52 protein-coding genes (2 of these 52 only partly in view) are annotated in these 56,603 nt (G+C 74.0%); 34 read left to right on the top strand and 18 right to left on the bottom strand.

Annotated features, from left to right (window positions below):
• Together HNR21_RS33945 and HNR21_RS33940 are read left to right on the top strand one after the other, a co-directional pair.
• Positions 1 to 498 carry the final stretch of a bifunctional FO biosynthesis protein CofGH gene (locus tag HNR21_RS33945; RefSeq protein ID WP_182708326.1) on the top strand. The gene continues 2,088 nt to the left of window position 1, outside the view, so only the last 498 of its 2,586 coding nucleotides appear in the window; its start codon lies off the left edge, out of view; the stop codon is at positions 496 to 498.
• A 38-nt stretch (positions 499 to 536) separates the two neighbouring features.
• The gene (locus HNR21_RS33940; protein ID WP_182708325.1) at positions 537 to 1,547 is read left to right on the top strand and encodes a substrate-binding domain-containing protein; all 1,011 of its coding nucleotides are present in this window, start codon (positions 537 to 539) and stop codon (positions 1,545 to 1,547) included.
• Here HNR21_RS33940 and HNR21_RS33935 read toward each other — a convergent pair.
• Both HNR21_RS33935 and cofD read right to left on the bottom strand, forming a co-directional pair.
• Complete coding sequence (locus HNR21_RS33935; RefSeq protein ID WP_119728680.1) at positions 1,544 to 2,833, bottom strand: coenzyme F420-0:L-glutamate ligase; 1,290 nt, start codon at positions 2,831 to 2,833, stop codon at positions 1,544 to 1,546. The two genes, HNR21_RS33940 and HNR21_RS33935, sit on opposite strands and share 4 nt — an antisense overlap.
• On the bottom strand, positions 2,830 to 3,774 hold the full coding sequence (cofD, locus tag HNR21_RS33930; RefSeq protein WP_182708324.1) for a 2-phospho-L-lactate transferase: 945 nt from the start codon (positions 3,772 to 3,774) through the stop codon (positions 2,830 to 2,832). The genes HNR21_RS33935 and cofD overlap by 4 nt, the downstream gene beginning before the upstream one ends.
• Before the next feature lie 166 nt (positions 3,775 to 3,940).
• On the opposite strand from cofD, the gene HNR21_RS33925 reads away from it, so the two are divergent.
• From HNR21_RS33925 to HNR21_RS33910, 4 genes are all read left to right on the top strand, one after another.
• The gene (locus HNR21_RS33925; protein WP_182708323.1) at positions 3,941 to 4,828 is read left to right on the top strand and encodes a hypothetical protein; all 888 of its coding nucleotides are present in this window, start codon (positions 3,941 to 3,943) and stop codon (positions 4,826 to 4,828) included.
• A gap of 194 nt (positions 4,829 to 5,022) precedes the next feature.
• A complete protein-coding gene (locus tag HNR21_RS33920) occupies positions 5,023 to 5,286 on the top strand; it encodes a WhiB family transcriptional regulator (protein ID WP_103936885.1) in 264 nt (87 codons plus the stop codon).
• A gap of 236 nt (positions 5,287 to 5,522) precedes the next feature.
• Positions 5,523 to 8,741 (top strand): glycosyltransferase family 2 protein, encoded by a 3,219-nt coding sequence (locus HNR21_RS33915; RefSeq protein ID WP_182708322.1) that lies wholly within the window; start codon positions 5,523 to 5,525, stop codon positions 8,739 to 8,741.
• On the top strand, positions 8,738 to 10,348 hold the full coding sequence (locus HNR21_RS33910; RefSeq protein ID WP_182708321.1) for a DUF5719 family protein: 1,611 nt from the start codon (positions 8,738 to 8,740) through the stop codon (positions 10,346 to 10,348). The genes HNR21_RS33915 and HNR21_RS33910 overlap by 4 nt, the downstream gene beginning before the upstream one ends.
• A gap of 78 nt (positions 10,349 to 10,426) precedes the next feature.
• On the opposite strand, the gene HNR21_RS33905 is transcribed toward HNR21_RS33910, so the two are convergent.
• A complete protein-coding gene (locus HNR21_RS33905) occupies positions 10,427 to 10,861 on the bottom strand; it encodes a metallopeptidase family protein (RefSeq protein WP_376766635.1) in 435 nt (144 codons plus the stop codon).
• 235 nt (positions 10,862 to 11,096) lie between these two features.
• On the opposite strand from HNR21_RS33905, the gene HNR21_RS33900 reads away from it, so the two are divergent.
• From HNR21_RS33900 to HNR21_RS33870, 7 genes are all read left to right on the top strand, one after another.
• Positions 11,097 to 11,489: a DUF3499 domain-containing protein gene (locus tag HNR21_RS33900; protein ID WP_119728685.1), complete on the top strand. Its 393-nt coding sequence runs from the start codon at positions 11,097 to 11,099 to the stop codon at positions 11,487 to 11,489.
• A 123-nt stretch (positions 11,490 to 11,612) separates the two neighbouring features.
• On the top strand, positions 11,613 to 12,962 hold the full coding sequence (locus HNR21_RS33895) for a phosphomannomutase/phosphoglucomutase (RefSeq protein WP_119728686.1): 1,350 nt from the start codon (positions 11,613 to 11,615) through the stop codon (positions 12,960 to 12,962).
• Positions 12,963 to 13,139: a Trm112 family protein gene (locus HNR21_RS33890; protein WP_119728687.1), complete on the top strand. Its 177-nt coding sequence runs from the start codon at positions 12,963 to 12,965 to the stop codon at positions 13,137 to 13,139. It begins immediately after the preceding gene.
• Positions 13,136 to 14,278, top strand: a complete 1,143-nt coding sequence (locus tag HNR21_RS33885) for a bifunctional phosphoglucose/phosphomannose isomerase (RefSeq protein WP_182708320.1) — start codon at positions 13,136 to 13,138, stop codon at positions 14,276 to 14,278. The genes HNR21_RS33890 and HNR21_RS33885 overlap by 4 nt, the downstream gene beginning before the upstream one ends.
• Entirely contained in the window at positions 14,279 to 15,232 is a 954-nt protein-coding gene (locus HNR21_RS33880) for a cation diffusion facilitator family transporter (RefSeq protein WP_182708319.1), read from the top strand.
• Positions 15,233 to 15,920: 688 nt separating this feature from the next.
• The gene (locus HNR21_RS36520; RefSeq protein WP_182708318.1) at positions 15,921 to 17,420 is read left to right on the top strand and encodes a sensor histidine kinase; all 1,500 of its coding nucleotides are present in this window, start codon (positions 15,921 to 15,923) and stop codon (positions 17,418 to 17,420) included.
• Positions 17,389 to 18,102 (top strand): response regulator transcription factor, encoded by a 714-nt coding sequence (locus HNR21_RS33870; protein ID WP_312881516.1) that lies wholly within the window; start codon positions 17,389 to 17,391, stop codon positions 18,100 to 18,102. Before HNR21_RS36520 ends, HNR21_RS33870 begins: the two co-directional genes overlap by 32 nt.
• 6 nt (positions 18,103 to 18,108) lie before the next feature.
• On the opposite strand, the gene HNR21_RS33865 is transcribed toward HNR21_RS33870, so the two are convergent.
• The gene (locus HNR21_RS33865; RefSeq protein WP_119728691.1) at positions 18,109 to 18,444 is read right to left on the bottom strand and encodes a MerR family DNA-binding transcriptional regulator; all 336 of its coding nucleotides are present in this window, start codon (positions 18,442 to 18,444) and stop codon (positions 18,109 to 18,111) included.
• Positions 18,445 to 18,541: 97 nt separating this feature from the next.
• On the opposite strand from HNR21_RS33865, the gene ahcY (HNR21_RS33860) reads away from it, so the two are divergent.
• The 3 genes from ahcY (HNR21_RS33860) (at position 18,542) to HNR21_RS33850 (ending at position 22,041) form a co-directional block, all read left to right on the top strand.
• Positions 18,542 to 19,972 (top strand): adenosylhomocysteinase, encoded by a 1,431-nt coding sequence (gene ahcY / locus HNR21_RS33860; protein WP_119728692.1) that lies wholly within the window; start codon positions 18,542 to 18,544, stop codon positions 19,970 to 19,972.
• Between the two features lie 217 nt (positions 19,973 to 20,189).
• Complete coding sequence (ahcY, locus tag HNR21_RS33855; protein ID WP_182708317.1) at positions 20,190 to 21,443, top strand: adenosylhomocysteinase; 1,254 nt, start codon at positions 20,190 to 20,192, stop codon at positions 21,441 to 21,443.
• A gap of 4 nt (positions 21,444 to 21,447) precedes the next feature.
• Positions 21,448 to 22,041 (top strand): hypothetical protein, encoded by a 594-nt coding sequence (locus tag HNR21_RS33850; RefSeq protein ID WP_182708316.1) that lies wholly within the window; start codon positions 21,448 to 21,450, stop codon positions 22,039 to 22,041.
• Here HNR21_RS33850 and HNR21_RS33845 read toward each other — a convergent pair.
• Positions 22,034 to 22,639 (bottom strand): TetR/AcrR family transcriptional regulator, encoded by a 606-nt coding sequence (locus HNR21_RS33845; RefSeq protein ID WP_182708315.1) that lies wholly within the window; start codon positions 22,637 to 22,639, stop codon positions 22,034 to 22,036. The genes HNR21_RS33850 and HNR21_RS33845 overlap by 8 nt on opposite strands.
• A gap of 91 nt (positions 22,640 to 22,730) precedes the next feature.
• Between HNR21_RS33845 and HNR21_RS33840 the strand changes: the two genes are divergently transcribed.
• Complete coding sequence (locus HNR21_RS33840) at positions 22,731 to 23,774, top strand: aldo/keto reductase (protein WP_182708314.1); 1,044 nt, start codon at positions 22,731 to 22,733, stop codon at positions 23,772 to 23,774.
• A 16-nt stretch (positions 23,775 to 23,790) separates the two neighbouring features.
• Here the strand turns inward: HNR21_RS33840 and HNR21_RS33835 are convergent, their stop codons facing one another.
• Both HNR21_RS33835 and HNR21_RS33830 read right to left on the bottom strand, forming a co-directional pair.
• Positions 23,791 to 24,009, bottom strand: coding sequence for a hypothetical protein (locus HNR21_RS33835; RefSeq protein ID WP_182708313.1), 219 nt, complete (start codon positions 24,007 to 24,009; stop codon positions 23,791 to 23,793).
• Between the two features lie 19 nt (positions 24,010 to 24,028).
• Positions 24,029 to 24,493: an Lrp/AsnC family transcriptional regulator gene (locus tag HNR21_RS33830; RefSeq protein WP_182708312.1), complete on the bottom strand. Its 465-nt coding sequence runs from the start codon at positions 24,491 to 24,493 to the stop codon at positions 24,029 to 24,031.
• An 80-nt stretch (positions 24,494 to 24,573) separates the two neighbouring features.
• On the opposite strand from HNR21_RS33830, the gene HNR21_RS33825 reads away from it, so the two are divergent.
• On the top strand, positions 24,574 to 25,827 hold the full coding sequence (locus HNR21_RS33825) for an APC family permease (RefSeq protein WP_182708311.1): 1,254 nt from the start codon (positions 24,574 to 24,576) through the stop codon (positions 25,825 to 25,827).
• Here the strand turns inward: HNR21_RS33825 and HNR21_RS33820 are convergent.
• Positions 25,805 to 26,770, bottom strand: a complete 966-nt coding sequence (locus tag HNR21_RS33820) for an RDD family protein (protein WP_182708310.1) — start codon at positions 26,768 to 26,770, stop codon at positions 25,805 to 25,807. The genes HNR21_RS33825 and HNR21_RS33820 overlap by 23 nt on opposite strands.
• Positions 26,771 to 26,842: 72 nt before the next feature.
• Between HNR21_RS33820 and HNR21_RS33815 the strand changes: the two genes are divergently transcribed.
• Complete coding sequence (locus HNR21_RS33815) at positions 26,843 to 27,838, top strand: stage II sporulation protein M (RefSeq protein WP_182708309.1); 996 nt, start codon at positions 26,843 to 26,845, stop codon at positions 27,836 to 27,838.
• Here HNR21_RS33815 and HNR21_RS33810 read toward each other — a convergent pair whose 3' ends face one another.
• The 6 genes from HNR21_RS33810 to HNR21_RS33785 all read right to left on the bottom strand — a co-directional run bounded on the left by HNR21_RS33810 (position 27,839) and on the right by HNR21_RS33785 (position 33,868).
• The gene (locus tag HNR21_RS33810; RefSeq protein WP_182708308.1) at positions 27,839 to 28,405 is read right to left on the bottom strand and encodes a Uma2 family endonuclease; all 567 of its coding nucleotides are present in this window, start codon (positions 28,403 to 28,405) and stop codon (positions 27,839 to 27,841) included.
• A 68-nt stretch (positions 28,406 to 28,473) separates the two neighbouring features.
• Positions 28,474 to 29,766: a DUF58 domain-containing protein gene (locus HNR21_RS33805; RefSeq protein ID WP_182708307.1), complete on the bottom strand. Its 1,293-nt coding sequence runs from the start codon at positions 29,764 to 29,766 to the stop codon at positions 28,474 to 28,476.
• A gap of 13 nt (positions 29,767 to 29,779) precedes the next feature.
• The gene (locus HNR21_RS33800; RefSeq protein WP_119731836.1) at positions 29,780 to 30,703 is read right to left on the bottom strand and encodes an AAA family ATPase; all 924 of its coding nucleotides are present in this window, start codon (positions 30,701 to 30,703) and stop codon (positions 29,780 to 29,782) included.
• Positions 30,704 to 30,807: 104 nt separating this feature from the next.
• The gene (locus HNR21_RS33795; RefSeq protein ID WP_182708306.1) at positions 30,808 to 31,995 is read right to left on the bottom strand and encodes a DUF4350 domain-containing protein; all 1,188 of its coding nucleotides are present in this window, start codon (positions 31,993 to 31,995) and stop codon (positions 30,808 to 30,810) included.
• Positions 31,992 to 32,654 carry a DUF4129 domain-containing protein gene (locus HNR21_RS33790; RefSeq protein ID WP_119728704.1) on the bottom strand — a complete coding sequence of 221 codons (663 nt, stop codon included), beginning with the start codon at positions 32,652 to 32,654 and terminating at the stop codon, positions 31,992 to 31,994. Before HNR21_RS33790 ends, HNR21_RS33795 begins: the two co-directional genes overlap by 4 nt.
• Complete coding sequence (locus HNR21_RS33785) at positions 32,651 to 33,868, bottom strand: glycerophosphoryl diester phosphodiesterase membrane domain-containing protein (RefSeq protein ID WP_157995912.1); 1,218 nt, start codon at positions 33,866 to 33,868, stop codon at positions 32,651 to 32,653. The genes HNR21_RS33790 and HNR21_RS33785 overlap by 4 nt, the downstream gene beginning before the upstream one ends.
• Before the next feature lie 603 nt (positions 33,869 to 34,471).
• On the opposite strand from HNR21_RS33785, the gene mtrA reads away from it, so the two are divergent.
• From mtrA to HNR21_RS33750, 7 genes are all read left to right on the top strand, one after another.
• Positions 34,472 to 35,149, top strand: a complete 678-nt coding sequence (mtrA, locus tag HNR21_RS33780) for an MtrAB system response regulator MtrA (RefSeq protein ID WP_119728707.1) — start codon at positions 34,472 to 34,474, stop codon at positions 35,147 to 35,149.
• Positions 35,150 to 35,328: 179 nt separating this feature from the next.
• Positions 35,329 to 37,374, top strand: a complete 2,046-nt coding sequence (mtrB, locus tag HNR21_RS33775) for an MtrAB system histidine kinase MtrB (protein ID WP_312881513.1) — start codon at positions 35,329 to 35,331, stop codon at positions 37,372 to 37,374.
• On the top strand, positions 37,371 to 39,266 hold the full coding sequence (locus HNR21_RS33770; protein ID WP_182708304.1) for an LpqB family beta-propeller domain-containing protein: 1,896 nt from the start codon (positions 37,371 to 37,373) through the stop codon (positions 39,264 to 39,266). The genes mtrB and HNR21_RS33770 overlap by 4 nt, the downstream gene beginning before the upstream one ends.
• Before the next feature lie 768 nt (positions 39,267 to 40,034).
• Complete coding sequence (locus HNR21_RS35760) at positions 40,035 to 40,319, top strand: phosphoribosyltransferase family protein (protein ID WP_233359090.1); 285 nt, start codon at positions 40,035 to 40,037, stop codon at positions 40,317 to 40,319.
• A gap of 845 nt (positions 40,320 to 41,164) precedes the next feature.
• The gene (gene hpf / locus HNR21_RS33760) at positions 41,165 to 41,869 is read left to right on the top strand and encodes a ribosome hibernation-promoting factor, HPF/YfiA family (RefSeq protein WP_119728710.1); all 705 of its coding nucleotides are present in this window, start codon (positions 41,165 to 41,167) and stop codon (positions 41,867 to 41,869) included.
• Positions 41,870 to 42,091: 222 nt separating this feature from the next.
• Entirely contained in the window at positions 42,092 to 42,832 is a 741-nt protein-coding gene (locus HNR21_RS33755) for a response regulator (protein ID WP_198679497.1), read from the top strand.
• A 40-nt stretch (positions 42,833 to 42,872) separates the two neighbouring features.
• Positions 42,873 to 44,069, top strand: a complete 1,197-nt coding sequence (locus HNR21_RS33750) for a winged helix-turn-helix domain-containing protein (protein ID WP_182708303.1) — start codon at positions 42,873 to 42,875, stop codon at positions 44,067 to 44,069.
• A gap of 308 nt (positions 44,070 to 44,377) precedes the next feature.
• Here HNR21_RS33750 and HNR21_RS33745 read toward each other — a convergent pair whose 3' ends face one another.
• Positions 44,378 to 44,704, bottom strand: coding sequence for an HGxxPAAW family protein (locus tag HNR21_RS33745; protein WP_182708302.1), 327 nt, complete (start codon positions 44,702 to 44,704; stop codon positions 44,378 to 44,380).
• A 292-nt stretch (positions 44,705 to 44,996) separates the two neighbouring features.
• On the opposite strand from HNR21_RS33745, the gene secA reads away from it, so the two are divergent.
• Positions 44,997 to 47,843: a preprotein translocase subunit SecA gene (gene secA / locus HNR21_RS33740; protein WP_182708301.1), complete on the top strand. Its 2,847-nt coding sequence runs from the start codon at positions 44,997 to 44,999 to the stop codon at positions 47,841 to 47,843.
• A 67-nt stretch (positions 47,844 to 47,910) separates the two neighbouring features.
• Here secA and HNR21_RS36715 read toward each other — a convergent pair whose 3' ends face one another.
• The 3 genes from HNR21_RS36715 to HNR21_RS33725 form a co-directional block, all read right to left on the bottom strand.
• Positions 47,911 to 48,258, bottom strand: a complete 348-nt coding sequence (locus tag HNR21_RS36715; protein ID WP_182708300.1) for an Rv3235 family protein — start codon at positions 48,256 to 48,258, stop codon at positions 47,911 to 47,913.
• Between the two features lie 1,098 nt (positions 48,259 to 49,356).
• The gene (locus HNR21_RS33730) at positions 49,357 to 50,757 is read right to left on the bottom strand and encodes a PTS transporter subunit EIIC (protein WP_182708299.1); all 1,401 of its coding nucleotides are present in this window, start codon (positions 50,755 to 50,757) and stop codon (positions 49,357 to 49,359) included.
• A gap of 30 nt (positions 50,758 to 50,787) precedes the next feature.
• On the bottom strand, positions 50,788 to 51,531 hold the full coding sequence (locus tag HNR21_RS33725) for a GntR family transcriptional regulator (protein ID WP_182708298.1): 744 nt from the start codon (positions 51,529 to 51,531) through the stop codon (positions 50,788 to 50,790).
• Between the two features lie 295 nt (positions 51,532 to 51,826).
• Here HNR21_RS33725 and nagA point away from each other — a divergent pair, with 295 nt between their 5' ends.
• The 7 genes in view from nagA to ptsP are tightly spaced (at most 43 nt apart) and all read left to right on the top strand, a layout consistent with a single transcriptional unit that may run on beyond the window.
• Positions 51,827 to 53,002, top strand: coding sequence for an N-acetylglucosamine-6-phosphate deacetylase (gene nagA, locus HNR21_RS33720; protein WP_182708297.1), 1,176 nt, complete (start codon positions 51,827 to 51,829; stop codon positions 53,000 to 53,002).
• Between the two features lie 11 nt (positions 53,003 to 53,013).
• Positions 53,014 to 54,042: an SIS domain-containing protein gene (locus tag HNR21_RS33715; protein ID WP_182708982.1), complete on the top strand. Its 1,029-nt coding sequence runs from the start codon at positions 53,014 to 53,016 to the stop codon at positions 54,040 to 54,042.
• Between the two features lie 14 nt (positions 54,043 to 54,056).
• Positions 54,057 to 54,287 (top strand): PTS sugar transporter subunit IIB, encoded by a 231-nt coding sequence (locus HNR21_RS33710; protein ID WP_198679498.1) that lies wholly within the window; start codon positions 54,057 to 54,059, stop codon positions 54,285 to 54,287.
• Positions 54,288 to 54,298: 11 nt separating this feature from the next.
• Complete coding sequence (locus tag HNR21_RS33705) at positions 54,299 to 54,748, top strand: PTS sugar transporter subunit IIA (RefSeq protein ID WP_119728718.1); 450 nt, start codon at positions 54,299 to 54,301, stop codon at positions 54,746 to 54,748.
• On the top strand, positions 54,748 to 55,395 hold the full coding sequence (locus HNR21_RS33700) for an HAD family hydrolase (protein ID WP_182708296.1): 648 nt from the start codon (positions 54,748 to 54,750) through the stop codon (positions 55,393 to 55,395). Before HNR21_RS33705 ends, HNR21_RS33700 begins: the two co-directional genes overlap by 1 nt.
• Before the next feature lie 43 nt (positions 55,396 to 55,438).
• Positions 55,439 to 55,708, top strand: a complete 270-nt coding sequence (locus HNR21_RS33695) for an HPr family phosphocarrier protein (RefSeq protein WP_119728720.1) — start codon at positions 55,439 to 55,441, stop codon at positions 55,706 to 55,708.
• Positions 55,701 to 56,603, top strand: the 5' portion of a protein-coding gene (ptsP, locus tag HNR21_RS33690; RefSeq protein ID WP_312881509.1) for a phosphoenolpyruvate--protein phosphotransferase. It continues 810 nt past the right edge of the window; only the first 903 of its 1,713 coding nucleotides appear in the window; its start codon is at positions 55,701 to 55,703; the stop codon falls past the right edge of the window. Before HNR21_RS33695 ends, ptsP begins: the two co-directional genes overlap by 8 nt.

The following is a 56,603-nucleotide window of genomic DNA, read 5'->3' as shown; positions in this document are numbered from 1 at the left end:
ATCAGGCTGCTGCGGAGCATCCAGGAGCGCACCGGCGGGTTCACCGAGTTCGTGCTGCTGCCGTTCGTGCACCACAACTCGCCGATCTACCTGGCCGGGCTGGCCCGCCCCGGGCCCACCGCCCGGGAGAACCGCGCCGTCCACGCCCTCGCCCGGATCCTGCTGCACGGCGCGATCGACAACATCCAGTGCTCGTGGGTCAAGCTCGGCGACGACCTGTGCGCGCAGGTCCTCCAGGGCGGGGTGAACGACCTCGGCGGGACGCTGATGGAGGAGACCATCAGCCGGATGGCCGGGTCCGACAACGGGTCGTTCAAGACCATCACCTCGCTGGAGGAGATCGCCGCCCGCGCCGGACGCCGCGCCCGCCAGCGCACCACCACCTACGGAACGCCCTCGCCGGAGCGTCAGGAGGCCGCCCGCCGCACCGACGGAGTGGGGCACTTCGCCCAGGCCGCCCGCAACCGTGGCAGACTCGACCTCCCGCTGGTGACCTGAGAGAGGAGAGGGCCTTGGCCGCACCACCGTCCCCCCGGGTGGCAGCGTGGCGGAGGCCCCGTCTCCTCCTGGCCGTCGCCGCCGTGCTGGCCGTGGCCGTCGGCGGCGGCGCCTGGGGGTTCCAGGCGTTGACCGAGCCGTGCCCGGGCGCGCCGCTGCCGGTGACGGTGGTCGCGCAGCCGGAGATCGTCCCGGCGCTGCGCGACATCGGCGACCGGTTCGGCACCCAGCGCCACCGCGTGCAGGACCGCTGCGTCGAGGTCCGCGTCGTCGCCGAGGAGTCCGCCGCGACCGCCGCCGCCCTGGCCGGGCGCCGGGTCCGGGCCGACGCGTGGGTGCCGTCGTCGTCGGTCTGGTTCACCGTCGCCCTCGACGCGGGCGCCGACCCCGGCGTGGTGCCCGAGCAGGCCGGGCCGCTGGCCGGCTCCGCCGTCGTGCTGGCCACCACCCGGGCCGCCTGGGAGGAATTGCGGAGGGCGGGGGCCGAGCCGAGCTGGCGGCTGCTGCGATCCGGCCGGGTCGAGGGCGTCGGGGTGGCCCGCCGGATGCCCGACCCGGCCTCGCACGCGACCGGGATGTTCGCGATGATCGCCCTCGACCGGGAGGGCGGCGTCGGCGACCGCCTGGTGCGGGAACTGCGCGACGCCGCCCCGGAGAAGGGCCGTTCCGTGCTGGACGAGCTGCTGACGGCCGAACGCTTCGCACGCCCCCTGGTCGTCACCAGCGAGCAGGCCGTGGTCGCCCACAACCGGCGCAACGAGCCCAACCCCGCGGTCGTCCTCATGCCGCGCGAGGGCACGTTGATGCTCGAGTACCCGTTCACCGGCCTGACCAAGGACCCGGTGCGGCTCCAGGCCGTCGACGCGTTCGCGTCCGCGCTGCGTTCCCGCGCCGCCCGGCAGACCTTCCAGCGGTACGGGTTCCGCGCCCCGGACGGCACCCTCATCGGCACCTACGCCTCCCGCCACGGGCTGCGGGAGACCCCGCCCAGGGCGCTGGAGCTGCCGACGCAGGACGACGTGCTGGACGCCCACGCCTCCTGGCGCTAGCGGACCTCGATGAACGCGTCCGGGGACCGCGGCGGACGCTCGCGGGGCGGCGCGGCGGCGTGACCGACGCCGACCGCGCCCATCGGGTCCCAGTCCGCCGGCAGGTCCAGCACCTCGCGCACCACGTCGCGGCAGAACATCGTGCTGGACACCCAGCAGGAGCCCAGTCCCTCGACGGCCAGGGCGACCAGCAGGTTCTCCACCCCGGCGCCCATCGCGACCACGAACATCTCCCGTTCGGCGGTCGACCGGCGCTCGTCGGGGTAGTCGTGCGAGCCGTCCATCACCAGGCACGGAACGATCAGGTACGGGGCGCGCCGCAGCACGTCGCCGCGCCGCAGCCGCCGGGCGACCGACTCGTCGGAGAACCCGTCCCGGCGCAGGTCCGCCTCCCATGCGTCGCGCATCGCGTCCAGCAGCCGCACCCGCGCCTGCGCCGACTCCAGCAGCACGAACCGCCACGGGGTGGTGTGGTGCGGGGCCGGGGCGGTGATCGCCGCCGCCACCGCCCGCCGCACCGCCGCGGGGTCCACCGGGTCGCCGGTGAACTCCCGGATGGTCCGCCGCTGGTACAGCACCTCCGAGGGCCCGTACCGGAACATGTCCTCCTCGGCCGGCCGGATCAGGGCCCGCGCCCCCGGCCCGTCCTCGGCGGTGACCAGGTCGCCCAGCCCCCGCACGATCGCCACCGGCACCCCGGCGAGCTTGCCCTTGACCAGTTCGGCGGCGGAGGCGATCTCGTCGGCGACCGCGGTGACCGTGCTGTCCAGCCGGTTGCCGTAGGCGTCGGTGCGGCCCCGCAGGTCCGCCAGCGGCGCCAGCCCGGCCGCCCCGATCGCGGTGTCCACCAGGCCCTGCCGCCAGGGCCGCCCCATCGTGTCGGTCACCAGCACGGCGACCTCGGCCCCGGTGCGCTCGCGCAGCCCGGCCCGGATCCGGCGGGCCGACGCGTCGGGGTCCTCCGGCAGCAGCAGCACCGTGCCGGGCGCGGTGTTGGAGGCGTCCACCCCGGCGGCGGCCAGCACCAGCCCCTGCCGGGTCTGCACGATCCGGGTCTCGCCGCCCGGATGCGCCCGCCGCGCCACCACCCGCACCGTCTCGGCGTCGATCGCCTTGCTCCGGTCGGCGGCGGCCAGCGTCCGGCCCTCCGCCTTGCTGACGATCTTGGAGGTGACCACCACCACGTCCCCGTCGGCGAGCGTGCACGCCCCGGCGATCAGCGCGGCCAGGTCGGCGCCCTCGGTCACCTCCGGCAGGCCGGGCACCCCGGCGATCTCGATCCTCATCGCAGCTCCCCGGCCAGGTCCAGGGCCGCCCGCGCGATGTCGGCGGCGGCGTCCACGTCGGTCATCAGCAGCGGGCGGGCCCGTACGGCGATGCCCGCGATCCCCTCGGCGGCCACGGCGGCGTCGGTCTCGTCCACCAGCCAGCCGTCCAGCAGCTCCGGCCCGTAGTGCTCGGCGACCGCGCGGGCGCTGGTCTCCACGCCGATCGCCGCCAGGCAGGCGTCGGCCATGCCGCGCACCGGCGCGCCGCCGATGATCGGGGACACCCCCACCACGGTCCTGGCCGCCACCGCCTCCCGGATGCCCGGCACCGCCAGGATGGTGCCCACGCTGACCACCGGGTTGGACGGCGGCAGCAGCACCGCGTCGGCGTCGGCGATCGCCTCCAGCACCCCGGGCGCGGGCTTGGCGTCCTCCGCGCCGATCGGGGTGATCGCCTCGGCGGGCACCGAGGCCCGCAGCCGCACCCACCACTCCTGGAAGTGGATCGCCCGGCGGCCCTGTTCGTCGGTGATCACCACATGGGTCTCGACCCGGTCGTCGGTCATCGGGATCAGCCGCACCCCCGGATTCCACCGGTGGCACAGTGCCTCGGTGACCGCCGACAGCGGGTACCCGGCGTTCATCATCTGGGTCCGCACGATGTGGGTGGCGAAGTCCCGGTCGCCCAGCCCGAACCACGCCGGCCCGACCTCGTAGGCCGCCAGCTCCTCCTTGACGTGGAACGTCTCGTCGGCGCGGCCCCAGCCCCGCTCCTCGTCGATCCCGCCGCCGAGGGTGTACATCACGGTGTCCAGATCCGGACACACCTTCAGGCCGAACAGGAAGATGTCGTCGCCGGTGTTGCCCACGACGGTGATCTCGGCGTCGGGCGCGGCGCGCTTCAGCCCGCGCAGGAAGCGGGCCCCGCCGATACCGCCCGCAAGCACCACGATCCTCATGGACGTCCAGCCTAGGCAGGTCCCCGGCACGACGGTGCGGACGGGTGCGCGGACGGGGCCGTGGACGAGGGCGGCGGACGGGTGTCGGGGGCGGACGAGCGGACCCGCGGTGTGCAAAGCTTTGCGGGTCGGCATGACGCATTCGCAACGCAATCTGGAGACAGACGTGAACAAGGAAGCGGTCCAGCGCCTGCGCGAACCGGCCGCCTGGGTCCTCGTCGGCGCGGCCGCCGCGCACGTGCTCGCGGGTCTGGTCGTCCTGCTGTTCGAGGAGGGCAAGTTCTCCTACCGGGCGCTGAGCGAGACGGTGACCGGCAGCCTGGTCTCGAGCATCGGGCTGGCCGCCCTCCTGGTCACGGCGGTCTTCCTGGCCGCCTGGCGGGACACCCCGGGCAAGCAGGCCCGCACCGTGGTGATCGCCGCGCTGGCCGTGTTCGGCGTTGCGCTGCTGTTCGGGGCGCTGGCGTGGGCGGCGGGGCTGCTGGCCGGCGGCGAGTCGGTGGAGATCGGCGGCCGGGAGATCACCACCGGCGAGGTCTCCGGCACCTCCAAGCTGGCCGCGTTCCTGTACGGCGTGGCCAAGCTGGCGGTCCTGGGCGTCGGCGCGTGGTTCACCTTCACCGTGTTCCAGAGCCTGCAGCCGGCCCGGCCCGTGCCGCCGATGCAGCAGGGCTACCCCGGCTACGGCTACCAGCAGGGCGGCTACCAGCAGCCGGGCGTGGAGGGTCAGGCCGCCGCCCCGCCCGCGCAGCCCCAGTACGACCCGCAGCAGTACCAGCAGTACCAGCAGCCCCAGCAGTACGACCCGCAGCACTACCAGCAGCAGGGCCAGCCTCCGCAGCAGGGCTACCAGCAGGGCGGCTACCAGCAGCAGGCCGGCCAGTCGCTGGAGGAGGAGAGCGCCGGCGAGTGGACCCGCGCCTACGGCGGCGGCCAGGACCCGGCCCAGGGGGCGCAGGGGTCCCAGGGGTACGGTCAGCAGCCGGGATACGGCCCGCCGGGACAGTCCCCGGAGGCCGGCGGCGGTGAGTGGTACCGCGACAACCGGCAGTAAAAATTTGCTGGTCGGACCACAGGTCCCGGCAGTTGGCACCGATAGGCCCGCTATGCCCTTGGCAGGCGGGCGTTCGGCTTGACGGAGCACGCGCCACACCCGTGTAATTTCATAGGTGTAGTTCTTCTCCCCGGGGGGACACAGGGCCGGGAGAAGGGCGTTCATCGGGGGCTCCACGGGCTAGGAGGTGCGCTGTGAGCGAGGTCGTCATCCCGCTGGCGCACGGCACATTCGGTGAAGAGTTGGGCTGGCAGGAGCGCGCCCTGTGCGCGCAGACGGATCCGGAGGCGTTCTTTCCGGAGAAGGGCGGCTCGACCCGCGAGGCGAAGAAGGTGTGCCGGGCTTGCGAGGTCCGGGCCGAGTGCCTGGAGTACGCGCTGCAGCACGACGAGCGTTTCGGCATCTGGGGAGGGCTGTCGGAACGCGAGCGCCGCAAGCTCAAGCGTCAGGCGGTCTGAGCGGCCGCCGCCCGGTCCCTCCGGGCGGCGCGGGCCCTGCGGGCCCGCGGTTGCGGGGGATGGCGGGCACGACCGGCACCGGTACGCGTATGGTGATTGCGCCGCGCCCGCCCGGCGGCCGACATCACCGGCGGCCGGGTCCGGCACGGCCGGCCAGGCCCGCCCGGCGGGCGGCCGACCCGCCCCCGGTCGCCGGGGAGCGGGCCACTGACCGTCGACCCAGATCGAGGGATCCCTTGTCGCCCGCTCTCGATCGCCACGTCGTCACCGCCGTGCTGGTCGCCCACCAGGGGGCGCGCTGGCTGCCGGAGACGCTGAAGGCGCTGCTCACGCAGACCCGCCCGGTGCAACGCCTCGTCGCCGTGGACACCGGCAGCACCGACCGCGGCCCCGCCGTGCTCACCGAGGTCGCCGGGGAGGGCAACCTGCTGCGGCTGCCGCCCGGCACCGGCTACGGCGACGCCGTCGCCGAGGCGCTGCGGCACCGCGCCGCGTCCCTGCCGGTCCCCGACGAGGAGCCGGGCGCCCCGCGCACCGAGTGGATCTGGCTGCTGCACGACGACTCGGCGCCCGCGCCCGACGCGCTGGCCATGCTGCTGCGCGCCGCCGACGCCGATCCCGACGCCGCGATCCTCGGCCCCAAGCTGCGCGACTGGGACGACCGCCGCCGCCTGCTGGAACTCGGCGTCACCATCGACGGCGCCGGCCGCCGCGGCACCGGCGTCGAGCACCTCGAACTCGACCAGGGCCAGCACGACGGCACCCGCGCCGTGCTGGCGGTCAGCACCGCCGGGATGCTGGTGCGCCGCGAGACGTACGAGAAGGTCGGCGGGCTGGACCCGGCGTTCGGGCTGTTCCGCGACGACGTGGACCTGTGCTGGCGGGTGCAGGCCGCCGGGCACCGGGTGCTGGCCGTCAGCGACGCGGTCGTGCACCACGCCGAGGCGTCCGCGCGCGGGCTCCGCGAGATCGGCGCGCCGATCGGCTCCCCGCGCCGCCGCGACCGCCGCAACGCCCTGTACGTGCTGCTGGCCAACCTGCCCACCGGGCCGGCGCTGCGCGCGCTGGCCCGCAACCTGCTCGGCACCGCGCTGCGCACCCTGTACCTGCTGGCGGTCAAACGGCAGGACGCCGCCCGCGACGAGATCGCCGCGTTCGGCGACGTGCTGCGCGCCCCCCGCGCGCTGCTGCGCGCCCGCCGCTCCCGGGCCGCCGGACGCCGCCGCGTCTACCACCACATCCGCCGGTTCCAGCCCCGCCGGGTGGCGCTGCGCCGCCTGTACGAGCACATCGCCACCGCCGTCTCCCGCGAGGGCCGGCACCGCGACGAGCCCGGCGACACCCCGAAGGGCCCCGGCCCGCTGCGGCGGCTCCTGGCCCACCCCGGCGCGGTGGCGGTGCTCGGCCTCGGCGCCGTGACCCTCGCCGCCGAGCGCACCCTCATCGCCGCGGGCGGCCGGCTCGGCGGCGGCGCGCTGCTGCCTCCGCCGGGCGGGGCGAGCGACCTGTGGGAGCGGTACGCGGCGGGCTGGCATCCGGTCGGGCTGGGCTCGGCCGAGCAGGCGCCCCCGTCCCTCGGCGTGCTGGCCGCGCTGTCCACGCTGACCCTCGGCAAGCCCTGGCTGGCGGTGTCGATCCTGCTGCTGGGCTGCGTTCCGCTGGCCGGGCTGACCTCGTACGCCGCCGCCCGCGCCCTAGTGGCGGAGCCGCCGCCGACCGGCCGCCGCGCCCGCAGGCAGGACGGCAGGCTCCGGGTGCCGCTGCCGGCGGTGCGGATCTGGATCGCGGTCACGTACGCGCTGCTGCCGGTCGCCACCGGGGCCGTCGCGGGCGGCCGGCTGGGCACCGCCGTGGTGCACGTCCTGCTGCCGCTCGTGGTGTGGTGCTTCGCCCGCATGTACGCGCTGCCCCGCAGCCGCCCGCTGCCGCGCAAGCAGCGCCGCCGGGCGGCCTGGGGGGCGGCCCTGCTGCTGGCGGTGTGCATGGCGTTCGTGCCGCTGGTATGGCCGCTGGCGGTGTTCGGCGGCGTGCTGGTCTGGGCGGCGTTCGGCACCGGCCGCACCCGCCGCGTGGACCGCGGGCTGGTGGTGGCGCTGGGCGTCCCGCCGCTGTTGCTGCTGCCGTGGACCCTCGCGCTGCTCGCCCACCCGTCGCGGTTCCTGCTGGAGACCGGGCTGCACCCGGGGGCCGACCCCGTGCCCGCCGCGGCCCGGCTGCTGGCCCTCAACCCCGGCGGCCCGGGCACCCCGCCGCCGTGGGCGCTGGGCGGGGTGCTGCTGATCGCCGTGCTGGCGCTGCCGCTGCGCAGCCGCCGGATGCTGGTGCTGGTCGGCTGGACGCTGGCGCTGTTCGGGCTGCTGGCGGCGATCGGCGTCAGCGCGGTCACGGTGACCAAGGGCGCCGACCGGGGCGCGGTCTGGCCGGGCGTCGCGCTGCTCCCGGCCGCCGCGGGGATCCTGCTGGCCGCCACCGCCGCCGTGCTGCGCGCCCGGGAGACCCTGGCGGGCAAGCATCTGCCGTACCGGGCGGGCGGTGCGCTGGTGCTGCTGGCCGCACTGACCGCGCCGGTGGCGGCGGCGGGCGCGTGGGTCGCCGGAGGGGCCCGCGACCCGATCGGGGAGGTGCCGGCCGACACCGTCCCGCCGTTCCTGGCCGGACCCGCCGGGCCGCGCACGCTGGTGCTGGACCGGGACGAGGGCGGCCGGGTGACCTACACCGTCCTGCGGGGCGCCGAGCCCGGACTGGGGGACGCCGAGACGCCGACGCCGGAACCGGTCCGCCGCCGGATGGACGCGCTGGTCGCCGCGTTCGCCGCCGGGCACGGCGACGGGGCCGCCCTCACCCGGATGGGCGTGCAGTACGTCCTGGTGCCCCGGCCCGCAGAGGACCCCACCACCGCCGTGCTGGACTCGGCTCCAGGGCTGTCGCGCACCAGCCGCACCGACGAGTTCGGGGTCTGGCGGCTGCAGTCGTCGTCCGGGCGGCTGCTGCTCATCGACCGCGGCACCGTCACCCCGCTGGCCGCCGGGCGCGTGACGGCCTCGGTGGACATCCCGCGCGGCACCGGCGCCCGCACCCTTCTGCTGGCCGAGCCCGCCGACGACGGCTGGCGCGCCACCCTCGACGGCAGGGAGCTGACCGGCCGCCGGTTCGACGGATGGGCGCTGGCCTATGACGTCCCGGCCGCGGGCGGGCGGTTCGAACTGCGCCGCAGCGAACGGCTGCGGCACGTGTGGGTCGCGGTGCAGGGCGCGGCGGTGCTGGTCGTCGCGGCGCTGGCGCTGCCCGGCGCGCAGGCGGGCGGCGTGCTCGGCGTGCCCGGCCGGACCCGTCGCAGGCCGGGCGGGCGTCGCGCCCGGCGCGCGTCCGGTGAGCCGTCCGGCCCCGCCGCCCCGGACGGACCCGCCCCCGAGACCGATGCCACGCCGCCGGTCACCGCTGGAGAGCCCGCATGACCGACCTGCCCGAGCCCCCGCCCCCCGCCGAGCAGGAACGCCCCGACCCGGACGTCCCGCCGCAGGACGCCGGGACCGAGCCCGCGCCCGAGCCGGAACGGCGCGGCGGCCGCAGGCGGCGCACGGCGACCCGGCGGAGGCGGATCGACCTGTGGAGCCGGCGGCTGGTGCTGCTGGCCGAGCAGGTGCTGCGCTACCGCTACGCCACGGCGGCGCTCGTCCTGCTGGCGGTGCTGGCGCTGTACGGGGTCGCCGCCCTGTCCCGCCCGGCCGCCGACGGCGCCGCCGCGGGCGCCCGCATCCCGGTCACCACGGCTGTGCTGGCCTGCCCCGCACCCGGTGGATCCACGGTCGGCGTGCTCGCCCCGCCGTCCTCCGGCACCGGCAGGGCGGACGTGATCTCCAGCGAGAACGGCGCGGTCGTCGCCTCCCCGGCCAGGCCCGGGGTGCCCTGGAGCCAGGAGGTCGAGGGCGGCCCGGACGCGTACACGATCCGGGCGCAGGGCGCGCAGGCGGCGGGACTGCAGGCCGAGCGGACCACCTACTACGACGAGGGCGCCGACCGCGGCCTGGCCGCCGCCCGCTGCACCGGGCCGGGCGTCGACCACTGGTTCCTCGGCCCCGGCCCGCTGGAGGCCGACCTCATCGACGTCCACCTCACCAACGTCGACGCCCAGCCCGCCACCGTCGACCTCACCGCGCTGTCCGGAGACGGCCCGCTGGACACCGTCGACGGACGCGGCATCCCCGTCGAGCCGGGCACCACCAAGGTGATCCGTCTCGGCGACGCGCCCGAAGGGCTCGGCGAGATCGTGCGTACGGCGCAGATCGTGGCGCTGAAGGTGCACGCCACCGCGGGCCGGGTCGCCGCCGCCGTCCGGGTGCGGATCGGCGAGGAGAAGGGAGTGGACTGGCTGCCTCCGGCCGGGGCCCCGGCGACCGCGCTCACCGTGCCGGGCGTCCCGGGGGACGCGGGCACCCGGCGGCTGCTGGTGGCCGTGCCCGGCCAGGACGACGCCCGCATCCGGATCCGGGTGATCACCGAGTCGGGGTCGTTCGCGCCGGAGGGACAGGACACCTTCCACGCGCCCGCCGGGACCGTCACCCCGCTGGCCCTGGAGCGCGCGCTGTCCGGCAAGCCCGCGGCGGTGCGGCTGACCGCCGACCGGCCGATCGTGGCGGGCTTCACCGCCGAACGCGGCGGCGACGTCGGCTACGGGGCGGCGACCGCTCCGCTGGGCGAGGCGGGCGGGGTGATCGCCGACAACCGGTTCGAGTCCGTGCTGCTGCTCACCGCGCCGGACGGGGCGGCGAGCGTCCGGGTCGCCACGGTGAACGCCCAGGGCGCGGCGGGCGCCCCGCGGCAGGTGCGGATCGCCGCCGGGCGCACCGCCGAGGTCGAGCTCTCCCCGCCGGCGGGCACGGACGAGGACGCGGGCTTCGGGGTCCTGGTGGTGCCGCAGCCGGGATCCGGGCCGGTGCACGCCGCCCGGATCATGGCGACCGGGCGGGACGGCCGCCTGTTCACCGTGCTGCCGGTCACGCCCGCGCAGACCACGCTGCTGCTGCCGCCGGTGCTGGACTCCCAGCGGGCGGTGCTGCCCTGATCCGCCGCGGGATCGTTCCCGGAAGGGACGGGGCAGAGGAGCTCCGCGGAGCGGGCCCGGGTCGCCCGGAACGGCGGGTCAGTCGTCGGGGGAGTCGTAGCTGGGGTCGACCGACTCCGGGGACAGGCCCAGCAGGTCGGCGACCGCCTCCACCAGCACGTCGCGCACCAGCCGCATCAGCTCCCGCTCGTCGATGCCGCGCCAGGCCCCTCCGGTCGCCCCGGCGCGGGCCTCGACCGGCCGCCGGTAGACCACGATCCGCTGCGGACGGCCGCCGCCGGGCGGGCGGGTCTGGCTGAGCGGCACCGGCTCGTCGGGCCGCGGGTCGGCCCGCGGGACGTCCTCGACCAGGAACTCCACACCGGCCAGTTCGCGGCCCCAGCGGCGGGCCAGCCGGCCGACCTCGTCGCGCACCAGCCCGTCGAACCGTTCCGCGCGGGTCAGCGCGAACGGCGCGTCGGCGGGCATCAGCGGTCCCCGCACACCGCGGCCGTGCCGGTCGCGGCGCCGGATCCGTGGGCCGTGGGCGGTGTCGCTCACCGGCCGGCGCCCTCCGTGCAGGGTGCCGTGATGGCGGTCAGGGATCGCACAACAGCGAGCTTATCCCTCCGGACCGCCCGGCGGCATGCGGCGCAGCGTGCCGGGGTCGATGCGCATCGTCCCGGTCGATGGTGATTCGGAGCGGTAATGGCGACACGGCCGCGACGGTGGTGGCGTATCGGCCGGTTCGGGAGTACGGTCGGCCATCGTGAGCCCCGCCCGAATCTGCTCCCGCACCGCGTGCAAGGAGCCAGCAGTCTTCACGCTCACGTACGTCTACCGGGACTCCACCGCGGTCCTCGGTCCGCTCGCCACGTACGCCGAGCCGCACTGCTACGACCTGTGCGCGGAGCACTCCGAGCGGCTCACCGCCCCGATGGGCTGGGAACTGGTCCGCCTGCCCGTCGAGGACACCCGCCCCAGCACCGACGACCTGGAGGCCCTCGCCGACGCCGTCCGCGAGGCCGCCAAGCCCTCCGGCTCCGCCGCCGAACCGGTCGGCCAGGGCGTCGAGGTCGGCCGCCGCGGCCACCTGCGCGTGCTGCGCTCCGGCCCGCCGCCCGCCGCCCGCGACACCGGGCAGCCCCAGAAGTCCGACTGACCCGGCCGGCGCGGGGACGGTCCGATCCGCTTCGGGTGTGTGGGGGTCGTCGCCCGCGAGCCAGTAGGCTCATGTCCCCGTACACCACAGACGGCGTACGGCCAGGACGAGCAGGGGGCGGGAGTGGGCGACGTCGCCAAGATCTTCAAGGCGTACGACATCCGCGGCGTGGTTCCGGGAGAGCTCGACGAGGACATCGCCGAGGCGGTGGGCGCGGCGTTCGTCCGCGTCACCGGCGCGCGGACCGTGGTGACCGCGCACGACATGCGCACCTCCTCCGGGCCGCTGGCGGCGGCGTTCGCGCGCGGCGCCACCGGGCAGGGCGCGGACGTGATCGAGGCCGGGCTCGGCTCCACCGACCTGCTGTACTACGCCAGCGGCAGCCTGGACGTGCCCGGCGTCATGTTCACCGCCAGCCACAACCCGGCCCGCTACAACGGCATGAAGATGTGCCGCGCCGGGGCCCGCCCCATCGGCCGCGACACCGGCCTGGCCGAGATCCGCGCGCTGGTCGAGCAGGGCGTGCCCGCCTGCGACGGCCCGCGCGGCACGGTGACCCGCCGGGACCTGCTGGCCGGGTACGCCGACCACCTGAAGACCCTGGTCGACCTGAGCGGCATCCGCCCGCTCAAGGTCGCCGTGGACGCCGGCAACGGGATGGCCGGGCACACCGTCCCCCCCGTCTTCGCCGGGCTGCCGATCGAGCTGGTGCCGCTGTACTTCGAGCTGGACGGGACGTTCCCCAACCACGAGGCCAACCCGATCGAGCCGGAGAACCTGCGCGACCTGCAGGCCGCCGTGCGCGAGTCCGGCGCCGACATCGGGCTGGCCTTCGACGGGGACGCCGACCGCTGCTTCGTGGTCGACGAGCGCGGCGAGATCGTCTCCCCGTCGGCGGTCACCGCGCTGGTGGCCGCCCGCGAGCTGGCCAAGCACCCGGGCGCGCCGATCGTGCACAACCTGATCACCTCGCGGGCGGTGCCGGAGATCATCGCCGAGCACGGCGGGAGGCCGGTGCGCACCCGGGTCGGGCACTCGTTCATCAAGCAGACCATGGCCGAGACCGGCGCGGTGTTCGGCGGCGAGCACTCGGCGCACTTCTACTTCCGCGACTTCTGGTACGCCGACTCGGGCATGCTGGCCGCGCTGCACGTGCTGGCCGCGCTCGGCGGGCAGGACGGGCCGCTGTCGAAGCTGCTGGCCGCCTACGACCGCTACCCGGCCTCCGGCGAGATCAACAGCGAGGTCGCCGACCAGGCCGCCGCCACCGAACGGGTCCGCGCCGCCTTCGCCGGCCGGCCGGGCGTTACCATCGACGGGCTCGACGGGCTGACCGTGTCCACCGACGGCTGGTGGTTCAACCTGCGGCCGTCCAACACCGAGCCGCTGCTGCGCCTCAACGCGGAGGCCACCGACGAACGGACGATGGCGGCCATCCGTGACGAGGTGCTGGCCATCGTGAGGGAGAAATAGATGAAGCTGGACTCCTGGCTGCTGGAGATCCTGGCCTGCCCCAACTGCCGGGGCGAGCTGCGGGCCGACGAGGCGGCCTCCGAGCTGGTCTGCACCGGGACCTGCGGCTACGCCTACCCGGTGCGCGACGACATCCCGGTTCTGCTGGTGGACGAGGCCCGGGCCCCCGCCTCATGAGCACGGTCGTCGACTCGGCGCGGCTGGACGACCCGGGAGCGCTGGCCGCCGCCGATCCCGGCGACATGCTCCGCCAGGTCGCCTCGTCGGCCGCGCAGGTCCGCCAGGCCCGGCTGGCCGCCTCCGAGGCGGGGCTGGCGCGGCTGGCCGAGGACGGCCGGCCGCGCGCCGTCGTGGTCACCGGGATGGGCGGCTCCGGGATCTCCGGGGACGTGCTGGCGGCGGTGTGCGGCACCGGCTGCCCGGTCCCGGTCAGCACCGTGCGCGGCTACCGGCTGCCCGGCTGGGTGGGCGCCGCCGACCTGGTGATCGCCGTGTCCTGCTCGGGCGGCACGGAGGAGACGCTGGCGGTGGCGGCCGAGGCGATGCGGCGCGGCTGCCGGATGCTGTTCGTGGGCGGCGCCGACTCCCCGCTGGCGGAGCTGGCGGTGCGGGCGCGGGCCCCGTTCGTCCCGGTGCGGTCGGCGGGACAGCCCCGCTCGACCGTGTGGGGCCTGTCGATCCCGCTGGTGATGGCCGCCCGCGCGCTGGGCCTGGCGAACGTGCCGGACGAGGTGCTGGAGGCCACCGCGGTGCGGCTGGAGGACGTGGCGCACCGGTGCCGTCCCGACAGCGAGTCGTTCGTCAACCCGGCCAAGCGGATCGCCCTGGACATGGCGGGCGAGCTGCCGATGGTGTGGGGCACCTCGGACCTGGCCGCCACCGCCGCCTACCGGATGTGCTGCCAGCTCAACGAGAACGCCAAGTACCCGGGGGTGTTCGGCGGCCTGCCGGAGGCCAACCACAACCAGGTCGTGGCGTTCGACGGGTTCTTCGCCCAGGGCGCGCCGACCGCGACGGAGGAGGACTTCTTCCGCGACCGGGCCGAGGACGTCGAGACCACCCGGCTGCGGCTGGTGGTGCTGCGGGACGCCGAGGAGCACCCGCAGGTCACCAAGCGCCGCGAGGTCTCGGCCGAGCTGGCCCGGGCCCGCGGCATCGATGTGACGGAGATCCCCGCCGAGGGCGGGCACCCGCTGGAACGCCTCGCGCATCTCATCGCCATGACGGACTACGTCACGGTTTACTTGGCTATCGCACTGGGCGTCGACCCCACGCCCGTGTCAGCCATTCAAGAGCTCAAAGCGAGGATTGCGTAGATGAGTGCTGAGGGCGGGACCAAGGCGATCGTCGCCGCATTGGCCGCCAACCTGGGCATCGCGGTGTCCAAGTTCGTGGCGTTCGTGTTCACCGGCTCGTCGTCGATGCTGGCCGAGTCCATCCACTCGGTGGCCGACTCCGGCAACCAGGCCCTGCTGCTGGTGGGGCGCAAGCGCTCCGAGCGCGCCCGCACCCCACAGCACCCGTTCGGGTACGGGCGTGAACGCTACTTCTACGCGTTCGTCGTGGCGGTGGTGCTGTTCACGGTGGGCGCGGTGTTCTCGCTGTACGAGGGCATCCACAAGATCATGGATCCGCACCACGTGGAGTCCCCGGCCTGGGCGTTCGGGGTGCTGATCGCGGCGATCATCATGGAGACGTTCTCGTTCCGCACCGCGATCGTGGAGTCCAACCACGTGCGCGGCGACAAGTCCTGGTGGCAGTTCATCCGGCACGCCAAGGCCCCCGAGCTGCCGGTGGTGCTGCTGGAGGACCTCGGCGCGCTGGTCGGCCTGATCCTCGCGCTGTTCGGCGTCACCATGGCGGTGGTCACCCACAACGGCGTCTGGGACGGCATCGGCACGGTGTGCATCGGCGTGCTGCTGGCCGCCATCGCGGTGATCCTGGCGATCGAGACCAAGAGCCTGCTGATCGGCGAGGGCGCCGGCCCCGAGGTCGAGCGGCAGATCGTCGCCTCGCTGGAGTCGGTCGAGGAGGTCGACCACGTCATCCACATCCGGACCCAGTACATCGGCCCGGACGAGCTGCTGGTCGCCGCCAAGATCGCGGTGCACCACGACGACACCGCCGCCCAGGTCGCCCAGGGCATCGACGCGGCCGAGGAGAAGGTCCGCTCGCAGTTCCCCCAGGCCCGGCTGATCTACCTGGAGCCCGCCCTCGACCAGGCCGCCGAGGAGCAGCCCGCGACCGCGGCCGAGACCACCACGACCTGACCCGAGGACCCGACCCGAGGCCCGCACGCACGAACGAGCCTCCCGGCACCCTCGCCGGGAGGCTCGTCCCATTCCCACGAGACTTCCCAGACCCCGGAAGACCCTGCACCCGAAGTTCCTGAAGGCCACCGCGAGCCGGAAGACCCTGCACCCGAGGTCACTGAAGGCCACCCGCGAGCGGGCCCGCGTGGCCGTAAGGGAGGAGGCTTTCAAGATCGCGAGGAACGAGCGATCTTGAAAACGACGACCGCACGGCCACGCGTCCCCAGGTCCGCGAGCCGCGCGAGCGGAGCGAGCGCCATAAGCACGCACCCGTCACCGGTCCGGGCGGGGCCCGGTCGTTCCAACCCCAGCCCAGGCGAGACCGGTCGTCCCTGCGCGGGACGGTGCCGCCCGGACCGGCGAGGGTGCTTCCCATGCGCACCGCCCGGACCCCTGAACCGGACGGTCTTGGTGTGACGTGCGGCCGCGTCCCCGAAACCCCCTACGTCCGAAGACGCCGCCGCCTCGTCACGGTAGTGAGACTACGTTCGCGGGCCCGGCCCGTTCTTCCGCCATAAGGAGGGAACCGGGGTCGTCCTGTAGGGGGATCCGACCCTGAGACCTAACCCCGCACGGTGAGGTGAGTTCGGGCGTCCGGCGGACAAGATGGACGCGTGAGCGAGCCGGAGACGAGCGGGGGGCGGGTGTGACCCACGACGGACCCGCACCGCAGTCCCCGTTCGGCGCGGAACTCGTCCGGCAGGCCTGGCGGCTGTCCGGGCGGGTGGTGGCCGGGCTGGGGCAGCTGCTGCTGTGGATCATCACCGGGATCGGCCGGGCGCTGCGGCCGGTCGCGATGCGGATCGGCGACCGGCTGTTCGGCACGCGGACGGCCCCGCCGCGGCCGGGGGCGGGGAGCGACGGACGGACCCGGATCGCCGCGCCCGGCGACCGGGCCGCGGTGCCGCCGCGCTGGCTGGCGGCGTGGCGGGAGTTCACCGCGTCCTGGTACTTCGCCCCGCTGACCGGGGTGGCGCTGGTGGTCGCGGCGCTGGCCGAGCTGGCGCCGCACGGGATCCCGCCGGTCAGCGTGGCGGGCGGGTTCGCGGTGGCCGCCACGGCGCCGCTGGTGTGGCGGCGGGAGTTCCTGCGGCCGATGGCGGCGATCGTGCTGAGCGCGTTCGCGGCCGGGCTGCTGTCGGGGCAGCCGCTGCTGTTCACCACGGCGTTCGCGGCGCTCTACACGCTGTACGCGCTGGGCCGGCACCTGCCCCGGCAGGAGACGGGGGCGCTGGCGGTGGGCGCGGCGGTGACGGTCGGGGTGATCTACCTGGCCGCCGGTTCCCTGGACGAGGTGCCGTGGCCCGCCGCGCTGGTGGCGGTGCTGGCCGCGATCGGGCTGGGCGAGGCCCGCCGTACGGTGGAGGGCGCCGAGCGCACCGAGGCCGAGGCCGCCGAACGCACCAGCCAGACCCTCACCCGCCTGTCGGCGGTGCAGCGCGAGCAGGCGGTGATGCGCGAACGCGCCCGGATCGCCCGCGAGCTGCACGACGTGGTGGCGCACTCGGTGTCGATGATCGCGGTGCAGGCCGAGACCGCCCCGTACACCATGACGGACCTGTCGCCGCAGGCCCGCCAGGGGTTCGAGGAGATCGCCCGGACGGCCCGGGAGGCGCTGGTGGAGATGCGGCGGCTGCTGGGCGTGCTGCGCGCCGACGCCGGGGCGGGACCGCCGGAGTCCGCGCCGCAGCCCCGCCTGGACCGGCTGCCGGAGCTGATCGAGCAGCACCGCGGCGCGGGCGGCAGCGCCGAGCTGGAGGTCCGCGGCGATCCGCGGGCGCTGTCGGCGACGGTGGAGCTGTCGGCGTACCGGATCGTGCAGGAGGTGCTGACCAACGCCCGGCGGCACGCGCCCGGCGCCGACGTCCGGGTGGAGCTGGCCTACTTGAACGACAGGCTCGCGGTGCGCGTACGAGACACCGGGGCCAACGCCCCCACGATGGTGCTGAACCCGGCGCAGGCGGGCGGGCCCGGCGGACAGGGCGGGCACGGCATCATCGGCATGCAGGAACGTGCGACGATGCTGGGCGGACGGTTCTCCGCCGGTCCGGCGCAGGGCGGCGGCTTCGTGGTGGAGGCCGAGTTGCCGTTCGTCAGGGAGGAGACGTCCCGCAGTGACGCCGAGCGACCCCCCGGGCGTTCCTGACCGCGCCATCAAGGTGCTGGTCGTCGACGACCAGACGATCGTGCGGGCCGGTTTCGCCGCGCTGCTGAACGCGCAGCCCGGCATCACCGTGGTGGGGGAGGCCGGGGACGGGCGGGAGGCGGTGGCGCTGGCCACGCGGACCCGCCCCGACGTGGTGGTGATGGACATCCGGATGCCCGGCATGGACGGCATCGAGGCCACCCGCCGGATGCTGGCCAGGCCCGGCGGCGCGGAGACGAAGGTGCTGGTGCTGACCACCTTCGACGTGGACGAGTACGTCTACGACGCGCTGCAGGTCGGGGCCAGCGGCTTCCTGCTCAAGGACGCCACCGCCGACGAGCTGGTCTCGGCGGTGCGGGTGGTGGCCCGCGGCGACGCCCTGCTGGCCCCGCAGGTCACCGGCCGGCTGATCCGCGAGTTCACCCGCCAGCGGCGCAACCGGCCCCGGCCGCCCGCCGAGCTGTCCACCCTCACCGCCAGGGAGACCGAGGTGCTGGTCCTCATCGCCGGCGGCCTGTCCAACGCCGAGATCGCGCAGCGCCTGGTGGTCAGCGAGCACACCGTCAAGACCCACGTCGCCCGCGTCTTCACCAAGCTGGGCCTGCGCGACCGCGCCCAGGCGGTGATGCTGGCGTACGAGTCGGGCCTGGTGGTCCCCGGGGAGGGCGCGCAGGCGCCGTAGCGGCGGTCAGGTGCGGCGCAGCAGGCGCAGGGCCTTCTCCTTCTCGAAGTCCAGGGCGCGGGTGGGCGGGGCCGACAGGCGGCCGATGCGCTGGCCCAGCTCGCGCACCCTGGCCTGCACCTCCGGCTCGGCCAGCACCCGCAGCCCGAACGCCAGCTCCGCCGGGCTGATGTCGTACCGCTTCTCCAGCGCCAGGGCCAGCGCGACGGCGCGCAGCTCGGCGTCGCCGAACCGGCGGTGGCCGCCGGGCTCGCGGGTGGGCGGCAGCAGTCCCAGGGACTCGCGGTAGCGGAGCATGCGGGGCGAGGTGCCGAGCCGCCGGGCGGCCTCCGTGATGCGCATGAGCCCATTCTGACAAAACCGTGTCAAGAACTCGCGAACGGGGCGGCGGCCGGGCCTAGACTCGCAGCCGTACGGGACGCTGAGGAGTGGAACGATCATGGACTTCAAGGTCGCCGACCTTTCCCTGGCCGAGTTCGGCCGCAAGGAGATCCGCCTGGCCGAGCACGAGATGCCGGGCCTGATGGCGGTACGGCGCGAGTACGCCGACGCCCAGCCGCTGCGCGGCGCCAAGATCATGGGCTCGCTGCACATGACCGTGCAGACCGCCGTGCTCATCGAGACCCTCGTCGCCCTCGGCGCCGACGTCCGCTGGGTGAGCTGCAACATCTTCTCCACCCAGGACCACGCCGCGGCGGCCGTGGTGGTCGGCCCGGACGGCACTCCCGACGACCCCAAGGGCGTCCCGGTGTTCGCCTGGAAGGGCGAGACCCTGGAGGAGTACTGGTGGTGCACCGACCAGGCGCTGTCCTGGCCCGACGGCACCCCGCCGAACATGATCCTCGACGACGGCGGCGACGCCACCCTGCTGGTGCACAAGGGCGCCGAGTACGAGGAGGCCGGCGCGGTGCCGACCGCCGGTGAGGACGACCCGGAGGAGTGGGGGATCATCCTCGACACCCTGCGCCGCACCATCGCCGAGCGCCCCGGCCGCTGGACCGAGACCGCCAAGGCGATCAAGGGCGTCACCGAGGAGACCACCACCGGCGTCCACCGCCTGTACGAGATGGCCAAGAACGGCACCCTGCGCTTCCCGGCCATCAACGTCAACGACTCGGTCACCAAGTCCAAGTTCGACAACAAGTACGGCTGCCGGCACTCGGTGATCGACGGCATCAACCGCGCCACCGACGTGCTGATCGGCGGCAAGGTCGCGGTGGTGTGCGGCTACGGCGACGTGGGCAAGGGCTGCGCCGAGGCGCTGCGCGGCCAGGGCGCCCGGGTCATCGTCACCGAGATCGACCCGATCTGCGCGCTGCAGGCCGCCATGGACGGCTACCAGGTCACCACCCTGGACGAGGTGGTGGGGATCGCCGACATCTTCGTCACCGCCACCGGCAACTTCAACATCATCACCGCCGACCACATGGCGCGGATGAAGCACCAGGCGATCGTGTCCAACATCGGGCACTTCGACAACGAGATCGACATGGCCGGGCTGGCCCGCGTGCCCGGCATCGAGAAGATCGAGATCAAGCCGCAGGTGCACGAGTGGCGCTTCCCCGACGGCCACTCCATCATCGTGCTGGCCGAGGGCCGGCTGATGAACCTGGGCTGCGCCACCGGCCACCCGTCGTTCGTGATGTCGAACTCGTTCACCAACCAGGTGATCGCGCAGATCGAGCTGTTCACCAAGACCGAGCAGTACCCGGTCGGCGTCTACACCCTGCCCAAGCACCTGGACGAGAAGGTCGCCCGGCTGCACCTGGACGCCCTGGGCGTCAAGCTCACCAAGCTGACCAAGGAGCAGGCCGAGTACATCGGCGTGGACGTCGAGGGCCCCTACAAGCCCGACCACTACCGCTACTGATCTCCGGTATCCGGTAGACCTCCGTGGCCGTGGGGCCCCAGGACCCCCACGGCCACGTTCCTTGAGACCACCGCGAGCGGGCCCGCGCGGCCGTGAGGAGGAGCGGTTCAAGATCGCGAGGAGCGAGCGATCTTGAACCGCGACGACGAACGGCCGCGCGTCCCCAGGCCCGCTCGCCGCCGCGCCGGAGGCGCGGCCATGAACAGGTGCGAGCGCAATGGACATAGCGGACCTGTCGCTGGCGTATGCGGGGATGGCCCGGATCGACTGGGCGGACCGGTCGATGCCGGTGCTGCGGCAGATCCGGGAGCGGTTCGCCGCCGAACGGCCGCTGGAGGGGCTGCGGATCGCCGCCTGCCTGCACGTCACCGCCGAGACCGCCAACCTGGTCCGGGCCCTGCAGGCGGGCGGGGCGAGCGTGGCGCTGGCCGCCTCCAACCCGCTGTCCACCCAGGACGACACCGCCGCCGCGCTGGTCGCCGAGTACGGGGTGCAGGTCTTCGCCCGCGCCGGGATCGACCGGGAGGGCTACTACCGGCACATCCACCAGGCCCTCGACACGCCGCCCGACCTCGTGCTCGACGACGGCTGCGACCTGGTCAACACGCTGCACACCGAGCGCACCGAGATCGTGGACCGGGTGCGCGGCGGCTGCGAGACCACCACCACCGGGGTGATCCGGCTGCACCAGATGGCGCGGGAGGGCGCGCTGCGGTTCCCGGTGGTCGCCGTGAACGACACCGCCACCAAGCACATGTTCGACAACCGGTACGGCACCGGCCAGTCCACCCTGGACGGCATCGTGCGGGCCACCAACACCCTGCTGGCCGGGAAGTCGATCGTGATCGCCGGGTTCGGCTACGTGGGCCGGGGGCTGGCCGAACGCGCCCGGGGGCTGGGCGCCCGGGTGATCGTCACCGAGATCGACCCGGTCAAGGCGCTGGACGCGGTGCTGCAGGGGTTCGCGGTGCTGCCGATGGTCGAGGCCGCCGCGCAGGGCGACGTGTTCATCACCGCCACCGGCAACCGCGACGTGATCTCCGCCGAGCACCTCGCGGTGATGAAGGACGGCGCGATCCTGGCCAACTCCGGCCACTTCGACGTGGAGATCGACGTGCGCGCCCTGGCCGACATGGCCGTCGAGGTCAACCACGGGATCCGCCCGCAGGTCGACGAGTACGTGCTGGTCGGCGGCCGCCGCCTGGTGCTGCTGGCCGAGGGCCGCCTGGTCAACCTGGCCGCCGCCGAGGGCCATCCGGCCGCCGTGATGGACATGTCGTTCGCCGACCAGGCCCTCACCTGCGCCTGGCTCGCCGAGGAGCACGAGCGGCTGGGCCCCGGCGTCCACCAGGTGCCCGCCGAGATCGACACCGAGGTCGCCCGGCTCAAGCTGGCCTCGATGTCGGTCCGCATCGACACCCTGACCCCGGAGCAGGAGGAGTACCTCAGCTCCTGGCAGCACGGCTCCTAGACCCATGCCGCGCGGAACGTACGTCCACCTCACCGACACCGGCCCCGTCGAGGAGCGCTTCCAGTGCGCCCCCGGCCCCGGCGGCTGGCGCTATGCGAGCACCCGTTCCGACGGCGCCCGCGTGGACCTCACCGTCGACAGCGTCTGGCGGCAGATCCGCATCGAACTCGCCACTTCCGCCTGGCTCATCCGCGGCGGCCTGGCGGGCCACGACCTGCTGTGGGTACGCCACCCCGCCCCACCCGGCACGACCGAGCCCACCGAGCACCGCGAACGGGCCGCCGGCTTCCTCGCCGACTCCCCGGCGTTCCGCATCGCCGTCGCCCGCCACCTGGCCCTGAGCCCCGCCGAGGACAGGCGGGTGCGGCTCGTCCACGTCCAGGGGCCGTCCCTGTCCACCCTCACCGTCGACCAGCGCTGGCGCCTGGCGGAGATCGACACCTACGAGACCGAGACCGCCCCCCTCCCGGTGGAGCGCTACGAGGTCACCGACCTGTCCACCGCCGAGACCCACGCCTTCCACTTGGCCGGCGACGTGGTCTTGGAGGCCCCCGCCCTGGAGTTGGCCGACCTGGAGTCCCCGCCCAACCTCACCTGACGAAGACCCCGGCCTTGGCGGCGGTCGCGGCGGCTTCGGCGGCGCGGTCGGCGGCGGCCTCGTCGAGGGGGTCGCCGCTGGCCAGCAGGCGGTAGTAGAGGGGGGCGGAGACGGCGCGGATCACCTCGTGGGGGTCGGTGCCCTCGGGGAGTTCGCCGCGGGCGACGGCCTGCTCGACGCAGGGGGCCCACTCGCGTATGCGGGCGGCGTAGAAGCGGTGCAGGGCCTCGGCGGTGCGGGCGTCGCAGGTGGCGGCGGCGATGATCGCCTTGAACAGGCGGCCCTGCCTGGGGTCGGTCAGGGTGCGCCGGACCAGGCGGGCGTTGGCCCGCAGGTCGCCGATCAGGGTGCCGGTCTCGGTGCGGGGGAGCGACTGCTCGGCCATGTCCGCCAGGAGGTCGGCGACCAGGCCGGGCACGGTTCCCCAGCGGCGGTAGACGGTGGTCTTGCCGACTCCCGCGCGGCGGGCGACGTCGGCCAGGTCCAGGCGGTCGAATCCGTGCTCGGCGAGCGCGTCGCCGGCCGCGCGCAGCACGGCCTCCCGCACCCGGGCGGTGCGCCCGCCGGGCCGGACGGTGCCCGGGGCCTCAGAACTCATAACGGGTCTCCTGTTCCGTTAAGCGCGCCTCCATGCTAGCGTCCGAAGTTAATGGAACTTCAGTTCCTTTAGTGTTCTCGGAGGGTGGATCATGGAGTACAGGCGGCTCGGGAGGTCCGGGCTCACGGTGCCCGCGCTGAGCTTCGGGGCGGGGACGTTCGGCGGACGGGGCCCGCTGTTCGGGGCCTGGGGCAGCACCGACGTGCGGGAGGCGCGCCGGCTGGTGGACGTCTGCCTGGAGGCGGGCGTCACGATGTTCGACACCGCCGACGTGTACTCCGACGGCGCGTCGGAGGAGATCCTCGGCCAGGCGATCAGGGGGCGGCGCGACCAGGTGATCGTGTCCACCAAGACCGGCCTGCCGACGGGGGAGGGGCCGGGCGACGCCGGAACGTCCCGCTCCCGGCTGATCAGGGCCGTCGAGGACGCGCTGCGCCGGCTCGGCACCGGCCACATCGACCTGCTGCAGCTCCACGCGTTCGACGCCGCCACCCCGGTCGAGGAGGTGCTGGCCGCCCTCGACGACCTGGTGCGCGCGGGCAAGGTCCGATACGTCGGCGTCTCCAACTTCTCCGGCTGGCAGCTGATGAAGTCGCTGGCCGTCGCCGAACGGTACGGCCGCCCGCGCTATGTCGCCCACCAGGTCTACTACTCGCTGGTCGGCCGCGACTACGAGTGGGAGCTGATGCCGCTCGGCCTCGACCAGGGCGTCGGCGCGATCGTCTGGAGCCCCCTCGGCTGGGGACGCCTCACCGGGAGGATCCGCCGCGGCCGTCCGCTCCCCGAGGGCAGCCGCCTGCACCGGACCGCCGACTACGGCCCGCCGGTGGACGACGAGCTCCTCTACACGGTGGTCGACGTCCTGGAGGAGATCGCCGAAGAGACCGGCAGGGCCGTTCCGCAGATCGCGATCAACTGGCTGCTGCGGCGCCCCACCGTGTCCTCGGTCATCATCGGCGCGCGGAACGAGGAGCAACTCCGCCAGAACCTCGGCGCGGTCGGCTGGACCCTGACCCCCGACCAGATGGCCAGGCTCGAGGCGGCCAGCGCCGTCACCGCCCCGTACCCGTACTTCCCGTACCGCCGCCAGGAGGGTTTTGCCCGCCTCAACCCGCCGATCGAGAACGCCGCCTGACAGCGGGAGCCGGGGCTCAGTCCCAGCTCAGCCCCAGCTCCCCCCGCGCCAGGTCCTCCTCGGACGCCTCGATGATGTCGATCTCGGCGTCCTCGGACGCACTGGTGCCGTACAGGCTGTACGCCTCTTCGAGCGACGTGGCGTAGACGTTGTCGTAGTAGGTGCGTCCCCCGGCCCGGGTCCGCCTGGAAAAGGCGATCAGCGGCCGTTCTCCGTCCGTCCGAGGCTCGTCCATCGCCCCACCGTAAACGCGATCAGGCGGGGTCGGGGAGCCGGGCCGGGGCGGCGTTGCGGACCTGCTGGAAGATCACCGAGGTGCGGAAGCCGGCGATCTCCCGGCGCTTGCTCAGCCGGTCCAGCAGGAAGGCGTGCAGGTGGTCCAGGTCCTGCACCGCCACGTGCAGCAGGAAGTCGTCCCCGCCGGCCAGCACGAACACGCTCAGCACCTCGGGCATCGCGGCGGCCGAGTCCTTGAACGCGTCGATCACCGCCCGGCTGAGCGGCCGCACCTGCACCATCACCATCGCCTGCACGCCGCGGTTGAGCGCCGCCGGGTCGATGTCGGCGTGGTAGCCGCGGATCACGCCCCGGCGGGTCAGCGCCCGCACCCGCTCCAGGCAGGTCGAGGGCGCGACGCCGAGCCTGCGGGCCAGCTCCCGGTTGGACTGCCGCGCATCCGTTTGGAGAAGCTCGACGATTCTCGTATCAAGTTCGTCCACGCTCGGATTATCGCGCCGATTCCGGCCGAACGTTCGATCAAAGCCGGTTCGTGCACATCAGATGGTTAGCGTCTGCGGGTATGACACATCGAACGGCGGACCTGGGCGTTCTGCAGGGCACCGCGCTGCTGCTCGGCGGCGTGCTCGGACCGGGAGCGCTGGTCCTCCCCCATCTGGCCGCCGCGGCGGCGGGGCCGGCGTCCATCGCGGCCTGGGCCGGCCTGCTGGCGCTGAGCGTGCCGGTCGCCCTCACGTTCGCGGCGCTGGGTTCCCGCCACCCGGACGGCGGCGGGGCGGCCGCGTTCACCGGCCTGGCCTTCGGCGAGCGCGCGTCGGCCGTGGTGGGCTGGTGGTTCTACTTCTGCGTCCCGGCCGGGATCGTGGCGGGCGCGCTGATCGGCGGCGAGTACGTGGCCGCCGCGCTCGGCCTGGACGCGGCGGGCCTCCTCGCCTGCCTGCTGCTGGGCGTGGCCTTCGCCGCCAACGCCGCCGGGCTGCGCACCTCGGGCGGGCTCCAGGTCGGCCTCGTCGGGCTGCTGGCGGCGCTGCTGGTGGCCGCCGTCGCCCTGGCCGCCCCGCACACCGACGCCGGCAACTTCACCCCGTTCGCTCCGCACGGCGCCGGGGGAGTGGCCCGCGCGGTCGGGGTGCTGCTGTTCGCGTTCGCCGGATGGGAGGCCGCCAGCCACCTGTCGGCCGACTTCGCCGACCGGCGGCGCGGCCTGCGCCGGGCGACGGCCGTGACCCTCGTCGTGGTCGGCGTCCTCTACCTGGGCCTGGCCGTCACCACGATCGGCCTGCTGGGGGAACGCGCCGCCGTCACCGGCGTGCCGCTCACCGAACTGCTGGCGGCCGGGATCGGGGACGCCGCGCGCCCGGTCACCGGCGCGGCGGCGGTGCTGCTGTCGCTCGGCGCGATCAACACCTTCATCGCCGGCGCCGCCCGCCTCGGCGTCGCCCTGGCCCGCGACGGGGCGCTGCCCGCCCGCCTGACCGGCGGCCCGGCCCCCGCCCGCAGCCTGGCGTCCCTGGCCGTGCTGACCGGCGCGCTCCTGCCGCCGGTCCTGCTGTGGAACGCCGACCTGGACGTGCTGATGCGCGTCACGTCCGCCTGCCTGGCGGCCGTCACCGTCGCGGGCACCGCCGCCGCCGTCCGGCTCCTGCCGCGGGGCGCCGCCCGCCGGACCGCCGTCGCCGCCACCGTGTTCGGCGGTGCCGCACTGCTGTGCTGCGGGGCGTACCTGCTCGTCCCCCTGGCGCTGGCCATGGCGGCTCTCCTGCCGGCGCGCCGCTCCTCGCCGGAGGCGGCGCCTAATGCCGTGGCGGCCCGTTGAGGACGTGGGCGTACGGGCCGGGGCCGTAGTGCGGGGGCGGCAGGAAGTGCGGCTGCCCGGGACCCGGCGCGCTGAACGGGGGAGGCGCGGGCGGACCCGGCGGAACGTTCGGCGGCGGAGGCCCACCCGCCACGTGCATCGCCGCGGGGGCGGGGGCGGGCGCTCCCGGGCGCAGCCGCATCCGGCGGAGACGGCGCTGCTCCAGCCGCCACTCCTCGCGGGCCCGGCGTTCGGCCAGCACCGCCGACAGCACGATCTCCGGCCGCACCCCCGGCGGAGGCGGCGGGCTGATCAGCGCGGCCACCTGGTCGGCGATCCGCTGTCCCAGCGTGTCCCGCACGTCCGGGCGCAGCTCCCAGAACCGGGCCAGATACTGCCGGGCGGTCAGCGCCAGGCCGTCGGGGATCCGCGACAGCTCCAGCCCCCGCGCCCAGCCCGCCAGCTGCGGCGGCATCACCGCCACCGGACCGAAGATCGACGAGGCCGGCACCCGCTCCTGGATCACCACCGTGCCGGCGAACACGTCGCCGAGCCGCTTGCCGCGCCGGTTGAACAGCGAGGTGATCAGCGCCGGGGCGCCGGAGAACATCCAGATCTCCACCACGCTCGCCAGCGCCCGCACCAGCGCCTGCCGGAACCGCACCGGCCCGCCGTCGTCGGCCACCACCCGCAGCCCCAGCGCCAGCTTGCCCAGCGTCCGGCCGCGCGACAGCGTCTCGAACGCGCACGGGTAGCCGACCAGCACCCCCGCCATCGCCACGATGCCGAGCCCGACGCCCCACGCCTCGTCGGCGATCACCGTGGTGGCCGCCGTCATGTAGAGCAGGATGTTCAGCGCCATGAACTGGAACATCATGTCGATCAGCAGGGCACACGTCCGGCTGGCCAGCCGGGCCACCCGGATGTCGAGCGCCACGGCCTCGCCGGTGACCAGTTCGGCCATGTGATCAAGTCCCCTCGGTCGGTGCCCGTCCTAGTCTGCCCGCCCGGCGCGCCCGGGCGTTAGTCTCCACGGGTGGACGTCGATGCGTACGTGGCCGCCCATCATGCCGAATGGTCGCGGCTGGAGTGGCTGATCAACCACAGCCGCAGGCTGAACGGCGCCGAGATCGACGAGCTGGTGGAGCTCTACCAGCGGGCCGCCACCCATCTGTCGGTGGTGCGCTCCAGCTCCCCCGATCCGCTGCTGGTGGGCCGGCTGTCGTCGCTGGTGGCCCGGGGCCGCGCCGCCGTCGCCGGGGCGCAGGCGCCGATGTGGCGGGACGCCGCCCGCTTCCTGACCCGCTCGTTCCCGGTCGTGGCGTACCGGCTGCGCTGGTGGTGGCTGAGCACGGCGCTGCTCGGCAACCTGTTCTCCCTGATCTACGCGATCTGGCTGGTGCGCAACCCCGAGGTGCAGGCCACGCTGGGCACCGAGTGGGAGATCAAGCAGCTGGTCGAGCACGACTTCGCCAACTACTACGTCGAGCACTCGGCCCAGTCGTTCGCCTTCCAGGTGTGGGTCAACAACGCCTGGGTGTCCGCGACCGCCCTGATCTTCGGGATCCTGCTCGGCATCCCGACCCTGTACGTGCTGTTCGTCAACCAGCTCAACCTGGCCGCCGTGGGCGGGTTCATGTGGGCGCACGGCCGGGGCGACATCTTCTTCGGCCTGATCCTGCCGCACGGCCTGCTGGAGCTCACCGCCGTCTACCTGGCCTGCGCCGCCGGCTTCAAGATCGGCTGGACGGTGATCGACCCGGGCCCGCGCCGCCGCGGCCAGGCGCTGGCCGAGGAGGGCCGCGCCATCGTGGCCGTCGCCCTCGGCCTGGTGCTGGTGCTGCTGGTGTCCGGCCTCATCGAGGGCTTCGTCACCGGCCACGTCCACAACACCTGGCTGCGCATCGGCATCGGCGTGGTCGCCGAGATCGCGTTCCTGGCGTACGTGTTCGTCCTCGGCCGCCCGGCGGCGAGGGCCGGCGAGACCGGCGACGCCGCCCTGCGCCCCGACCTGGCCCCCACAGCGGGCTGATCAGAGCAGCGCGTTCAGGTCCATCTCCACGGGATAGGGCTGCTCGACTTTCAGCAGTCCGGAGTACGCTCCCGCATCCGCGTAGGTGCTCGTGGTGCGGTTCAGAACGTGTGTGTAGACGATGAGGCCCGCGCCTTCGCGCTCAACGCGCCAGTAATGGGGGATGCCGGCTGCGGCGTATTCTGCGGGTTTGTCCAGTCTGTCGGTGCTGACGCTGCCCTTGCTCATGACCTCGACCGCGAGGAGGACCTGTGGCGGCCGCACCGGGAGGCTGTCGGGATCTCCCTGAAAGACCAGGACGTCGGGACGCCGATTGTTCAGGGGTACGTCGGAAATCCTCAGGTCGACGTCCACCGTCACCTGCCACGGCGCCGGCGCGGCCTGCTCGAGCAGATGCGCCAGCTTCCAGATGAGCCGATTGTGCGCAGGTGTCGCGGAGGGCACGACGACGATTCTCCCGTCGACGATCTCGATGTTTCGGCAGCTTTCTTCCGGCATCCGATCGTATTCCTCGGCGGTGAGACCCTGCTCGGGAAGTGTCAACATCCATTCCGGAAATGACGTCATCCCGGACCTCCTCCGCTCGGCGGGTCGCTCACTCCGCAGCAATTACTGTATCGGAGCGATACCGGCGGTCACAGGCGGCCGGCGGCCTTCAGTGCCAGGTAGGCGTCGGCGAGGGCGGGGGCCAGCTCGTCGGGCGGGGCGTCCACCACCTCCACGCCGTAACGGCGCAGCTCGGCGGTGAGGCGGCGGCGGTCGGCGCGGGCGCGTTCGGCCGCGGCGGCGTCGTAGACGGCGGCCAGGTCGCCGCGGGCCCGGGCCATCTCGCCGACCCGGGGGTCGGTGACGGCGGCGACCATCACCAGATGACGGGCGGTGAGCTGGGGCAGCAGCGGGAGCAGGCCCTCCTCGATCGCGGCGGCGTTCAGCTCGGTGAGCAGCACGACCAGACAGCGCTGCCGGACCCGGGACATGATCGTGGAGACCATCCCGGCCGCGTCCGACTCGATCAGCTCCGGCTCCAGCGGGGCCATCGCCTGCACCATCGCCGGCAGCAGGTCGCTGCGGGAGGCCCCCTCCACCCGGGCGCGCACCCGCCGGTCGTAGGCCAGCAGGTCCACCCGGTCGCCGGCGCGCGAGGCCAGCGCGCCCAGCAGCAGCGCGGCGTCCATCGAGCAGTCCAGCCGGGGGATGTCGCCGACCCGGCCCGCCGAGGTGCGGCCGGTGTCCAGCACCAGGTAGATCCGCCGGTCGCGCTCCGGCCGCCAGGTCCGCACCACCACGTCGGCGCGGCGCGCGCTGGCCCGCCAGTCGATGGAGCGCACGTCGTCGCCGTCGACGTACTCGCGCAGCGAGTCGAACTCGGTGCCCTGGCCGCGGATCAGCGCCACGTGCTGCCCGGTCAGCGTGCGCAGCTTGGCCAGCTTGCCCGGCAGATGGCGGCGGGACGGGAACGCCGGAAGCACCCGCACCGTCCACGGCGCGGGCCGGTTGAGCTGCCGGGCGGCCAGCCCCAGCGGCCCCATCGACCGGATCGTCACGGTGACGGCCGTGCGGTCGCCCCGCCGGGTCGGCGTCAGCCTGGTCTCCACCCGCCGCCGTTCCCCGGCCGGAACGTCGATCCGCGTCACCCGGGGGGAGGCGGCGGCGCTCGGCGGCCAGGCGTCCCGCAGCCGGGCCCGCACCCGGCGGCGGCCGGTGTTCTCCACGACCAGGGCCACCGTGGCGGTCTCCCCGAGCCGCACCGACGTGTCCCCGGCGCGGTGCAGCGCGAGCCCGCGGACGTTCCCGGCCAGCGCCAGGTCGGCCAGCACGCCCAGCGCCAGCAGGCCCCACAGCGTCCACAGCGTCCACCAGCTCGGCCACACCAGCGGGGCCGCCGCCCCGAGCGCCGCCAGCAGCCCCAGCCGCCCGGTCACCGCCATCAGATGCTCTCCGTCAACGCGGGACCGGAACGGTGTTGAGGATGCCCTCCAGCACGCCGTCGGCGGTCGCGCCCTCCAGCTCGGCCTCCGGGCGGAGCTGGACGCGGTGCCGCAGCGTCGGCCGGGCCAGCGCCTTGGCGTCGTCCGGGGTCACGTAGTCGCGGCCGGACAGCCACGCCCACGCCCGCGCCGTCGACAGCAGCGCCGTGGCACCGCGCGGCGACACCCCCAGCTGCAGCGACGGGGACTGCCGGGTGGCCCGGCACAGGTCCACCACGTACCCGGTGACCTTCGGGTCGACGTGCACCCGGCGGACCGCCTCGCGCCCGGCGGCCAGCTCGGCCGCCCCCGCCACCGCTTTGACGTGCGCCAGGTCGCGCGGGTCGAAGCCCTCGGCGTGCCGCTGCAGCACCGCGATCTCCTCGTCGCGGGACGGCACCGGAACGGTCAGCTTCAGCAGGAACCGGTCCAGCTGCGCCTCCGGCAGCGGGTAGGTGCCCTCGTACTCGATCGGGTTCTGGGTGGCGCACACCACGAACGGGTCGGGCAGCGGGCGCGGCGTCCCCTCCACCGACACCTGCCGCTCCTCCATCGCCTCCAGCAGCGACGCCTGGGTCTTGGGCGGGGTCCGGTTGATCTCGTCGGCCAGCAGCAGGTTGGTGAACACCGGGCCCTCGCGGAACTCGAACTCCGCCGTCCGGTTGTCGTAGATCAGCGAGCCCGTCACGTCGCCCGGCATCAGGTCCGGGGTGAACTGCACCCGCTTGAAGTCCAGGTCCAGCGCCTGGGCCAGGGTGCGCACCAGCAGCGTCTTGGCGGTGCCCGGCACGCCCTCCAGCAGCACGTGCCCCCGGCACAGCAGCGCGATCACCAGCCCGGTGACCACCGCGTCCTGGCCGACCACCGCCTTGGCGACCTCGCCGCGCAACGCCGTCAGCGCCGTGCGGACCTCGGCCGCGCCGGTGTCCGCCGGCGAGGCGGCGGCCTGCGGCGACCCCGGCTCCTCCTCCTTGCGGAGCTCGACGTGCTTGACGGGATCGTTCACGGTTGGCGTACCTGCCTTTCGAGGTCGTCGAGGAAGTCCGTGAGGGCGACCAGCCCGGCGTCGTCCGCCGGTTCGGGACCGTACAGCGCGGCCCCGACCGTCGGCTCGTCCCAGCCGGTGCGCCGGGCGAGGGCCGAGACGATCTCCTGCGCCATCGCCGGATCCTGGGCGGCGCCGCGCGGCAGCCCCAGCAGCGGCACCAGCCGGTCCCGCGCGCCGGACCGCAGCGCGTCGGCTGCCCGGTCCCGCGCCCGGTGCGCCCGGTAGAGCCGGGAACGTCCCTCGACGGTCTCCGCGGAGCGTACGACCACCGGCAGGGACTCCGCCACCACCGGCCCCATCCGCCGCATCCGCCACAACGCCACCAGCAGCACCGCCACGCCCAGCTCCACGACGAACAGCCACACCCCGGGCGGGACCAGGTCCTGCCAGGTCAGGGCGCTGGTGCTGCCCGGCTCGGGCAGGTCGGGGATCAGCCAGACCACCGGGCCGCCCGCGCCCACCAGGTTCATGGCCAGCGCGGCGTTGCCCTCCCGCTCCAGCAGGTCGTTGGTGAGCGGCGCGCCGGAGCCCAGCACGGTCACCGTGCGGTCCTGGAGCTGCAGCCGCACCAGCCGGGGCAGCCCGTCGTCGGCGTAGCAGCGGACGGCGCCGGCCGGGCTCTCGTACACCTCGGAGGCGCGGAAGTGCACCGCGCCCGCGCGGACGGCGGCGTCCAGCCCGCAGCCGGGCTCGGCGACCTCGTCGAAGCTGGTGGTGGCCTGGTGCACGCCGGGGGCCAGCGCCTGCAGCGCGGGCCGGGTCGGCTCCACCAGCAGCACGTCGCCGGGGACGGTGGCGAGCAGGTCCAGCTCCTCGGGGACGAGCCGTTCGGAGCGGACGATCACCAGCACGGTGCCGGGCCGGGCCGCGGCCACGGCGTCCTCGGCGTCGCGCACCGTGTGCACCGGCACGTCGCGCTGCTGGAGGATCTGCGCCAGCGCCCGGGTGCCGCCCTGGCTCGGCGACTCGGGGTCCAGGTACTGCGGCTCGGTCGAGGACTGCAGCGAGGCGATCACCACCGCCAGCGCCACCAGCGCCAGGACGACGGCCACGACGCCGCGCGCCGAACGCCAGCGCCGCCCGGCCACCTGCCGGGAGGTCGGCACGCCGGCCGGCGCGCCGGGAGCCGCCGTGGCGGTCATGCGGGCGCTCCGGCCTGCTCGCCGGACCGCTCGGCCGACCATGCCCGCGGCTTGGCCGAACGCAGCGCCTCGTCCAGCGCCACCAGCGTCGCGTAGCCCTCGCCGGTGCCCGGCCGGTCGCCGTACCAGACGTCGTCGAAGATCCGCACCCCGTCGCGCAGCCGTTCGGCGTGGTCGGGCAGCGCCGCCCCCGCCTCGGCCGCCAGCTCGTCGGCGGTACGGCCCGGACGGGGCTCGAGGATCACGCGTTCCTCCAGGTCACGGGCTATGGCTCGGAGCCGTTCACGGATCGCCTCGGCCCACTGCCCGGCGGCGGCGTGCCGTTCGGCGGCGGTGCGGTGGTCGGCGGCGGTGGACGGCTGCTCCTCCAGCAGCGGCGGCCGGCGGGAACGGATGTTCCAGCGGCCGTGCATCAGCCAGGCCAGCAGTGCCACGGCGGCGGCCAGCAGCAGCACGACGACCAGCAGCGACACCCAGCCGCCGCCCTCGCCGGGGGCCGTCGGGTTGGTGGCCTGCCGCAGCAGCTCGTCCAGCCACGCGTCGAACTCCCGCCAGGCGCGCTCCAGCCAGGACGGCTCGTCCCGGTGGTAGATGCCCTTGTCGAGTTCGCGGCGGGCCAGGTCACGGGCCTCCTCCCGGCCGATCGGGTCGGATCTCACGGGCGCACCTCCGGCTGCGGTGGCTGCGGCGGGAACGGGGCGGCCGGAGCGACCGGCGGCGGGTACCCCGGCGCGGCCGGTGCGGCCGGGAACTCCACCGGGCGCCACGCGCTCAGGTCGGCGGGGTCCAGGCCGTCCGGCGCACGGGTGTGCAGCTCCAGGTCGAAGCCCTCACGGCGCATCCGCCGGTCCGCGTACAGCAGCGCGATCACGCCCGCGTCGAACGGGATGATCAGCGACCAGCTCACGATCCGGCCCAGCGTGTCGACCGCCAGCGAGCCGAGCAGCGCGCCGCCGGTGGTGTCCTCGCCGAACAGGATCAGCTGCGCCACCAGGAACGGCAGCCGCAGCGCCAGGAACCCCATGAACACCGTGATGATCAGCGCCAGCAGCAGCGTGCCCCAGCTCCGCCACCACCGGCCGCGCGACAGCCACCAGGCCCGCCGCAGCGCGCCCGCGACGGTCAGCCGTTCCATCACCACCGCCGGCAGCGCCGGGACCAGCAGCACGTACAGCCAGATCATCAGCGCGATCGCCACCGGGAAGCCGGCCAGCGCGGCCAGCACCCCCACCGCGGCCGGTCCGCCGGTCGCCAGCAGCGCGACGAACGGCAGCAGCGGCAGCGCGGCGGCCAGCAGCGCGATCGCCAGCACCACGGCGGCGGTGACCAGCAGCCGGCCGAACGCCGGCCGGACGTCCCGCCACACCTGCCGCAGCGTCACCGGCCGGTCGACCAGGGTGCGGGCGACCACCGGGCCGAGCAGCCCGGCCAGCACCAGCGTCCCGTACGCCGACATCAGCATGCCCAGCGCGCCCAGCGTGGCCTGGGCGCCGAGGGTGCGCATCAGCGGCTCGGGGGTCAGCTCCTCCTGGGCCGCGTCGCTCAGCACCAGATAGCCGCCCAGCGAGTTGAGCAGCTGCACGATCGCGGTGATCAGGACCGACAGGCCGAGCACCGGCCGCGGGTTGCGGCGGATGCACGTGATCGAGCCGTCCAGCAGTTCGGCCACGCCCAGCGGGCGGAACGGGATCTCCCCCTCCGGCGGCCAGACCGGCTCGGCGCCGCCACTCCCGGCGGAGACCGCCCCTCCCGCGGCGTTCCCCACCGCGCCGGGCGGTGCCGGGTGCTCCGGCGCCCCCTCGCCGGAACCGCCGGCCGGTGGCCGGGACGACACGGCGGAGTCGGGCGCCGTCCAGTGCTGCGGACCCGACATCGGCAAGCTCCCCGTCGAACGGAGCCCGTGCTGTGCGGGCCCCGGCCTGATGACCTCGTGGGCCATCCTGTCACGACCGGGCGCCGGATCCGCCCGCCCGATCACCCGTTCACCCGTTCGCGTCGTTTCGACCTATATCCAGGAGATCCCCATCTCAGCCTCCCCCCTCGACATCCCCTACGCCGACCGCCGGAGCGACGCCCCGCCGCGCCCGACCCCGGCCCCCCCGGGACGAATTCCGGCGAACATCGCTTCATGCGCTCGAACTGACACGCAGAGTACTCCCCGGACGGTCCGCGCCGCGCGGCATTCGGCGGTATGGATCCAGCATGCCGGACCGCGGGCGCGCCCCGGGGTTCCTGCCCCGCCCCGTCGTCGGCCACTCCCGGCCACCCCGGCCGCCCCCGGCCACGGCGTGTCAACCGGCCGGGCCGCTCGGCCGTCCTGCTCACGACCGTTTTCGCCGACTTCGGACGGACCTGTGCGAGGTGAACGGCAGGTAGCCTAAACGCCCAGAGCCACCGAACGCGGTCATGGGGGGCCGGCCGCCGCGGGCCCGGCGTGACGCGGACCATCTGCCGACTACGTGTAACGATGAGGGCCATGAGAGGACGCGTACTGGTCGTCGACGACGACCTCGCTCTCGCCGAGATGCTCGGCATCGTGCTGCGGGGCGAAGGCTTCGAGCCGTCGTTCGTCCACGACGGGGACAAGGCGCTCGAGGCGTTCCGGGAGACCCGGCCGGATCTCGTGCTGCTGGATCTGATGCTGCCCGGCGCCGACGGCATCGACGTGTGCCGCCAGATCCGCGCCGAGTCCGGCGTCCCGATCGTGATGCTGACCGCCAAGAGCGACACCGTGGACGTGGTGCTGGGGCTGGAGTCGGGCGCCGACGACTACGTCGTCAAGCCGTTCAAGCCCAAGGAGCTGGTCGCCCGGGTGCGCGCCCGGCTGCGCCGCACCGACGAGCCCGCCCCGGAGACCCTGCAGATCGGCGACATCACCATCGACGTCGCCGGGCACTCGGTCAAGCGCGGCGACAAGCACATCCCGCTGACCCCGCTGGAGTTCGACCTGCTGGTCGCGCTGGCCCGCAAGCCGCGCCAGGTGTTCACCCGCGAGGTGCTGCTGGAGCAGGTGTGGGGTTACCGGCACGCGGCCGACACCCGGCTGGTCAACGTGCACGTCCAGCGGCTGCGCGCCAAGATCGAGAAGGATCCGGAGCACCCGGAGATCGTGGTGACCGTCCGCGGTGTCGGGTACAAGGCCGGACCGGCCTGATCCGCACAGGTCGGCGACCCCCGTGACGGCCAGGACCCGCCGAGACGGCGCGCACCCCCCGCAGGCCCGGGCCCAGGACGCCCCGGGTCCACCGGCCGGGTCCACCGGCGCGCGCCCGCGGCCGCCGCCCCGGCGTCCCCGGCCTCGGCGCCACCGCCCGCCTGGTCACCGAGCAGCGGATGGTGGCCGGTCTGCGCGGGCACCGGCTGCACCGGGCCCGCCGGTTCGCCCGGCGCGGGCTGGGCACCGGCCGCCGGTTCCTGCGCCACGCCGTGCGCCGGCTCTACACGCGGTGGCGGCGGTCCATCCAGATCCGGGTCGTCACCTGGACCATGCTGATCTCCGCGGTGGTCGTGGCGATCCTCGGCGTGTTCCTGATGCAGCAGATCACCACCGCCCTGCTGGAGGGCAAGGAGAAGAGCGCGCTGCTGCAGCTCGACGAGGGCCTGGGCGTCCTGCAGCGGGAGCTGTCCTCCGGGAACGTCCCCGAGGTCACCCTCAACGAGGTCACCAACCGGCTCAAGTCCCGCAGCGGCCCGTCCGGGCTCTACGAGGTCTACATCCGCGACACCGACGAGAGGTACCTCGACGGCTACACCACCAACGAGGTGCTGCCGGAGAGCGTCCCCGAACGGCTCCGCAAGGCCGTCCGCGAGGACCGCGTCGGCACCCGGCACAGCACGTACAGCGAGATCTCCTACATCGGCCGCGAGTCCGTGCCCGGCCTGGTCGTCGGCGCCGGGGACGGCCGGTACGAGCTGTACTACCTGTTCCCCCTCACCCAGGAGCAGCAGACGCTGAACACCGTGGCGCACACCCTGGCGGGCGTCAGCTCGGTGCTGGTGGTGCTGCTGGCGGCGATCGCCTGGCTGGTGACCCGGCAGGTCGTCATCCCGGTGCGGCTGGCCGCGCACGCCGCCGAACGGCTGGCCGCCGGCCGGCTGGAGGAGCGGATGAAGGTCCGCGGCGAGGACGACCTGGCCCGGCTGGCCGCCTCGTTCAACGACATGGCCGGCAACCTGCAGGACAAGATCGGGGAGCTGGAGGAGCTGTCCCAGGTGCAGCGGCAGTTCGTCTCCGACGTCTCGCACGAGCTGCGCACCCCGCTGACCACCATCCGGATCGCCGCCGACATGATCTACGAGCACCGCGAGACGTTCGCCGACCCCGCGGTGGGCCGCTCGGCGGAGCTGCTGCAGAGCCAGCTGGAACGGTTCGAGGACCTGCTGGCCGACCTGCTGGAGATCAGCCGGCACGACGCGGGCGCGGCCACCCTGGACGCCGAGTCCGTCGACGTGCGCGACCTGGTGCTGCGCGCGGTCGGCGACACCGAGGGGCTGGCCGAGCGCAAGGGCAGCAAGCTGGTGCTGCAGTTGCCGGGCGAGCCGTGCATGGCCGAGGTGGACCGCCGCCGGGTCGAGCGGATCCTGCGCAACCTGCTGGTGAACGCCGTCGAGCACGGCGAGGGGGAGGACATCGTCGTGTCCGTGGCCGCCGACCGGGACGCGGTGGCGGTGGCCGTCCGCGACCACGGGGTGGGCCTGCAACCGGGCCACGCCCAGATGGTGTTCGACCGGTTCTGGCGCGCCGACCCGGCCCGCGCCCGCACCACCGGCGGCACCGGGCTGGGCCTGTCCATCGCCAAGGAGGACGCCCAGCTGCACGGCGGCTGGCTGCAGGCGTGGGGCGAGCCGGGCAAGGGCTCGCAGTTCCGGCTGTCGCTGCCGCGGGTCGCCGGCGCCGAACTGCGCGGCTCCCCGCTGCCGCTGGTCCCCCCGGAGACCGAACTGCCCCGGGCGTCGTTCACCGCACTGACCCCCGCCGACCCCGAACCCCCCGAGCCGCCCCGGATCCCCGAGCCCACCCGTCCCATCGAGCCGACCAGGATCATCGAGCTCACCAGAGGCAGCGAGTCCACCTGGATCAGCGAGTCCAGCCGGGCCGGTGAGCTCATCCCGACCGGTGAGCCCACCGGGGTCGGCGAGCCGGCCCGGACCGGTGAACCCGCCCGGTCCACCGAGTCGGTCCGGCCCACCGAGTCGGCCCGGACCATCGAGTTGGCCCGGACCCTTGACCCCGCCCGGATCAGCGAGCCCACCCGGACCGGGGAGCTCACCCCGACCGGTGAGGACGGCCAGGCCGCGCTGTCGGCGACCGGTGCGGAGACCGGGCCGTCCGGGAGCGGTGAGGGCGACCCGGTGGTGAAGGACGGCGACCGGCCATGACGGTCAGAGGCACGGTCAGGGCGACGGCCAAGGCGATGACCAGGGTGACGGCCAGGGCGATGACCAGGGTGACGGTCAGGGCGACGACCAGGGTGACGACCGGAGGGACGGCGCGGGTGCGGACCCGGGTGCTGGCCGGGGTGACGGCACTGCTGTGCCTGGCCGGCTGCGCCAGCGTGCCGAGCGGCGGCCGGGTGATGTCCGGCCGGTCCGCCGAACGCGCCGAGCCGATCTCCGACCCGTACGTGCGGATCGTGCCGGTGCGTCCCCGGCACAACTGGGCGCCGGAGGACATCGTCACGGGCTTCCTCACCGCCTCGGGGGCGTTCAACGACGACCACGAGGTGGCGCGCGAGTACCTGACCCCGCAGACGAGCGCGGCCTGGAAGCCCGGCGCCCGGCCGCAGGTGATCGTGCTGCAGAGCGTCCCGAGCGTGTCCCCTCCGCGCGCCGGGGGCGCCGAGACCACCGTCGAGGTCAACGCCACCCGGCTGGGCTACATCGGGTCCGACGGCCAGTACACCGCGGAGACCGGCACCCTCTACACCACCTCGTTCGGCCTCACCCAGGACTCGGCCCGGCAGTGGCGGATCAGCCGGATCCCCACCGAGCTGCAGAACGGGCTGATGCTCGCCAAGGGCGACGTGGACCGGGCGTTCCGCGTGTTCAACCTGTACTTCTTCGAGCCGGGCGGCGGGGTGCTGGTCCCCAACGGCATCCACCTGCCGCTGGGCAACCGGCAGGACCTGCCCCGCCAGCTGGTGCAGGCGCTGCTGGCCGGGCCCACCGGCTGGCTGCGGCCCGCGGTGCGCAGCCACTTCCCGGCCGGCACCCGGCTGGTCGGGGACGGGGTGTCCATCGCCGACGGCGTCGCCACCGTCGACCTCAGCGCGCCCGCCCGCCGCGGCGACCTGCAGCGCATGGCCGCCCAGCTCGGCTGGACGCTGCGGCAGCTCCCCGAGATCCGCGGCGTCAAGCTGCGGATCGACGGGGAGACCGTCGACCCGGGCGGGCTGGGCGCCGTCCAGACCGCCGAGGACTGGACGCGGTTCGACTCCGACACCCCCCGCAGCGGCGGCGAGGAGACCATCTACCTGCGCGGGCCGGACGGCCGGCCGCGCCAGCTGCTGGACGCCGCCGCGGTCCCGGCCGGGACGACCGGGCAGGACCGGCTGCACCGGCCGTCGCTGTCCCCGGACCGGAGGATCGCCGGGTTGGACTCCGCCGGCGACACCCTCTACAGCGGCGACCTGACCGGCGGCACCCCGGTCCGCGCCGTGCTGGACGCCGAGCACGAGGACGGCACGTTCACCCCGCCCTCCTGGGACCGCCGGGGCGGGCTGTGGACCGTGGAGTCCCGACGTGACGGCTCCACGCTGTGGATGGTCCCGCGCAGCGGCGCGGCGGTGCGGGTGCAGACGTGGGACCTGTCGTCGCACCGGGTGCTGGCGTTCCGGGTGGCCCGGGACGGGGTGCGGGTCGCGGCCATCGTGCAGATCGGCGACGAGCGGCAGATCCGGCTGGGCCGCATCGTGCAGCGCTCGGAGACCGTCGCGGTCGGCGACTTCCTGCCGATCAGCGCGGAACTGGTCGACGCGGTGGACCTGGCCTGGAACGACTCCGACACCCTGGCGGTGCTGGGCAAGACCAAGGCCACCGCCACCCAGGTGACGCCCTACCTGGTGCCGGTCAGCGGGAACGGCATCACCGCGGTCGGCAGCGGCAGCCTCGGCGAGGCCAGGTCGATCACCGCCGCACCCGGATCGCGGATCGTGATCGGCGCCGAGATCAACGGGGAGAGCAGCATCTGCCGGCAGAGCACCCTGCGCGACTGGCGGTTCGACGAGTGGAAGTGCGACTCGCTGGGCTCGGATCCGACCTACTGGAACTAGTTATCCACATTTGCGCGACCGTCTGGTGACGATGGGCCGCCGCCCGGCATCGTCGTCGCCATGACGACCTTCCTCACGCGCATGCTCGCCCCGCTGGTCGATCTGCTGCTCCCGCAGCGCTGCGCCGGCTGCGCCACCGCCCCCGTCGTCCTGTGCGGCACATGCCGGGCGGCCTTGACCCGGCCACCCCGCCCCGCATGGCCCGCCCCCAGCCCACCGGGCCTGCCGCCCCCGTGGACCGTGGCCGCCTACGAGGGCCGGATACGCGCCATGCTCATCGCCTACAAGGAGTCGGGCCGCCTGACCCTGACAAGCTTCCTCAGCGCCGCCCTGGCCGACGCCCTCCGAGCCGCCCTCCCTCCACCGGACCACGCGGTGCCACCCGCACCCCCAGACCGAATCCCGCCCGGCCCACCGGCCATCCCCCCTCCGTCGTTCCAAGCAATGCCGGCCGCCCATCACCCGCCCCCTCTGCCGGGCCGCGTGGTGCCAGAGACTTTCCATCCGCTCCCTCCGCCGGGCCGTGCAGTGTCGGAGGCCCTTCACCCGCTCCCTCCGCCGGGCCAGGCGGTGCCGGCGGCCCTTCGTCCGGTGAGTCACGCGGTGATGGACTCCGGGCGTTCAGAGCGAACGGCGGCGGCCGCTCCGTCGAACGCCCGCCGCCCGGCGGCGGAGGAGGTGCTGGTGGTGCCGGTACCGTCCGCGTCGCATGCCCTGCGTCGGCGCGGACATGATCCGGTACGGGGCCTCGCCGAGACGGCCGTACGCGTGCTGCGAGCCGATGGGATGCCGGTGACCTGCGTTCCCGCCCTGCGGCAGGCGCGGCGGGTCGCCGACCAGGCGGGGCTGGACGCCGCCGCCCGCGCCGCCAATCTGGCCGGCGCGCTGCGGACGACCGTTCCCGAACGCGTCCGTGGCCGGCGGGTCGTTGTGGTGGACGATGTGATCACCTCCGGGGCGACGCTGGCCGAGGCCGCCCGGGCGTTACGAGCGGCGGGCGCCCGGGTCACCGCCGCCGCCACCATCGCCGCAACGCCCCGCCGGAGCGGCTGAGGGAGCCGCAGACCAAGCCGACGACACACGTGGTGCTCGTGCCGGGCCACCGGCGTCCATTCCCGTGGGAGCCGTGTGGGGAGTTGTGGGAACGGGTGGGGCCGTCGTGAGATCGGTCACTTCTTCCAGGCGTGATCACAATGGGTGCCTGCGCTGGGGCCAGGGGCCGCGGGCCGGGTGATCCAGGGGCAACGGGAGGTCATGGTGGCGCCTCGGGCGTGTCCGGTTTGGTCAAACTCACTTGGTGGAGACAGTCTTCTGCCCCCGGCGCGGCGAGCGTGCGGAAGGCCCCTGTGCGCAGGGGATGCGGGAGTTCCGGGGCCGGTCCGGTGATCCCGGTGCGGGATCAGGTGATGACTTTCCGTGAGTTTTCCTCGGCGCACCCCCCTGACATTCCCGGCTTCAGGGGTTAGCGTTCCTGACATGGCACCCGCCCGGGTCCGTGGTTGCGCCGGATCGCGATGCTCCGCCGGAGCACCGCCGTTCCGGCAAGCCGATGCCAGGCGCAGGCGAAGCGGCCCACGTAAGGCGACTTCTCGTCGACCGATCACGGTGCGCCTTAGAGGTAAGTCCTGCCCCGCCGGGGGATCAGACATCCTCCGGAATGGGAGAAGGGGAGTAGTGGCGAGAGCGCTGCGAGACCCTCAGCAGGCGGATGTGGGGACGAAGACCAGGTCGGCCGGGCGGGTGCGACCCACCGAGCGGCGGCCGTCACGGGCCCGGACCATCGCGGCGAGGCGCAGGCCGAGCGACGTTGGTCCGCCGTCATGCGGGGGAACGTTCCCCTCGCGGGCGGCGCGCCCGGGGGCGGTCGAGCATCGCAACCGGGAGAAGGGGGGTCCCACGTGGACATCATCGTGAAGGGCCGGCACACCGACGTCAACGAGCGGTTCCGGCAGCACGTCGACGGCAAGCTGGCCAAGATCGAACGGCTCAACCAGAAGGTGATCCGCGTCGACGTGGAGGTGTCCGAGGAGCACAACCCGCGCCTGGCCGACCGCCGGGAACGGGTGGAGATCACCATCCGCTCGCGCGGCCCGGCGATCCGCGCCGAGGCCGCCGCCGAAGACCGGTACGGGGCCCTGGACCTGGCGATGGACAAGCTGGAGTCCCGGCTGCGCCGCACCGCCGACCGGCGCAAGATCCACCGCGGCGGCAACCGCGCCCCGGCCAAGCTGGCCACCATGGAACCGCTGCCCGAGCCGATGCCGATGACGCCCGGCTCCGGGCCCGCCGCGCCCGACCTGCGGGCCGCCGAGACCGCCGGGGACGTCCGGCCGGAGGAGTCGGCGGCCGAGACCGCGTACGCCGGGACCGAGGAGGACACCGAGGACAACCTGGTGCCGATCCCGATGGACGGCAACGCCCCGGTGGTGGTCCGCGAGAAGTTCCACAAGTCGACGCCCATGACCATCGACCAGGCCCTCTACGAGATGGAGCTGGTCGGCCACGACTTCTTCCTGTTCCGCGACAAGGACAGCGGCCACCCCAGCGTGGTGTACCGCCGGCGCGGCTGGGACTACGGCGTCATCCGGCTGCTGGAGGAGTGAACCGTCGGAAAGGCTCCGTGATAGGCCGCTTGCGCCATGTCACCGCCTCGGGCGTGTCATGATCTAGGTGGTGCCATCCGGCCCCGCGAGGCGGGCGGCGGGATTGGCGGCCCGGCGACATCGTGGTATCGCGCGGGCCGCCGATCTGTGCGAGCCCCCGCCTGACGTGACACCCTCCGAGAAAGCACAGGGTCGCCGACATTCGAAGGGAGGGGCGGCGTTGTGAGCGAGCACCCCGAGACCTCCGGCGCATCCGGGCGGGCCGACGATCCACCGGCGCCGGACGAGCGGTCCGCGGCCGATCCCATCCGCGTGCTGATCGTCGACGACCACGCCCTGTTCCGCCGGGGCCTGGAGATGGTCCTGGCGGGCGAGGACGACATCGAGGTGGTCGGCGAGGGCGGCGACGGCAACGAGGCCGTGGAGATGGCCCGCGACCTGCTGCCCGACGTGCTGCTGATGGACATCCGGATGCCCCGGCGCAGCGGGATCGAGGCGTGCCGGGCGATCAAGGAGTCGGTGCCCAGCGCCAAGATCGTGATGCTCACCATCAGCGACGAGGACAAGGACCTGTTCGAGGCGATCAAGGCCGGGGCCAGCGGCTACCTGCTCAAGGAGATCTCCATCGACGAGGTCCCGCAGGCGGTCCGCGCGGTGCACGGCGGCCAGTCGCTGATCAGCCCCTCCATGGCCTCCAAGCTGATCACCGAGTTCGCCGCGCTGGCCAAGCGCAGCGAGGAGCGCCAGCAGCAGGTGCCCGCCCCCAAGCTCACCGAACGGGAGATGGAGGTGCTCCGGCTGGTCGCCCGCGGGCTGGGCAACAAGGAGATCGCCAAGGAGCTGTTCATCTCCGAGAACACGGTCAAGAACCACGTCCGCAACATCCTGGAGAAGCTGCAGCTGCACTCGCGGATGGAGGCCGTGGTGTACGCCGTCCGGGAGAAGCTGCTGGAGATCACCTGAGCGGCCCGATTCTGTCGGCGCCCGCCTCTAGGCTCACGGCATGACCGTCGTGGAGCTGACCGCGGACGAGGTACGGCGCATCCAGCTGGCCGCCCAGGGACTGCTGGGGGCAGGGCCGCGGCGGCAGGGGGTGCCCGGCGTGCTGCGGCGGCTGGGCGCCGTGCAGCTCGACACGATCTCGGTGCTGGCCCGGTCGCACGAGCTGGTGCCGTACGCCCGGCTGGGGCCGGTCGGCCGCGCCGCCGTCGAGGACGCCTACTGGAGCCTCACCCCCGCCGGCACCGGCGTGGCGTTCGAGTACTGGGCGCACGCGGCGTGCGTGCTGCCGATCGAGGAGTGGCCGCTGCTGGAGTTCCGCCGCCGCGAGTTCCGCCGCCGGGGCCGCCGCTGGCACGACACCTCCGAGGAGGCCTGCGAGGTCGTGCTGAAGCGGCTGCGCGCCGACGGGCCGCTGACCATGCGGGAGCTGGGCGGGGCCAAGGCCGGCGGCGAGTGGTGGGACTGGAGCGAGCAGAAGATCGCCGTCGAGTGGCTGCTGGACATCGGCGAGGTGGTGTGCGTGCGCCGCGACGGCTGGCGGCGCGTCTACGACCTGCCCGAACGCGTCATCCCCCGGGAGCTGCTGGAGCAGGGGCCGGCCGACGAGGACTGCCTGCGCCGGCTGGTCGCCCAGGCGGGCCGGGCGCTGGGCGTGGCCACCCGTGCCGATCTGGCCGACTACTACCGGCTCAAGGGCGCCCAGGTCGAGGCCGTGATCGCCGACTGCGGGCTGGTGCCCGTCCGGGTGGCGGGCTGGCGGCAGCCCGCCTGGGCCGATCCCGCGGTCCTGGACGCGCCCCCGCGCGGCCGGCACGTCACCACCCTGCTGTCCCCGTTCGACTCGCTGATCTGGGACCGCGCCCGCACCTCCCGGGTCTTCGGCTTCGACCACCGCCTGGAGGCGTACGTGCCGAAGGCCAAGCGCGTCCACGGCTACTTCACGATGCCCGTGCTGTCCGGCGGCCGGCTGATCGGCCGCGTCGACCCCGCCCGCGACAAGGGCGTCCTGGTCGCCCGCCGGGCCTCCCTGGAGCCGTGGGCGACCGCCACCGCCGCCCGCACCGAGACCTCCGTCGCGGCCCTCGCCACCGCCCTGCGACACGCCGCCGAGTGGGTCGGCTGCCACGACGTCCGCGTCGAGATCCTCGACCCCCCGCACCTGGCCGCCCCCCTCGCCCAGGCCCTCCGCACCGCCTGACCCGCGACACGGTGCCCTTCCGTACCGCCTGCGACGCGGTGCCCCCGCCAGGCGGGCCCTGGGCGGACCTTTGGGCGGGTCCGACGGACCTCGTGGTGCGCTTTCCGGGCGATCGCCGTGAACGCAGGCCGCCGGAGGACCGCTGGGAACGTTCAGCGGACGGGCGCCCGGCGCGGCGGCGTTCGCCGGCACCGAGATCACCGAACGGGCCCCGGCCGGTGCCGGGGACGCCGCGGCCCCGCCGGGGAACTCGTCGTTCGGGTCCGGCGGGGCCGTGGTGGCACGTCGAGGGGCGGGTCGTCCAGGTGTCAGCCGTGGGGACGCTGTTCGGGATCGCTGGTCCTGGGATGGTCGGAGTGTTCGCCGTGGACGCCGCCGCGCCGTTCGCCGTTCTGTGCGCCGAACAGCGAGTAGTTGACCACCTCCGGGATGACCCGGGGCTCGTCCAGGACCACGTCGGAGAAGATGCCGACCGCGATGCCGAGCAGACCGGCCAGCATCACGATGGCGACGCCCACCCAGAACAGCAACCAGTTGGGGCCGATGCACAGGGCGACTCCGCCCACGGTGAAACCGACCAGGGCCACCGCGACGACAGCCCACGAACTCGGCCGTCCGCCATGCGTTCCCGCCATTGAGCCTCCTTACCCCCGGGGCGCCGCGGCGGCGCCCGGTAACGTGCGCAAACTCCCGCTCCCTGGGGATTCCCGACCGAAGCCTGGTCGGGGCACCCCGAGGGGCGATCGTTCGACCTGGTTGTCAACCCCTTACAACTCTTCCTCGTCAGCAGGGGGTCAAACGGTAAAGGGGGTGGATTGCGCGGCGGAGTGACGTAGACCATGCTGGGTCTCGCCTACGATGGCAACGTACGTGTGGTGTGCGTGCCGCCGGTCGCGGTGACCCACGATCTGCAAGGAGCCTCCGAGAGTGCCGCCAGTCATCGACAAGATCCTTCGTGCGGGCGAAGGCAAGACCCTGCGCAAGCTCAAGAAGCTCGCGGATCACGTCAACAGCATCGAGGAGGACTTCCTCGAGATGAGCGACGCGGAGCTGCGCGAGCTGACCGACAAGTACCGCGAACGCATCGCGGACGGGGAGACGCTCGACGAGCTGCTGCCGGAGGCGTTCGCGACCGCGCGCGAGGCGGCCCGCCGGGTGCTCGGCCAGCGGCACTTCGACGTCCAGGTGATGGGCGGCGCCGCGCTGCACCTCGGCAACATCGCCGAGATGAAGACCGGTGAGGGCAAGACCCTGACCGCGGTGCTGCCGGCGTACCTGAACGCGCTGTCCGGCAAGGGCGTCCACATCGTCACGGTGAACGACTACCTGGCCAAGCGCGACGCCGAGTGGATGGGCCGGGTGCACCAGTTCCTCGGCCTGGAGGTCGGGGTCATCCTCCCGCAGATGACGCCGGACGAGCGCCGCAAGGCCTACAACGCCGACATCACCTACGGCACCAACAACGAGTTCGGCTTCGACTACCTGCGCGACAACATGGCCTGGAGCCTGGACGAGTGCGTCCAGCGCGGCCACAACTTCGCCATCGTGGACGAGGTCGACTCGATCCTGATCGACGAGGCCCGGACCCCGTTGATCATCTCCGGCCCGGCCGAGCAGAACTCCAAGTGGTACACCGAGTTCGCCAAGATCGTGCCGCGGCTCAAGCCGGCCAGCGACAAGGACGCCACCGACGGCGACTACCAGGTCGACGAGAAGAAGCGCACCGTCGGCATCCTGGAGTCCGGGGTCGAGAAGGTCGAGGACTGGCTGGGCATCGACAACCTGTACGACCCGGCCAACACCCCGCTGGTCAGCTTCCTGAACAACGCGCTCAAGGCCAAGGAGCTGTACAAGCGCGACAAGGACTACGTCGTGATGAACGGCGAGGTCCTGATCGTGGACGAGTTCACCGGCCGCATCCTGCACGGCCGCCGCTACAACGAGGGCATGCACCAGGCCATCGAGGCCAAGGAGGGCGTGCCGATCAAGGACGAGAACCAGACGCTCGCCACGATCACCCTGCAGAACTACTTCCGGCTGTACGACAAGCTGTCGGGCATGACCGGCACCGCCCAGACCGAGGCGGCCGAGTTCAACAAGATCTACAAGCTCGGCGTGGTGCCCATCCCGACCAACAAGCCGATGATCCGCAAGGACATGCCGGACGTGGTCTACAAGACCGAGCAGGCCAAGTTCGAGGCCGTGGTCGACGACATCGCCGAGCGGCACGAGAAGGGCCAGCCGGTGCTGGTCGGCACCACCTCGGTGGAGAAGTCCGAGCGGCTGAGCAAGATGCTCAAGCGGCGCGGCATCCCGCACGAGGTGCTGAACGCCAAGCACCACGAGAAGGAGTCGGCGATCGTCGCCGAGGCGGGCCGGCTGGGCGCGGTCACCGTGGCCACCAACATGGCCGGCCGCGGCACCGACATCATGCTCGGCGGCAACCCCGACTTCATCGCCGACCGGCAGCTGCACGAGCGCGGGCTGTCCCCGCTGGAGACGCCCGAGGAGTACGAGGCCGCCTGGCCGGAGGCGCTGGAGAAGGCCAAGGAGGCCGTCAAGGGCGAGTACGACAAGGTCGTCGAGGCCGGCGGCCTGTACGTGCTGGGCACCGAGCGGCACGAGTCGCGGCGGATCGACAACCAGCTGCGCGGCCGGTCCGGCCGGCAGGGCGACCCGGGCGAGTCCCGGTTCTACCTGTCGCTGGAGGACGACCTGATGCGGCTGTTCAACGCCGCCCGGGTCGAGGCGATCATGACCCGGCTCAACATCCCCGACGACGTGCCGATCGAGTCCAAGGTGGTCACCGGCGCGATCCGGTCCGCGCAGACCCAGGTCGAGCAGCAGAACTTCGAGATCCGCAAGAACGTCCTCAAGTACGACGAGGTGCTCAACCGGCAGCGCGTGGTGATCTACGCCGAGCGCCGCAAGGTGCTGGAGGGCGCGGACCTCGAGGAGCAGGTCCACCGGATGATCGACGAGGTCGTCGACGGGTACGTGGCCGGCGCCACCCAGGAGGGCTTCGCCGAGGAGTGGGATCTGGACAAGCTCTGGAAGGCGTTCCAGCAGCTGTACCCGATCACCGTCACGGTCGACGACCTGGTCGAGGAGATCGGCGGGGACATCTCCGCCCTGGACGCCGAGACGCTGGCCGAGAAGATCCGCGAGGACGCGCAGGAGGCGTACCGCAAGCGCGAGGCCGAGCTGGGCTCGGAGGTCATGCGGGAGCTCGAGCGCCGGGTGATCCTGTCGGTGCTGGACCGCAAGTGGCGCGAGCACCTGTACGAGATGGACTACCTGCAGGAGGGCATCGGCCTGCGGGCCATGGCGCAGCGCGACCCGCTGGTGGAGTACCAGCGCGAGGGCTTCGACATGTTCAACGCCATGCTCGACGGCATCAAGGAGGAGTCGGTCGGCTACCTGTTCAACCTCGAGGTCGAGGTCGAGGAGCAGCCGCCCGCCCCCACCGTGGGCGCCAAGCCGGTCGCGGTCGCCGACACCGTCGCGACGGAGGAGGCCGACACCGAGTCCGCCGGGGCGGAGGAGGAGAAGGCCGAGGAGGCCCCGACCATCCGCGCCAAGGGCCTGGAGGAGAAGAAGCGGCCCAGGAAGCTGGAGTACACCGCGCCGACCGTCGACGGCGAGGGCGGCGTGGAGACCCACAGCGAGGAGACCAAGGACGAGTACGCCGGCGTCGGGCGCAACGAGCCCTGCCCGTGCGGCTCCGGCAAGAAGTTCAAGCGCTGCCACGGCAACCCGCGCAACAAGGGCTGACCGGGCTCCGCTGAGCCGAACGGCCTCCCGGCACCGCGCCGGGGGGCCGTTCGGCCGTTCCGGCGGGTCATCGCCGTGAGGCCGTGGTCTCCAGCACCGTGCACCGCCAGCGCCCGCGCCGCCGTTCCAGCCGCAGCGCCAGCGCCTGCACCCGCCCGGCCACCGCGACGACCGCCCCGGTCTCCGCCGCCTCCGGCGCGGGCCGCTGCACCCACGAGGCCAGCACCCGCGGCGCGTGCACCGGCCTCCCGACCGCCGCCGCCGGGGCGACCGCCGCCAGCTCCCCGCACACCTGCGGCGAGACCAGCCTGTCCAGATGCCGCAACGGCCGTATCCCGGCCAGCACCTCCGCGACCAGCCGAACGGTCACCTCCACCGCCACCCGCAGCTCCGCCCCTTCCTCATCCCCACCCACCACCGCCCCCCGCCGAACGACCGACCCCTGTCGAACGATTGAGCCTTGGTGAGCGGCCGGGGCTTGTCGAGCGGCCCTCGGCTGCGCCCTCTGCGATCGCCTGGGTGCCTCAGGGTGGCCGACGACGGTGCGCTGGCTCTCCGCCGGCCTGCGCGCCGTACCGGCGTGTCCCTGGGGCTGGGCGGCCCCGTTCCGACCCGGCGCCGGCTCGCGCCCGGGACGCTCACCCTCCCAGCGACTCCCGGCACCGCCGGCTCTGGCACGGTCGTCTCCGGCACGGCTGGCCTGGGTACGGCCGGTCCCAACACGGCTGGCTCCAGTAGGGCTGGCTCCGGTTCTACCGCTTCCGGCGCGGTTGGCTTCGGCACGGTCGGTCCCAGCGCGGCTGGTTCCGGTGCGGCCGGTTCCGGTTCCGCGGCCTCCGGTACGGCTGACTTCGGCACGGTCGGGCTGGGGCCGGTCGCTTGTTTGGAGCGCCAGGGCGCCGTCCGTGGCGGGAGCGGGGACGTAGGGGATCAACCGAACGGCTCGGGAACCACGACGGGGGGTTCGCGCGGACATCGCCGCCTCCTCTTGCACGCGAGATCGATGCGGACGATGAACAAGAGGAGCCGCGTACCCCGGTTGATACACCGTGGCCGGATCCGGCCATGGCTGTAACTTTCACAGCCCTGGATGGGCGACCTGCCGCACCCCAGACCGTGGAGTGTGTCCGGCAGATCCGCAGGGCACTCTCTGCGTGGCGGTGGTGAGCGGAGGACACCCGGAAACCGTTGGAGACAACCCGGTCGGCAGGCCGGCCGGCGCGGTGCCGGCAGGCCGGTGCATGTGCCGCGAACGCCGGTCTCGGGGCTCCAGCGGCCCGTACCGGAGGCGGCGGAAGCGTCGACGCAGGGTGGGTGCGGACAGCAGCCGGACATCGCTATGAGAGGCGGTCTCGTGGTCTTCCGGTCCGTGGAGGGAAGCGGGTGGGCGGTCCGGCCGTGACCGACGCGCTCGTTGAGGGTGCTCCGATGCGGTGTCGGGAAAAGGGGAGGCGGGCGCCCCAGGGGAGCGCCCGCCTCGGTGAGGTCCGGTCCGGGGGACCGGAGGGTGGGGTCAGCCGTCTGAGGGTGGGGTCTTGGACTTGGCTTCGGCCGGGGTTCGTTCGGTGGTCGCGGCGACCTCGGGGGCGGCCGAGGGGTCGGCGGCGACGGACTCGACGCCCTCGGGCTCGCGGCCGGGGGTGGGGATGTTCATCACCCTGATCAGGATGCTGAACAGCAGGTAGTAGACGACGGCGTAGATCAGGCCGAGGACGATCAGGCCGAGCAGGTTCTTGGTGTTGTCCTTGCTGGCGTTCAGCACCATGTCGATCGCGCCGGCGGAGAAGCTGAAGCCCAGCTTCATGTTGAGCGCGTCGGCGATCGCCATGGAGACGCCGGTCAGCAGCGCGTGCACGCCGAACAGGACCGGGGCGACGAAGATGAACGCGAACTCGATCGGCTCGGTGATCCCGGTGACGAACGCGGTCAGCGCGGCGGAGAACATGATGCCGCCCACGGCCTTGCGGCGGTGCGGGGGAGCGGCGCGCCAGATCGCCAGGGCGGCGGCCGGGAGGGCGAACATCAGGACCGGGAAGTAGCCGGCCATCGACCAGCCCGCGCCGTCCGCGCCGTTGAGGTAGCAGTTGAGGTCGCCGGTGTAGGTCTTGCCGCCGACGGTGCACTCGGGGATCTGGAACCAGACCACGTTGTTGGGGATGTGGTGCAGGCCCAGCGGCAGCAGCAGCCGGTTGACCACGCCGTAGACGCCGGCGCCCAGGGTGCTGTTGCGTTCCATCCACTCGCCGAAGTCGGTGAGCCAGCCGCCCAGCACCGGCCAGATCCAGCCGAACAGCAGGCCGAGCACGGTGGCGGCGAACGCGGTGATGATCGGCACGAACCGGCGCCCGCCGAAGAACGCCAGCCAGGTCGGCAGCTTGATCCGGTAGTACCGCTGGTAGAGCAGGGCGGCGGTGATGCCGATGACGATGCCGCCGAGGACCTGGGTGGGGTTGCCCGCCGCCAGGTCCACCGCCTCCTTGGGCGTCCCGGGGTTCTCCGGGTCGAACAGCGCCTTGACCACCCGGGGCCGCAGTTCCTCGGAGTGGAAGAACATGTTCATGCTGACGTAGTGGAAGACCAGGTAGCCCACCACGGCCGCCAGCGCGGTCGACCCGTCGGACTTGCGCGCGAACCCGACCGCCACGCCGACCGCGAACAGCAGCGGCAGCCAGTTGAACAGCGCCCCGCCCGCGGCGGCGAACACCTCCGCGACCCGGTCGGCGCCGGAGAAGCTGATCCAGGCGTCGTCGTTCTCGCCGAGCACGTCCGGTTGCCCGAGGCGCAGCAGCAGGCCGGCGGCGGGCAGGACGGCGATCGGCAGCATCAGGCTGCGGCCGATGCGCTGGAGGACCGCGAGGGCGCTGGACCCTCGCTTGGGGGCGGCGGTGCCGCCGACTGCTGCGGATGTGCTCATCAGAGGGTGCCTCCTGCTGATGCCGGTGGGCTAGGCCCGGTGGGGTGGTGGATTTCCAAGGGCCGTGTGGATCTGGTAGCGGTCGGCGCGGTAGGTCGACACGCCCAGTTCCGCGCAGACGCCGCCCATGTAGGAGCGGCGTTGCAGGAGCAGCACGGGGCTGCCCTTGGGTATCTGGAGCCGTTTGGCCTCGGTGGCGTCGGCCACGCCGGCGTCGATGGTCTGGTCGCCGGCGTCGAAGACGATCCCGTACACCGCCTCCAGCACGCCGTACAGCGAGCGGTCGGCCAGCCGCCGGTCCAGCAGGTCGGGGGCCAGCGAGGCCAGGATGTGCGCGCGTTCCACGGCCATCGGCTCGCCGTCGGCGGTGCGCAGCCGTTCGATCACGTGGATCGGGGTGCCCTCGGTCACGTCGAACAGCCGGGCCAGCCGGCCGTCGGCCGGAACGGTCCGCCGGGACAGGTCGATCGCGCCGGGCCGCAGCCCGCGCGACAGCATGTCCTCGGAGAACGAGACCAGCCGCAGCGGCATCTCCAGTTTGGGCCGGGCCACGAAGGTGCCCTTGCCCGGCACCCGGTACAGCCGGCCCTCGGCGACCAGCTGCTCCACCCCCTGGCGCACCGTCATCCGGGACAGCCCGTACCGGGCGCACAGCTCGCGCTCGGAGGGGATCGGCGCGTCCACGGGCAGCTCCGAACGCTCGATCAGGTCCAGCAGGATCGCGCGGAGCTGGAAGTACTTCGGTACCGGGCTGGTCGGGTCGATGCTCGTCACTGGCGTCCTCGGGTACGGGGGTCGCAGGAGGTCGGCTCGGGCCTCCCACAGCCTCCGGTCCGGTTCGTACTGGTCTAGGCCGGACTAGACCACAGCCTGGGAAGACGTGTCAACAGACCGTCGTGTAACGGCCTGGTCACGGTCGATCGCCGAGCCGGAGGGCCGGGAAACACCCGGCGTACCACTAGGCAACCGTCAGAACCGCGCGCTATGGTCCGTACTGGTCTAGTCCGGACTAGACCAGTGGCGGCGGCCATTGACAACACCTCGATCGGCAACGGAGAGTGCGCAGAAGATGACCTCGTACCTCATCGCCGCGCACGCCCTCGCGGCCGCCGGCCGCCCGGGCCCCGGTCCCGGCTGGGTGCGCGTCGCGGACGGAGTGATCGCCGAGGTGGGCTCCGGAGACCCGCCCGCGCGGCCCGACCTGCGGCTGGACATCGGGATGCTCGCCCCCGGCCTGGTCGACCTCCAGGTGAACGGGTTCTTCGGGCACGACCTGGCGGACGCCGACGAGGCCGGCTGGCACACCGTGGTGAGCCGGCTGCCGGAGACCGGCGTGACGGCGTTCCTGCCCACGTTCATCACCGCCCCGGTCCGCACCCAGGAGGCGGCGCTGCGGCGCGCCAAGGGGCTGCTGCCCCGGCTGCCCGCCGGCGCCCGGGTCCTCGGGATCCACCTGGAGGGCCCGTTCCTGTCGGAACGGCGGCGCGGCGCGCACAACGCGGCCTGGCTCACCGACCCCACCCCCGACGCGCTGGCGGTCCTGCTGGACACCGGCATGGTCAGGCTGGTGACGCTGGCCCCCGAACGGCCCGGCGGACTGGACGCCGTGCGCACCCTCGCCGAGCACGGCGTGCTGGTCAGCGTCGGGCACAGCGACGCCACCGCCGAGCAGGTCGCGCAGGCCGCCGACGCCGGGGCGCGCAAGGTCACCCACCTGTTCAACGCCCAGTCCGGCGTCCACCACCGTGAGCCCGGGGTGGCCGCGCAGGCGCTCGCCGACCCCCGGCTGCACCCCGGCCTGATCCTGGACCTGCACCACGTGTCGGCGGCGGCCGCCCGGCTGGCGTTCAACGCCGCGGCGGGCCGGCTGGTGCTGGTCACCGACGCCGCCGCCGCGGCCGGGATGCCGCCCGGCCGGTACGAGCTGGGCGGGGAGCCGATCGAGCTGCCCGCCGACGGGCCGCCGCTGCGCGCCGACGGCACCATCGCCGGTTCGGCGCTGCGGCTGGACGCCGCCGTCGGCAACGCCATCGCCCTCGGCGTCGACCCGCAGACCGCGGTCGACGCCGCCTCCCGCGTCCCGGCCGACCTGATCGGCCGCCCCGACCTCGGCCGGATCGAGCCCGGTGCGGCCGCCGACCTGACCTGGCTGGTCCCCGACGACGCCGGCGCGCTGCGGGCGCGCCGCACCTGGGTGGCCGGGGAGCCGGTGTGGAGCATGCCGGACGAAGGGACGACACGGTGACGACCACCCGGATGCGCGCCGAGATCGCCGAGCAGCCCGTGGCGCTGCGGCGCACCCTCGACGCCCTGCTGCCCGCCGTTCCCGGGATCGCGCGGCTGGCCGAACGGACCCGGCAGGTGCTGTTCATCGCCCGCGGCTCCTCCGACAACGCCGCGATCTACGGCCGCTACCTGGTCGAGGCGCACACCGGACGGCTGGCCACCCCGGCCGCACCGTCGATCGCGACCGCCTACCGCCGCCGGGTCGACCTGGACGGGGTGCTGGCGGTGGCGATCAGCCAGTCCGGCAAGACCGAGGAGATCGTGGAGACCCTGGGCTGGGCCGCCGACTGCGGCGCCCGGACCGTGGCGATCACCAACGGGGCCGCCTCCCCGCTGGCCGAGGCCGCCGACCTGGCGCTGGTCACCGAGGCCGGCGACGAGATCGCGGTCCCGGCCACCAAGACCTACAGCACCCAGCTGGCGGCGCTGGCGGTGCTCGGCGTCGGGCTGGGCGCCGACGTCGACCCCGGCGACCTGCGGCGCGTCCCCGACGAGGTGGCCCGGCTGATCGAGGAGACCGAGTCCTCGCCCGCCCTGGCGGCGATGGTCGCCGAGCTCGCCCCGGTGTCCGGCGCGGTGGTCTCCGGGCGCGGCATCGCGTTCGGCACCGCCCTGGAGCTGGCGCTCAAGCTCAAGGAGGCGTGCTACCTGCACGCGATGGGCCTGTCGTACGCCGACCTGCTGCACGGCCCGATCGCCGTCGTCGACCCGCGCACCCCGGCGATCCTGGTCGCCGCCGAGGAGGGCCCGACGCTGCCGGGAACGGTGGCGCTGGCCCACCGGGTCACCGGCGCGGGCGCCCGCGCGTACGGCATCGGCGGCGGGGAGGAGCTGGCGGCGGCCTGCTCGCACGCGCTGCCGGGCCCCCGGCTGCCGGAGTGGGCGGCGCCGCTCGGGCTGATCGTCCCGGGGCAGGTGCTGGTGGAGGCGCTGGCCCGCGCACTGGGGCTGAACCCCGACCTGCCGCGGGGACTCAACAAGGTCACGCAGACCGACTGACGCAAGGAGCAGCAATGGACAAGGCCGAGGCCATCGTCGCCGCGCTGGGCGGGGCGGGCAACATCGTGGAGATCGAGCCCTGCGCCACCCGGCTGCGCACCGAGGTCTCCGATCCGTCCCGGGTGGACGAGGCGGCGCTGAAGGCGGCCGGGGCGTTCGGGGTGATGCGCAGCGGAACGGTGGTCCAGGTGGTGGTCGGCCCCGAGGCGGACACCATCGCCACCGACATCGAGGACCTGCTCTGAACGGAGATCCGGTGACACGAGTTCTGGCGCCCGTCAGCGGGCGGGTGGTCGGGCTGGCCGGGGTGCCCGACCCGGTGTTCGCCCAGGCCATGGTGGGTCCCGGCACCGCGGTCGACCCCGTGCGCGGACCCGGCGAGGCGATCGCCCCGGTCAGCGGCCGGGTGGTCAAGATGCATCCGCACGCCTACGTGGTGGTCGACGAGGAGGGCCACGGGGTGCTGGTGCACCTGGGCGTGGACACCGTCCAGCTCAAGGGCCAGGGCTTCGAGCTGCTGGCCGCCGAGGGCGACGAGGTGACCGCCGGGCAGCCGCTGGTGCGCTGGGACCCCGCCCGGATCGAGGCCGGCGGCCGGTCCCCGGTGACCGCGGTGGTGGCGCTGGACGCCACCGCCGAGGCGCTGTCGGACGTGCGCGAGTCCGGCGAGGTCGAGAAGGGCGCCGACCTGTTCTCATGGCTGTGATGCGGCCGCAGGCCGTGGTCTTCGACCTGGACGGCACGCTGATCCACACCGAGCCGCGCAACCGGCTGCTGTGGGCCCGGCTGTTCGAGGCGCACGGGGTCCCGCACGACGAGGAGCTGATCGGCTCGTTCGCCGGGCGGCGCGGCCGGGAGGTGCTGGCCGAGGTGCTGCACCTGTTCCCGGGCGACCGGACCGCCGAGGAGCTGTTCGAGCAGGCGGTCGCGTTCGAGGAGCATCCGGACTGGCCGCCGGCCGAGCCGGTGCCGGGAGCGGTGGAGCTGGTGCGGACGCTGCGCGCCGAGGGCGTGCCGCTGGGACTGGTGACCTCCGGGATGCGCCGGTACGCCGAGGGGCTGCTGGCCGAGCTGGGGGTGACCGACCTGCTGGACGTGGTGATCACCGCCGACGACGTCGAGCGGGGCAAGCCGCATCCGGAGGGCTATCTGACCGCCTGCGCCCGGCTGGGCGCCGAGCCCGCGCGGTCGGTGGCGTTCGAGGACGCGCCCGCCGGGGTCGCCGCGGCCAAGGCCGCGGGTATGGCGGTGATCGGGGTGAGCACCACGGTGCCCCCGCACCGGCTCGCCCAGGCCGACCGTGTCGTACCGAACCTGCTGGAAGTTCGATGGCCTCTGCACATCGGGGGCTGAGCGGGCCGCAGCGGCTCCGCTCCGGGGACAACGAGGAGAGATCGTGGCCCAGCGTCATGTGAGAGTCCTGTCCAAGGTGGGCCTGCACGCCCGCCCCGCCGCGCTGTTCGTGCAGACCGCGACCAAGGCGCCGGCGGAGGTCACCGTCGCCAAGCCGGGCAAGGACCCGGTGAACGCCAAGAGCATCCTGGCGGTGCTCGGGCTGGACGTCCGGCACGGCGAGGAGATCACCATCAGCGTCGAGGGGGAGGACGCCGAGCGGCTGCTCGACGAGCTGGAGGCGGCGGTGAACGTCGAGGCCGAGAGTGCCTGACGGGACGCCGCGGGTGCTGACCGGCACCGGGGTCAGCCCCGGGGCGGGCGCGGGCCCGGTGGCGCGGGTGGCCGGCGCGGTGCCGGAACCGCCCGCGACGACCCACGGCGGCACCCCGGCCGACGTCCGGGCCGAGAAGGAGGCCGCCGCCGCGGCGTTGCAGGCCGTCGCCGCCGACCTGACCGAGCGCGGCGAACGGGCCGCCGCGGCCGGGCGCACCGAGGCCCGTGACGTGCTGGGCGCGCAGGCCATGATGGCCCGCGACCCGGGGCTGGCCGAGGGCGTCGAGGCCCGGATCGACCAGGGGGTCGCCGCGGCCCGCGCCGTGTACGAGGCGTTCGGCGTCTACCGGGAGATGCTGGCGGGCGCGGGGGAGTACCTGGCCGCCCGGGTCGGCGACCTCGACGACGTCCGGGACCGCGCGGTGGCCCGGCTGCTGGGCGTGCCGCTGCCCGGCGTGCCGGAGCGGGACGAGCCGTTCGTGCTGGTCGCCCGGGATCTGGCGCCCGCCGACACGGCGGTGCTGGACCCGGCGCGGGTGGTCGCGTTCGTCACCGAGGAGGGCGGGCCGACCAGCCACACCGCGATCCTGGCCCGCGCCATGGGGGTGCCCGCCGTGGTCGCCTGCCCCGGCTGCGCCGACCTGGCCGACGGGACGCGGGTGCTGGTCGACGGGACCGCCGGGACGGTGCGGATCGACCCCACCGATGCGGAGGTCGACGCGGCCCGCCGCGGTTCGGCCGCCCGCGCCGCCGCGCTCGCCGAGGCGACCGGGCCGGGCGCCACCAGGGACGGCCATCCGGTGCCGCTGCTGGCCAACATCGGCGGGCCCTCCGACGTCGCCGCCGCGCTGGAGGCCGGTGCCGAGGGCGTCGGGCTGTACCGGACCGAGTTC

It is taken from the genome of Thermomonospora cellulosilytica (assembly GCF_014138835.1).
Lineage (GTDB): Bacteria > Actinomycetota > Actinomycetes > Streptosporangiales > Streptosporangiaceae > Thermomonospora > Thermomonospora amylolytica.
The sequence above is the reverse complement of the archived record's forward strand: the minus strand, read 5'-3'. Positions and strand labels throughout refer to the sequence as shown.

Bases quoted from the DNA above. Each gene is read 5' to 3' on its own strand.
- HNR21_RS33935 (WP_119728680.1), bottom strand. From the start codon at position 2,833: ATGAGGATCGAGATCGCCGGGGTGCCCGGCCTGCCGGAGGTGACCGAG.
- cofD (WP_182708324.1), bottom strand. From the start codon at position 3,774: ATGAGGATCGTGGTGCTTGCGGGCGGTATCGGCGGGGCCCGCTTCCTG.
- HNR21_RS33910 (WP_182708321.1), top strand. From the start codon at position 8,738: ATGACCGACCTGCCCGAGCCCCCGCCCCCCGCCGAGCAGGAACGCCCC.
- HNR21_RS33890 (WP_119728687.1), top strand. From the start codon at position 12,963: ATGAAGCTGGACTCCTGGCTGCTGGAGATCCTGGCCTGCCCCAACTGC.
- HNR21_RS33885 (WP_182708320.1), top strand. From the start codon at position 13,136: ATGAGCACGGTCGTCGACTCGGCGCGGCTGGACGACCCGGGAGCGCTG.
- HNR21_RS33880 (WP_182708319.1), top strand. From the start codon at position 14,279: ATGAGTGCTGAGGGCGGGACCAAGGCGATCGTCGCCGCATTGGCCGCC.
- HNR21_RS33865 (WP_119728691.1), bottom strand. From the start codon at position 18,444: ATGCGCATCACGGAGGCCGCCCGGCGGCTCGGCACCTCGCCCCGCATG.
- ahcY (WP_119728692.1), top strand. From the start codon at position 18,542: ATGGACTTCAAGGTCGCCGACCTTTCCCTGGCCGAGTTCGGCCGCAAG.
- ahcY (WP_182708317.1), top strand. From the start codon at position 20,190: ATGGACATAGCGGACCTGTCGCTGGCGTATGCGGGGATGGCCCGGATC.
- HNR21_RS33850 (WP_182708316.1), top strand. From the start codon at position 21,448: ATGCCGCGCGGAACGTACGTCCACCTCACCGACACCGGCCCCGTCGAG.
- HNR21_RS33845 (WP_182708315.1), bottom strand. From the start codon at position 22,639: ATGAGTTCTGAGGCCCCGGGCACCGTCCGGCCCGGCGGGCGCACCGCC.
- HNR21_RS33840 (WP_182708314.1), top strand. From the start codon at position 22,731: ATGGAGTACAGGCGGCTCGGGAGGTCCGGGCTCACGGTGCCCGCGCTG.
- HNR21_RS33835 (WP_182708313.1), bottom strand. From the start codon at position 24,009: ATGGACGAGCCTCGGACGGACGGAGAACGGCCGCTGATCGCCTTTTCC.
- HNR21_RS33825 (WP_182708311.1), top strand. From the start codon at position 24,574: ATGACACATCGAACGGCGGACCTGGGCGTTCTGCAGGGCACCGCGCTG.
- HNR21_RS33820 (WP_182708310.1), bottom strand. From the start codon at position 26,770: ATGGCCGAACTGGTCACCGGCGAGGCCGTGGCGCTCGACATCCGGGTG.
- HNR21_RS33810 (WP_182708308.1), bottom strand. From the start codon at position 28,405: ATGACGTCATTTCCGGAATGGATGTTGACACTTCCCGAGCAGGGTCTC.
- HNR21_RS33805 (WP_182708307.1), bottom strand. From the start codon at position 29,766: ATGGCGGTGACCGGGCGGCTGGGGCTGCTGGCGGCGCTCGGGGCGGCG.
- HNR21_RS33795 (WP_182708306.1), bottom strand. From the start codon at position 31,995: ATGACCGCCACGGCGGCTCCCGGCGCGCCGGCCGGCGTGCCGACCTCC.
- HNR21_RS33785 (WP_157995912.1), bottom strand. From the start codon at position 33,868: ATGTCGGGTCCGCAGCACTGGACGGCGCCCGACTCCGCCGTGTCGTCC.
- mtrA (WP_119728707.1), top strand. From the start codon at position 34,472: ATGAGAGGACGCGTACTGGTCGTCGACGACGACCTCGCTCTCGCCGAG.
- mtrB (WP_312881513.1), top strand. From the start codon at position 35,329: ATGGTGGCCGGTCTGCGCGGGCACCGGCTGCACCGGGCCCGCCGGTTC.
- HNR21_RS33770 (WP_182708304.1), top strand. From the start codon at position 37,371: ATGACGGTCAGAGGCACGGTCAGGGCGACGGCCAAGGCGATGACCAGG.
- HNR21_RS33750 (WP_182708303.1), top strand. From the start codon at position 42,873: ATGACCGTCGTGGAGCTGACCGCGGACGAGGTACGGCGCATCCAGCTG.
- HNR21_RS33745 (WP_182708302.1), bottom strand. From the start codon at position 44,704: ATGGCGGGAACGCATGGCGGACGGCCGAGTTCGTGGGCTGTCGTCGCG.
- HNR21_RS33730 (WP_182708299.1), bottom strand. From the start codon at position 50,757: ATGAGCACATCCGCAGCAGTCGGCGGCACCGCCGCCCCCAAGCGAGGG.
- nagA (WP_182708297.1), top strand. From the start codon at position 51,827: ATGACCTCGTACCTCATCGCCGCGCACGCCCTCGCGGCCGCCGGCCGC.
- HNR21_RS33715 (WP_182708982.1), top strand. From the start codon at position 53,014: ATGCGCGCCGAGATCGCCGAGCAGCCCGTGGCGCTGCGGCGCACCCTC.
- HNR21_RS33710 (WP_198679498.1), top strand. From the start codon at position 54,057: ATGGACAAGGCCGAGGCCATCGTCGCCGCGCTGGGCGGGGCGGGCAAC.
- HNR21_RS33700 (WP_182708296.1), top strand. From the start codon at position 54,748: ATGCGGCCGCAGGCCGTGGTCTTCGACCTGGACGGCACGCTGATCCAC.